We start from the raw sequence: 54,382 nt of genomic DNA, 5'->3' as shown, positions 1-54,382 counted from the left end.
AGCGCGGCCCGGAAAGCCACGTGCGGTTCGAGCTGCACGCCCGCGACGGCGGCACCGAGCTGGTGCTGACCCACAGCGGCCTGGCCGATGACGCCGTCGCCGCGCGGCACACCGAGGGATGGACCTCGTCGCTCGGCAAGCTCGAGCGGCGGCTCGCCGCGCCGCCCGCGGCCTGAGCGCGCGGATCGGAAGGATAAGCAGAGGAGGAGAAAGCAATGCCGAAATACGTCTTCGCCTATCACGGCGGCAAGAAACCGGAATCGCCCGAACAGGGCGAGAAGGTGATGGCGGCCTGGAACGACTGGTACGGCGGCATGGGCAATGCCGTGGTCGACGGCGGCGGGCCCTGCGGCATGTCGCAGACCGTCAGCAACAGCGGCGTCGCGCAGAACGGCGGCGCCAACCCGGTGTCCGGCCTGACCCAGGTCGAGGCGCCGGACATGGACGCGGCGGTGGCGATGGCCAAGGGCTGCCCGATCCTCAGCGATGGCGGCAGCGTCGAGGTCGCCGAGGTGCTGCAGATGTGAGCCGGCGCGGCGGGCGACGCGCGGCCGATTGCCCGCGCCGCCCGCCGCCCGCCTCCCGACGGCACCGGTCGCGGCAAAACCGCGCCCGGCGTGCGCCGCGACACTTGCGGCAGGCACGTTCCGCGCGTCTACTGGAGCCATGCCCGAGCGTCCGACACGCACCCATGTTTTCCTGATCGACGGCACCCTCAGCCGGTTGCACGACGGCCATGAAAGCAATGTCGGCCTGATCTACAAGCTGCTCGCGTCGCTGGGTCCGAACGCCCGGCAGACCGTGGGCTACGATCCGGGCGTGCAGGGCACCGGATGGGGCAAGTGGGTGACGGTGATTGCCGGATCGACGATCAACCACAGCATCGAGGCGGGCTACGCGACGCTGTGCTCGCGCTATGTCGAGGGCGACCGGATCATCCTGTTCGGCTATTCCCGCGGCGCCTACGCGGTGCGCTCGCTGGGTGGCTTCATCGGCCGCATCGGCCTGCTGCGGCGGCGCCACGCGACCCAGCGCCGGATCCACCGGGCGTTCCGCTACTACCAGTCGCCGATGCCCAACGACCACGCCGAGCGGTTCTCGCGCCGCTACTGCCGGCGCGACGTGCCGATCCAGTTCATCGGCGCCTTCGACACCGTCAGCGCGCTGGGCATCCCCTACCCGTTCCTCAGCCACCTGGCGCCGATGGCGACGGATTTCCACGATCACCACCTGGGCCCGAACGTCGGCCACGCCTGCCACGCGCTGGCGCTGGACGAGACCCGCACCGCCTATGCACCGGTGCTGTGGGAACGCAACGGCGCCGGCGCCGGCCGGCTGGAGCAGGTCTGGTTCGCCGGCGCCCACGCCGATATCGGCGGCCAGGTCGGCGGCTTTCCCGCCGCGCGGCCGCTGTCGAACATTCCGCTGGTCTGGATGCTCGGCCGCGCCGAGTCCTGCGGTCTGCTGCTGCCCGAGAACTGGCGCGCGCGCTTTCCCACCGACGCCGCCGCGCCGGCGTTCGGCACCTGGCGGCAGAACGGGCGCTATTTCGTGACGCGCGCCGCGCGCATCGCCGGCCGGGGCCCCTGCGAATCCGAGCATCCCAGCGTGCAGGCGCGCCGTGACGCGCTGCCGCGCTACCGCGCGCGGGCGCGCTGGGCGGACGACGGCATCGACGTCACCTCCGACCCGGATCCCGACCCGGCGTCCTGAGCGGGCCGGCCGCGCGCCGGGCTCAGCCGCCGGCCCGTTCCGCGCGCCGCGCGGCCAGTCGGGCGATCTCGCGCCGCACCGCCTTGCGGATGCGCATCTCCAGCGCATCGCCCATCAGCTGGTCAAGCTCGTCGCGCACCAGTTCGGTGACCACCGCGCGCAGCGCCTCCTCGTCGTACATCGGTGCCGTCGCCTCGCCGCGCGGGCCCGGACGCACCGGGTTGTCCAGCACCAGCGGCGCCGACCCGGCCGGTGTCGGCGCCCGGCCTGTATCTGGATCTGCCGCTGCTGCCGGCTCGGCCTCGGGCGCAAAGGCGTTCGGCGCCGACGCCGGCCGGCGCGGCGCGGCGCGCTCGGCCTCCTCGGACACCAGCGCGCGGATCGTGGTCAGCAGGTCGTCGTCTTCCGGACGGCCGTCGGAATCGCTCATCGATCGGTCCCCAAATCGTTCGACGCCGTCGCGCCCGCCTCAGCGGGCGTAACGGTCGCGGAGTTTTTCCAGGATGCCGCCCTCGACGGTCGAATAGGGCGCATTCTGGACCCGGTTGTAGTTCACGTCCGGATTGTAGGTGGGGATACCCAGGTTCAGGAACTCGACACTCAACAGCCCCATCGCGGACAGCAACTGGTAGGCTGCCACGTATTCGTCGCGCAGGGAAGTGGCCAGCGCCAGCTGCGCGTCGCGCAGGTCCTGCTCCAGGTCCAGCACGTCCAGCGTGGTGCGCGCGCCGAGGATGGCTTCCTCCTGCACGCCCTCGAAGGCAACCTGCGCGGCGCGCACCTCCTCGCGGTTGGCGACGATGGTGGCACGCGCGACGCGCAGGTTCGACAGCGCCACGGCGGCCTCCTCGCGGATGCTGCGCGCGGTGTCCTGCACCTCGAAACGGCGCTGCTGCAGCACCGCCTCGGCCTGCCGGACCAGCGCGCTCAGCTCGCCGCCGGCATACAGCGGCACCCGGCCGGTGACGCCGACGCCGACGCCCAGATTGTCGCTGCGCCCGGTCAGGCCGTCGGCGTTGCGGGCGGTGGCGGTCGCCTCCAGGCTGACGCTGGGGCCACGGGCGGCGCGGGCCCGGGTCAGGTCGTACTGCGCGACCGTCTCCAGATAGCGCGCCGCGTTCAGCGCCGGGTGCTCGCGCATGGCGATCGCCTCGATCCGCTCCAGCGCCTGCGGCACCTGCGGCAGCGCCGGCGGCGCCTGCAGGTCGCGTGCCGGCGCGCCGACCACGGCCAGATAGGCCTCGCGGGCGGTGGTCAGCTGGCCCTCGAAGGCGGCCAGGTTGGCCCGCGCCTGCGCCAGCCGCGCCTCGGCCAGGCTGACGTCGGTGCGGGTGACCTCGCCCAGGTCGAACCGGTCGCGGGTGGCGCGTACCTGCTCCTGCAGCACCGAGACGTTGTTGCGCGCCACCTGCACCGACTGGATGTTGCGGCGCACGTCCATGAAGGCGGCGACGGTGTTCAGCAGCACCACCTGCTCGACGTTGCGCAGCTGCGCGCGGCCGGCGGCGACGGCGGACTTGGCGGCGTCGATCGCCGCGGCGGTCTGGCCGTGGTCATAAAGCAGCAGGCTGGACTGCAGCTGCGCCTGGTAGGTGTCGAACAGCTCCCAGTCGCTGTTCTCGTCCGCCGCGACCTCGGCGCTGCCCAGCGCGGTCAGCGACGGCCGGCGGGCGCTGCGCGCCAGCGCCACGCGCTCGTCGGTGTTGCGCAGCGCGGCGCGCTCCGCCTCCAGCACCGGACTCATCTGGTAGGCCTTGATCAGCGCGTCGGTAAGGGTTTCGGCCTGCGCGGGCGCCAAGGCACCCAGAACGCTCAGCGCTCCGGCCACGAACGGGCCGGCGAGACGGGAGTACGGCATTTTTCGGTCGCCTGTTGTATGACTGCTCGACAACCGATGCTATGCGCAGCCCCGCACCGCACAAAGCGGGAATCTAGAATTTGAATCCGGGTGTTGCTTCGAAACCCTCAAGTACCGGCGCGGTCGCGTCGAAAATGTAGCGCCAGGCGATGCGCCCGCCGGTCTTGAACCCGATCCGCGCCCGACCGGCGGTGCCCTCGATATGGATCATCGCGATGCGCCCGCCGTCCTTCAGCTGCGCCGGCAGCGCCTCGGGCAACTGCTCGACGCCGCCCTCCAGCACGATCACGTCGTAGGGCCCGTGCGAGGGATCGCCCCCCGCCAGCGGCCCCTCGGTGACGACGGCGTTGTCGGCGCCCTGCGCGGCCAGGGTCTCGGCGGCCTCGGCGGCCATCTCGGGGATCTCCTCGACGGCGATCACCGCCTCGGCCAGCCGGGAGATGACGGCGGTCGAGTAGCCCAGGCCGCAGCCCACATCCAGCACCAGATCCCTCGGGCCGACCTCCAGCGCGTCGATGATCTTGCTGAACACGCGCGGATCCAGCACCACCCGGTTGCCGCTCAGCGGCACGTGCGCGCCGGCATAGGCCACCGGTTTCAGCGCCGCCGGCACGAACTCCTCGCGCGGGACGGCCAGCATGGCCTCGATGATCGGATAGCGGGTGACATCGGAAGGCCGCACCTGGCTGTCTACCATTATGGTGCGCGCAGCGGCGTAGTCGGTCATCGCAGGTTCTTTCGCTCGAGCCTTGGGGTGCTAGCGATGTGCCACATCTGCCGCCCGTGGGCAACGCCGAGCGCGCCGCCCCGCCCCGTTTCCGTCCGGCGCGATGCGTCGGGGCCGGCACGTCCCGCGCGCCCGGCAGCGTTTCGGCGTGGCGGAGCGGTTCGGCAGCGGATCGCTGGGCCGCACCGGCACCACGCCCTCCGCGCCGCTTCAGGGTTCGCGCCGCCGCTCGGTCCGCAGAAGGACATGCCGCTGACGGGGCAGATAGGCGCCCTCGTCGAGATCCTTCAGATAGCTCAGCAGCTTTTCCCGGATCTCGTTGTGCAGGTACCACGAGGTGAAGGCCGTGGTGCCGGCGATCCAGATCCAGAGCACGGCGGCGTCCGCGTCGGCTTCCACCAGCTCGACGATCGGCGTGTCCGTCGAGCGCGGGTCGCCCTCGACGATCTCGTGCACCTTCTCGCGAACCTGATCGACGTCTATGCGGTAGTCGACCGAAAGCTTGACGATGCGCCGGACCGCTTCGCCCTCCTTCGACCAGTTCTCGAACGGCTTGGACAGGAAATCGGAATGCGGCACGATCAGGCGCGTGTCGAGCCAGGTGCGCAGCACCGTGTGGGCAAAGCTGATGTCCTCGACGGTCGCCCAGTGGCCGTCGTAGACCACCACGTCGCCGATGCGGACCGGATCGGTCAGGGCGATCTGGAACCCGGCGACCATGTTGCCCAGAAGCGGCTGCGCCGCGATCGCGACCAGCACGCCGATCGCGCCCGCCGAAGCCAGCAGCGACAGCGCGAAGCTCTCGAACACGCCGACCCTGTGGACGATGTAGCCGATGGTCAGCAGCGTCACGACCACCAGCGCCATCCGCCGCATCACATAGACGGTGGTCTTTATCCTGCGGTTCTCCGGATCGTCCGCGGCAAGCGGGACAACATAGCGCTGGCTGAGGGCGAGCGTTCCGGCCGACACCGTCTGGATGAACAGCCAGGCGCCGGCCGCCAGCCCGACCACTTCCGAGCCGATGTCGACCTTGGACGCCACCGGCCCCGTCAGCAGCACCAGGTTGTTGAGCCCGATCCGCACCGCGATCGCCGCCAGCAGGACCGAGAACGGCAGCGCGATCTTGCGCCCGGCACGCGCCCAGACCGGCGGCAGGAACCGGCTCAGCGCCTTCAGCGCGAAATAGCTCGCCAGCCAGATCAGCGCCGCGGCCAGCAGCAGCACCGCGGTCGCGATCCACTCGGCCAGCGACGGTTGCCCCAGGGTGTCCAGACGCTGCTCCAGGGGGATCCAGGCGCTGATCAGCCCCGGCCGCACCTTCGCGAATATCTCCTCGGCACGTTCGACGGTGTAGGGCGAAAACAGCCAGACCGGCTCTCCGTCCGCCGTCCGGAACCGTTGCAGGCTGATCGGCACCGGGCGGCCGTCCAGCTCGACCTCGCCCAGCTCGACCGATCTTCGGCTGTAGGGGCCCGCCGACTGCTGCATGCCCGGCAGCACCCGGGCGTCCGGCTGGTCCGGGATCTCGGCCCAGTCGATCAGGTCGTAGCGCCGCAGGATGAACGCCAGCATCAGCGCCAGTTCCGGCGCCCGCCCCGCCTGCTGCTCGACGGGAATGGCGTTCAGGTTCAGCGCGTAGGCGGCCCGCCCGAACCGGTCGTCCCGGATCGCCTCGAGGTACGACTCGAGCGCGGCCCTGGGCGTGTCGAGCCGGAGCGACCGCTCCAGCGGCGGCAACCCCTCGTTGATCGCCTCCACCTCGAAGGCGAAGGGCTCCGAGGCACTGGCCGGGTCCTGCGCAAGGGCCGGGGACCAGGCCCAGATCACAACCGCCAACAGCCGCGCCGCAAGAAGCTTCAGGTGCCGCGCGGGTCTCGTCGATCTTGTCATGTGACCCTTCCGGCCGGCTTTCCAGGCGGCCCCGCGGCCGGCTTTCCAGGTGGCCTTTCGGCCAGCTTTCCAAGTGGCCTTTCGGCCGGACAGCCGCTGGTGGCGAGGCCAGGGCTGAGGCCAGGGGCTGCTGTCGTGCCGGGCCCCCGAACTCCGGCCCGCCCTCGGCCGGCCGGGCTTGCCCCGCAAGGTTGGGCCGCAAAGGTGCCCGGCGTCAAGTTCCCGCACCGGCGTCCATACCGGCCGGATTGTCGTCGCCGTCGCGCGCGCGCCCCGGCCGCAGTCGGTTCTCGGGAATCTGCGCAAGCGCGACCTCGCCCCACCCCACGGTCGACAAACACGCGCATCCATGGCGCGCACAAGCACGGGTCCATCGGCGGCGCGATGCGATACCGCGCACTTCGGATCGCGGATAGCGATGATGCCGCGACGACGATGCCTCGACAACGGTGCAGCCCGGCGATCTGCCTCACCGACGAAAGCCGACCCTGGGCGGCAGCCGGCCCTGGCCCCCGAACACCGCCGCAGAACGCCGCCGCCGAACGTCCCGCCTGCGCCCGATGACTCCCCGAGCAAATCCCGGCCCCGTCCCCGCCGGTCAGCCTGCCACCGTCCCGCCGCGCCCGGTCTCGCCGACAAGCTCGCGGATCGCGTCCATGACCGCGGCGACCTGTGCCTTGTCACATGCCGCCGGGTGGGGCTGCGCGAAGCCCCCGCTGTCGTTGTCGAAATAGCGGCCGGAGGCGCCGGCGAAGGCGTCGGACAGGGCCGCGCGCCGCAGGATGTCGGCGCCGATCGCCAGGTCGTTGCCCGCGACGCCGAAGCCTTCCCTGACCATCTTCGTGGCCAGCAGCGAGCCGGGGTTCACGGCGATGAAGGCCGGACCGTCCGGATGGGCGCGGGCCATCTCCTGCGTCCAGATGGTGATCGCCAGCTTGCTCTGGGCGTAGGCCTGCATGTGATCGAGGGCGTGCCTGCCGCGCAGGGCGTCGACATCCACCGGCGCCTGGGCCGCCGAGGACAGGTTCACCACCCGGCCGTCCTTCGGGATGATCGGCAGCAGGCGCCGCGTCAGCAGGAAGGGCGCGAGGGTGTTGACGACAAGGCGGGTGTCGAACCCCTCGGGCGTGCGGGTCTGCGAGGTCCTGTAGACGCCCGCGTTGTTGATCAGCACGTCGAGCCGGTCGTGGCGGGCGCGGATTTCATCGGCCAGCGCCGCGACCTCGTCGAGCCGGGACAGCTCGGCGCGGAACGTCTCCGGCCGGCCGCCCACCTCGTGCGCGGCGCTTTCCAGCTTTTCGGCGCTGCGGCCGTGCAGCAGGACCGCGTGGCCCTTGGCGGCAAGCGTCTTCGCGGTCAGCAGGCCGATGCCGTCGGTCGCGCCGGTGATCAGGATCGTCTTGGGCATTGAGGCCTCCTCAGCCGTGGAAGTCCGGCAGGATCTCGTCCGCCTGCCGCAGCATGGTGTCTTCCATGTCTGCGCCGGTGAACCGCAGATCCAGCGCGACATGGTTGATGCCGAAGTCGCGGACCTGCGCCAGATAGCGCCGCATGCGGTCGGTGCCAGACCGGAAGCCGAGATGGATCGGAGTCGGCGCCGCATCCGTTCCACGCCCAGCGCGACGTCCCGGGTCAGGGCCGCCAGCACGCTGAGGTAGACGAAAGGGTCGCAGACCCGCCCGGCATCGCCGAAGGACGGCAATGACCGAAGGTGGAAAGGCCATGAAGCACAAGCGATTCAGCGAGGAGAAGATCATCGGCGTGCTGAAGGAGCATGGGACCGGTGCCAAGATGGACGACATCTGCCGGCGGCACGGGATCAGCTCGGCGACCATCTACACCTTCATCTTCATCGCTCCGGTGCCCGCTTCAGCTTCCAATTCCATGATCTTGTCGGCCGCGAACGGCAGCATGACACAGACAAGGTCGCGATCGGCCCGGATTCAGATCAGCCGATCAGCGCCACTCTTGGTACGGTCATCGGTGTCACCGCGTTCGGTTCAAGGTTTTGCAACGCTTACCTTCCGCGATGTTCGACAGTGGCCACCAGCGTCACAACCGGCCACGGGTTGCGCTACGCCGGGAACTTCGCGCGCGGTCTCCTGCACCAAGCCCGGGACACTGTCCCGATTGCTGGGCGTTGGCGCCACCTCGGTGACACGGCGCACCGGCAGGAACGACACTCGAACCGTTGCCTGATTCAAGTTGCAGCTCGGTCGCAAGACACGGCGTGTTACCGTGGCTATTGCAGACAGGACCGCCCGCAAGGCCAAGGCGCCGCACGCGAATGGAGACCCAGGGCCGCACCCGCCATTTCACGGACAGAAACCTGCGCGGCGGATCATGCGCCGCTGCCGTGATCGACTTCTCACCGCCGCTCGCATGGAGGCCCAGGCCCCGGCGATCCGCACAGCGCGCTTCCCACGCGCCCCGGCGGACGCTAACACTTTGAAAGAATGAAAAGCCGGGATCCGCCGGCGCGTCACCGGTCCGACAGAAGGAGCCTGCCCATGTCCAACAGCCTCAACCGCCGCAGCCTGCTCAAGGGCACCGCCGCCGCCGGCCTTGTTCTGGCCGCGCCGCCGGTGCTGGGCCAGACCAGGCTCCGCGTCGCCGGCATCCACGCCTCGCCGGTCGAGAACGCCTGGAACTCGCGGCTGCACTCGGCGATGGTCGAGGCCGCCGCCGACGGCGCCATCGACTATGTGTTCTCGGAAGGCGTCAGCGGCACCGACTACGGCCGCGCCACCCGCGAATACGCCGAGCAGGGCGTCGACCTGATCGTCGGCGAGGCCTATGCCGTCGAGCGCGAGATCCGGCAGATCGCCGGCGACTACCCGGACGTGGCATTCCTGATGGGCTCCTCCGGAGAGCCGTCGGGCGACAATTTCGGCACTTTCGGCACCTGGAACCACGAGGCCGCGTATCTTGCCGGCATGCTGTCGGGCCGGATGAGCGACAGCGGCATCTTCGGCGCGGTCGGCGCGATCCCGATCCCCGAGGTCAACATGCTGATCAACGGCTTCCGCCAGGGGGTGAACGTCACCCGGCCCGACGCGCAGCACCTGATCGGCTTCATCGGCACCTTCTTCGACCCGCCGAAGGCGCGCGAGGCGGGGCTGGCGCAGATCGACGCCGGCGCCGACATCCTGTTCGGCGAGCGCATCGGCACCGCCGACGCCGCGAAGGAGCGCGGCATCAAGGCGATCGGCTCGCTGATCGACTACACGCCGCGCTACCCCGAGACGGTGTTCGCCAACGCCATGTGGTACTTCCGCCCGCTGCTGGACGCGGCGCTGGCGGACAAGGCCGCGGGCGATCCGACCGGGCGCAGCTACACCCCCTACTGCCTGATGGCCGAGGGCGGCAACGACATCGTCTACCAGCCGTCGATGGTTCCCGAAGACGCGATCCCCGAGATGGAGGAGGCCCGCGCCGCGATCAAGGCCGGCGCGCTGACCGTCGAGATCGACTTCGACGAGCCGACCTGACCCCGGCAGGGCCACCACCGACCGGCCCGGCGCGCGCCCCGCGCCGGGTCCCCCAGCAACACTCGGGCAGCGCATGGCAGGCACCCCCATTCTGCACCTCGACGGGATCTCGAAAGCCTTCGGCCCGGTCGCCGCGAACCAGGACATCTCGATCAGTCTCGCCCGCGGCGAGGTGCTGGCGCTGCTGGGCGAGAACGGCGCCGGCAAGACCACGCTGATGAACATCCTGTTCGGCCACTACATGCCCGACGCCGGCCGGGTGCGCGTCGACGGCCGCGACCTGACGCTGGGCCGGCCCCGCGACGCCATCGGCGCCGGCGTCGGCATGGTGCACCAGCACTTCACCCTGGCGCCGAACCTGACGGTGCTGGAGAACGTGATGACCGGCACCGAAAGCCTGTTCGCGCCGGCCAGCCGCACCCGCGCCGCCCGCGCCCGGCTGGCCGAACTGGCCGAGCGTTTCGGCCTGGCGGTCGATCCGGACGCCCGCGTCTCGGCGCTGTCGGTGGGCGAGCGGCAGCGGGTCGAGATCCTCAAGGCGCTCTACAACCGCGCCCGGATCCTGATCCTGGACGAGCCCACCGCGGTGCTGACCCGCCCCGAGGCCGAGCGCCTGTTCGCCACCCTGCGCGGCATGGCGGGCCAGGGGCTGTCGATCATCTTCATCTCGCACAAGCTGCACGAGGTGCTGTCCGCCGCCGACCGCGTGGTGGTGCTGCGCGGCGGCCGCGTCGTGGCCGAACGCGCCACCGTTGCCACCAGCCGCGAGGAACTGGCCGAACTGATGGTCGGCCGCCGCGTCACCCGCCCGGTGCGCGGGGCCGGCACCCCCGGCGAGGTGATCGTGCGCGCCCGCGGCGTCACCGCCGGCGTGCCGGGCGCCACCCGCCTGCACGGCGTCGACTTCGCGCTGCGCGCCGGCGAGGTGCTGGGCATCATCGGCGTCTCGGGCAACGGCCAGACCACGCTGGCGCAGCTGCTGTCCGGGCTGGCCCGCGCCGACGCAGGCGAGGTCACGCTGCTGGGCCGGGACGCCACCGGCCTGACGCCGCGCGCGCTGGTCGGCATGGGCGTCGGCCGGATCCCCGAGGACCGCAATACCGAGGGCGCGGTGGGCGAATTCCCGCTGTGGCAGAACGCGGTGCTGGAGCGGATCGGCGATCCGCGCTTCGCCCGCCGCGGGCTGGTGCGCCGCGCCGCCGCCCGCGCCTTCTGCGGCAAGGTGATCGAGCGGTTCGATCTGCGCGGCGGCACGCCCGACACGCCGACGCGGCAGCTGTCGGGCGGCAACATGCAGAAGCTGATCTTCGGCCGCAACCTGTGGGACGCGCCGCGCCTGCTGATCGCGGCGCAGCCGACCCGCGGCCTGGACGAGGGCGCGATCGCCGCCGTCCACGCCGAGATCCTGGCCGCCCGCGCCAAGGGCTGCGGCGTGATCCTGATCTCGGAAGACCTGGACGAGGTGCTGGCGCTGGCCGACCGCGCGCAGGCGATCGTCAGGGGCCGGCTGTCGCCGCCGGTGGCGACCGACCGGCTGGACGCGCGGCGCCTGGGGCTGATGATGGCGGGCGAATGGCAGGGGCTGGACGATGCGGTTTGAACGCCGGCAGAAGGTCTCGCCGCTGTGGCTGGTCGGCGCGCCGGTGGCGGCGATGGCGCTGGCGCTGGCCATCGCCGGGGTGCTGATCGCGCTGGCCGGCGCGCCGGTGCTCGAGGCCTATGGGCGGATCCTGACCGGCGCCTTCGGCTCGCGGCTGTCGGCGACCGAGACGCTGACCCGCGCCACGCCGCTGATCTTCACCGGCCTCGCCGCCGCGGTCGCGTTCCGCGCGCAGGTCTGGAACATCGGCGCCGAGGGCCAGCTCTACGCCGGGGCGCTGGCGGTGGTGGCGCTGGGCGCCGCGACCCCGGCGGGCCTGCCGCCCGCGCTGCTGATCCCGGCGCTGATGGCGGCGGGGGCGGTGGCGGGCATGGTGCTGCTGCTGGTGCCGGTGTTCCTGCGGCTGCGCTTCGGCGTCGACGAGGTGGTGACGACGCTGCTGCTGAACTTCATCGTGCTGCTGTTCGTCTCGCTGGCGGTCGAGGGGTTCCTGCGCGACCCGCTGGCGTTCGGCTGGCCGCAGTCGGTGCCGGTGGCCGAAGAGGCGATGCTGCCGCAGATCGTGCCGCGCTCGCGCCTGCACGCCGGGCTGCTGGTCGCCGTGCTGGCGGCGCTGGCGGTGTTCGTCGTGAACCGGGCGACGGTGTTCGGCCTGCAGTCGCGGGCGGCGGGCCTGAACGCCGCCGCGGCGCGGTTTTCCGGCGTTCCCATCGGCCGCACGCTGCTGCTGGTCGCCTGCCTGTCGGGCGGGCTCGCCGGGCTGGCCGGCGCGGTCGAGGTGCTGGGGGTGAAGGGCTACGTCTCGACCGACCTGTCGCCGGGCTTCGGCTATTCCGGCATCGTGGTGGCGATGCTGGCGGCGCTGAACCCGATCGGGGTGATCTTCGCCGCGCTGTTCGTCGCCACCATGTTCGTCGGCGCCGACGGCATGAGCCGGGCGCTGGACGTGCCCAGCTTCATCGCCGACGTCACCGTCTCGCTGGCGCTGCTGACCATGCTGGTGGCGCTGTTCTTCACCAGCTACCGGGTGCGCCGATGAGCGAGCTTGCCGACATCCTTCTGACCCTGGGCCTGTGGTCCTCGGTGCTGCGGATCGCGACGCCGCTGATCTTCGGCACGCTGGGCGCGCTGCTGTGCGAGCGCGCCGGGGTGCTGAACCTCGGCATCGAGGGGATCATGACCTTCGGCGCGATGATCGGCTGGCTGACGGTGTACCAGGGCGGCGACCTGTGGCTGGGGATGCTGGCCGCCGCCGTCTCGGGCGCGGCGTTCGGGCTGCTGCATGCGGGGATGACGGTCAGCCTGGGCCTGTCGCAGCACGTCACCGGCCTCGGGATCACGCTGTTCGCCTCCAGCTTCAGCTACTACCTGTTCCGGCTGGCGGTCGAGGTGCAGGGCACGCCGCCCACGGTCGAGCCGTTCCGTCCGGTGGCGATCCCGCTGCTGTCCGAGCTGCCGGTGCTGGGCCCGACGCTGTTCACCCAGACCACGCCGACCTACCTGGCGATCGGCGCGGCGCTGGGCCTCGGTTACCTGATGGCGCGCACGCCGCTGGGGCTGGCGGTGCGCATGACCGGCGAGAACCCGCACGCCGCCGAGGCGCAGGGCCTGAACCCGATCCGCCTGCGCTACGGCGCGATCATGGCCGGCAGCGCGCTGATGGCGATGGGCGGCGCGTTCCTGACGCTGGCGGCGTTCAACAGCTTCTTTCCGACGATGGTGCAGGGGCGCGGCTGGGTCTGTATCGCGCTGGTGGTGTTCTCGACCTGGGTGCCGCTGCGGGCGCTGCTGGGGGCGCTGCTGTTCGCGCTGTTCGACGCCTACCAGCTGCGGCTGCAGACGGTGTTCGGCAAGGCGGTGCCGTACCAGCTGTTCCTGATGATGCCCTATGTGCTGTCGATCGTGGCGCTGGTGGTGATGTCGCGCCGCGCGCGGGTGCCGCAGGCGCTGATGAAGCCCTACCGCCGGGGCGAACGCTAGGTCCGCCCCGGCGCGCGGCGCTCAGCCCTGCGCCTCGGCCTGGATGAAGGTGCCGTTCTGCAGATCGCGCATCGCCTGCATCAGCTCGGTGCGGGTGTTCATCACGATCGGCCCCTGCCAGGCGACCGGCTCGCGGATCGGCGTGCCGGTGACCAGCAGGAAGCGCATCCCCTCGGGGCCGGCCTGCACGGTGATCTCGTCGCCGCTGTCGAAGCGCACCAGCGTCCGGTTGCCGGTCAGATCGCGGATGTTCAGCTCCTCGCCGCGGTATTCCTTCTCGACCCGCACGCCCTGCGGGTGCGAGGCGTCGCGGAACGTGCCCGAGCCCGCGAAGACATAGGCGAAGGCGTTGGCGTAGGTGTCCACCGGCAGGCTGCGGCGCACGTTCGGCGGCACGCTGACGTCCAGATACACCGGATCGGCGGCGATGCCGTCGACCGGGCCGCGCTGGCCCCAGAAGGCGCCGGTGATCACCCGCACGGACGTGCCGTCGTCCTCGACCACGACCGGGATGTCGCTGCCCTGGATGTCCTGATAGCGCGGCGCGGTCATCTTGTGCGCCGAGGGCAGGTTCGCCCACAGCTGGAAGCCGTGCATCTGCCCCTTCGGGTTCCCGCGCGGCATCTCCTGGTGCAGGATGCCGCTGCCGGCGGTCATCCACTGCACGCTGCCCGGGCCCAGCACGCCGCGGTTGCCCAGGCTGTCGGAATGCTCGACCTCCCCTTCCAGGACATAGGTGATGGTCTCGATCCCCCGGTGCGGGTGCCAGGGAAAGCCCTTGGCATAGGCCGCCGGGTCGTCGTTGCGGAAATCGTCGAGCAGCAGGAACGGGTCGGCCTCGGCCGGGTCGCCGAAGCCGAAGACGCGGTGCAGGTGCACGCCGGCGCCCTCGATCGCGGGTTGCGCGCGGGTCTCGGATTTCACGGGTCTGAAGGACATCGCGTCCCTCCTTTCGAATGAACGGTTTCCCCCAATATGGGCCGTCGCCGGCGCCGGCGCCATGGCCGTGCGCCCGCACCGGATTGTTTCCGCAGCGGCGACGACGCTCAGCGGCGCGGCCGGCGCCGGACCAGGATCCGCTTCAGCAGCGGGCCGGCGGCCAGCAGCGCCAGCAGCCCGGCCAGCGCCGGCGCCGGCAGCGCGCCCTGCGCCCAGCCGACCAGCACCCGGTCCGCCAGCAGCGCCAGCGCGCCGGCGTACAGCAGCAGCGCGGCGCCCAGCGCCAGCCCCAGCAGCACCCGCGCCGGCGCGTGCAGCGGCCGCGGCAGCCACGGCGGCATCCGCGTGCCGATCGTCACCCGCCCCCGGCGTGTCGGTGGTGTTCCATCCATGCCGCTGCCAGACCACGCCAATCCGGCGAAATCGTGACCGGCGCACGCGCCCCCTTCCGCCCGGCGCGCCGCTGCCGTAAGAGGCGCGGCATGACCGATCCCGACGAGCCCATCGCCATCCTCCGTGTCTCGCGCGCCCGCCGGGTGTTCAGCGTCGCGGTGCAGGTCGCGCTGGGCCTGCTGCTGATCTGGGTGGCGCTGACCCTGCCCGAGCGGCAGCTGCTGATCCAGGCCCTGCTGGCGATCCTGGGCGCCGGCGCGCTGTGGCAGGCGGCGGCGGTGTGGCGCGCCACCGGGACCGACGTGGTGCTGACCCGCGGCGGGCTGCGCGACAGCGCCGGGCGCACGATCGCCGATCTGGACCGGATCGAGGCGGTGCAGCGCGGCGCCTTCGCCTTCAAGCCCTCGAACGGGTTCTCGCTGAAGCTGACCGAACCGGCGCCGCGGGCCTGGGTGCCGGGCGTCTGGTGGCGGCTGGGCACCCGCGTCGGCGTCGGCGGCGCGACCTCGGGCAAGGCGGCGCGGCAGATGGCCGACGTGATCGCGCTGATGAAGGCCGGCCACTTCCCCGACTAGCCCGAGTCCCCGAGGCGCGCCGGGGCCGCGAGGCGCCGGTCCCGGAACCGGTCCCGCGGCCGGGCCTACAGCCCCTTCGACTGGTAGCTCAGCGCCACCCGCTCGATCGAGACCAGATAGGCGGCGGTGCGCAGGTCCGGCACGTCCTGGCGGGTGTGCCAGACCTCGCGCATCGCCTGGTAGGCGCCGCGCATGGTGTCGTCGAGCCCCGAGCGCACCAGCTCCAGCTCGCCCGCGCCGCGCAGGTACTTGGTGCGGAAGTCCTTGCCCAGCGTCCACTCCAGGTCGTGGCTCTTCGACAGCCGGTCCAGCTCGTCGACGATCAGCATGTGGCGGGCTTCCTCCTGTCGGCGCTGCATCCGGCCGAAGCGGATGTGGCTGAGGTTCTTGACCCATTCGAAATAGCTGACGGTGACGCCGCCGGCGTTGGCGAACATGTCCGGCACGATGACGCAGCCGCGCTTGCGCAGGATGTCGTCGGCGCCGGCGGTGACCGGGCCGTTGGCGGCCTCGATGATCAGCGGCGCGCGGATGTGCTCGGCGTTCTGCATGTTGATCACGCCTTCCAGCGCCGCCGGAATCAGGATATCGCAGGAATATTCCAGCACCTCCGAGCCGCGCTCGACGAAGGTCGCGCCCTCGAAGCCGCGCACGCCGCCGGTCTCGGCCATGTGCAGGCGCAGCGCGGCGATGTTCAGGCCGCTCTCGTTGACCACGGCGCCGTCGCGCTCGATCACCCCGGTGATCAGCGCGCCGTCCTCCTCGGACAGGAACAGCGCAGCGTGGTAGCCGACGTTGCCCAGGCCCTGGACGATGACCCGCTTGCCGCCGAGCCCGCCGTCCAGCCCGGCGGTGCGCACGTCCTCGGGGTGGCGGAAGAACTCCTGCAGCGCGTACTGCACGCCGCGGCCGGTGGCCTCGGTGCGGCCCTGGATGCCGCCGGCATGGGTCGGCTTGCCGGTGACGCAGGCGCTGGCGTTGATGTCGGTGGTGTTCATCCGCCGGTACTGGTCGGCGATCCATGCCATCTCGCGCTCGCCCGTGCCCATGTCGGGGGCGGGCACGTTCTGCGCCGGGTTGATCAGGTCGCGCTTGGTCAGCTCGTAGGCGAAGCGGCGGGTGATCAGTTCCAGCTCGTGCGCGTCCCACTCGGTCGGATCGATACACAGCCCGCCCTTCGAGCCGCCGAACGGCGTCTCGACCAGCGCGCACTTGTAGGTCATCAGCGCCGCCAGCGCCTCGACCTCGTCCTGGTTGACGCTGGTGGCGTAGCGGATCCCGCCCTTGACCGGCTCCATGTGCTCGGAATGCACCGAGCGGTAGCCGGTGAAGGTGTGCAGCTCGCCCCGCAGCCGCACGCCGAAGCGCACGGTGTAGGTGGCGTTGCAGACGCGGATCTTCTCCTTCAGCCCGGGCGGCAGTTCGACCAGCGACGCGGCGCGGTTGAACATGATGTCCACGGACTGACGGAAGGAAGGTTCCTTGGCCAACTGCATTTGTCGCAACTCCCGGGTGTCGTTTCTGTGGGTCGAGCCTAGCAGGCCGCCGCGCACGTGTCGCGCATGGCGGCGCGGGGTTGATCCGGGGTCACCCCTGCCCCGCCCGTTTCGCGCGCCGCGTCGGCGCGGCGGCCAGCGGATCCTCGGGCCAGGGGTGTTTCGGGTAGCGCCCGCGCAGGTCCTTGCGCACGTCGGCATAGCCCGACGCCCAGAACCCCGGCAGATCGGCGGTGGTCTGCACCGGGCGCTGCGCCGGCGACAGCAGCGTCACCAGCAACGGCACGCCGGCCACCGACGGGTGCGTCGCCAGGCCGAACATCTCCTGCAGGCGGATGGCGATTTCCGGCTGCGCGCCGGAATAGTCGATGCGCACGTTGGTCCCGGTGGGCGCGGTGAAATGCGTCGGCGCACGCTGCCGCAGCGCCGCCTCGCCGGCCGGGCCCAGCCGCGCGGCCAGCGCCGGGTGCAGGTCCATCGCCGCCAGCGCGCCGAAGCTGCGCACGCCCGGCAGGAACGGCGCCAGCCAGTCCTCCAGCGCACCCAGCAGCGCCTGCTCGCCCATGTCCGGCAGATCCGCGCCCGCGCGCCGCAGCCATTCCGCCCGCGCCCGCAGCCCCTGCGCCGCCGCGCTCCAGTTCAGCGCCGGCAGCCCGAGGTCCCGCACCCCCTCCAGCAGCGCCGGGATGCGGGCGTCGTCGGGCGCGTCCTTCCAGGCGCTGTCCGACAGCACCAGCGCGCCAAGGCGCTCCTGCACCCGCGCCTCAACCTGCCGGTGCCGCCGCGACCAGCGGCACAGCTTCTGCTCGGTGATGCGGTCCGCGAACAGCGCCCGCAGGTCGGCCTCCTGCACCGGCAGCGCGCGCCGGATCCGCGCCTCGCGCCGGTCGCCGTCGAGGTCCAGCGCCACCAGCATCCGCTGCCCGCCCAGCGTGTCGCCCGGATCGAGAAACGCCCCCGAGCCGCCCGACAGCAGGTAGCGCGGATCGTCCCCCGGCCGCCGCAGGCCGACCCGGTCCGGCCAGGCCAGCGCCGCCATCGCGCCGGGCGACAGCGCCCGCCCGTCCGGCGCCAGACGGCGCAGCCGCTTCGCCTCGGCGCGGATCTCGCCCAGCCGGCCGCGGTCGGCGCGATACGGCCGCGTCGCCTCGAACCGCGCGGTGTCGGCCAGCGCCTCCAGCCGCAGACCCATGTCGGCGGGCGCACCCGGCAGCGGATCGCGGGCCTCGGCCAGCGCGGCCAGATCCGCCGCCGCGGCGCCGCCCTCCAGCAGCATCCGCGCCAGCCGCGGGTGTACCGGCAGCGCGCCCATCGCCCGGCCCCTGTCGGTCAGCGCGCCGCCCGCATCCAGCGCCCCCAGCTCGGCCAGCAGCTGCCGCGCCACGGCATAGGCGGCGGGCGCGGGCGGCGTCGGGAACGGCAGTCCCGCCGGGTCCGCCGCCCCCCAGATCGCCAGCTCCAGCGCCAGCGGCACCAGATCGGCGGTCTCGATCTCGGGCGGCGGAAAGGGCGCCAGCGCGCCCTCCTCGCCCTTCGCCCACATCCGGTAGCAGATGCCCTCGGCGACGCGCCCGGCGCGGCCCCGGCGCTGCTCGGACTCGGCGCGGGTGACGCGCTCGGTCACCAGCCGCGACATGCCGCTCGCCGGGTCCAGCCGCGCCCGCCGCGCGCGGCCGCAGTCGACGACCACGCGCACCCCCGGAATCGTCAGCGAGGTCTCGGCGATCGCCGTGGCCAGCACCACCCGCCGCCCCTGACCGGGCCGCAACGCCGCCCGCTGCGCCTTGAACGGCAGCCCGCCGTGCAGCGGCAGCACCTCGGCGTCGAGCTTCAGCGCGCCGGCGACGCGGCCGATCTCGCCCTGCCCCGGCAGGAACACCAGCATGTCGCCCGTCGTCTCGGCCGCCGCGCGCTGCACCAGCTCCACCGCGCCCGAGACGAACCCGCGCCCGACCAGCGTCCCCGGCCCCAGGGGCCGCTCCAGATAGCGCGTCTCGACCGGGAACGCCCGCCCTTGCGAGGTCACCACCGGCGCGCCGCCGATCAGCCCGGCGACGAACCCGGCGTCCAGCGTCGCCGACATCGCCAGCACCGCCAGATCCTCGCGCAGTGCGCCGCGCACCTCCAGCACCAGCGCCAGGCCCAGATCGGCCTGCAGGGCGCGCTCGTGGAACTCGTCGAAGATCACGCAGCCGACGCCGCTCAGCTCCGGGTCGGCCTGCAGCATCCGCGTCAGGATGCCTTCGGTGATCACCTCGATCCGGCTGCCGGCGACCGAGGCGCCGCGCATCCGGTAGCCGACCGCGCCGCCCGGCGCCTCGCCCAGCAGCTCGGCCAGCCGCTCGGCGGCGGCGCGGGCGGCGACGCGGCGCGGCTCCAGCATCAGGATCTTGCCCCGCACCACGCCGGCAGCGTCCAGCGCCAGCGGCACCTGCGTGGTCTTGCCGGCGCCGGGCGGGGCCTGCACGACGCAGGCGCCGGCGCCGCGCACCGCGTCCACCACCGCCCCCAGCACGGCGACGATCGGCAGCTCTCCGGCCATGCTCAGCGGCGGGTGGCGCGGGCGGTGCCGAAGGTTGTCGCGACCTCCAGCCGCGCCAGGCGCATGATGCCGTCGCGCTCGCGGAAGTAGACGGTGAACGGGAACACCTTCTGCTCGGCCAGCTTGCGCGGCGAGAACCCGCCCTCGCGGGTGTAGGCGCCGTTGCAGACCCACAGATCTCCCGCCTGCCGCCGCGCCTGCAGCGTCACCTGGAACGAGCGCGAGCCGTCGTAGACCGTGGCCGAGCGGCCGCAGGCCTCGCCGGCGGGCGCGTCGCGCAGGAACGTCCAGGCGGCGCTGACCGGATCCAGGCTGCCGGCCATGCTGCGCGGCTCGATCGCGTACTGCGGGTATTCGGTCGGCGGCACCAGTTCGGCCGCGACCGGCACGCCGCCGGAATAGGACACGCCGTAACTCTGCTCCTTGCGGCCGGTGACGCGGCGCGCGCTGTAGCTGACCGGCTGCAGCGCGAAGTTGCCAACCTTCCGCCCCGAGGCCTGGCCGCGGAAGCGGAAGTCGAACAGCGCGCCGATCAGCCCGCCGGCGCGGATCTGCGCCTCGGCGGTATAGCGTTCGCCCTCGGTGTTCACCGCCAGCGTCGCGGTGCCCGCCGGGATTCCGGCGATCGACACGTCGTAGACCTGGCGCATGTCCTGCGCCGGCGCCGCGGCGGCGCTCAGCGCCAGCAGCCCCAGCGCGGCGCAGGCGCGTCCGATCGCTCCGGTCATGTTGTCTTCTCCTGTGTCTCCGCCCCGGGTGCGAGTGCGGGTGTGGGCCGGGTGCGGGTCGCCGCTCTGGACACCCTGCCGCCCTCCGGACCATATGTCAGCGAGACGCCGTTTGCAGGGGCAAATGGGGCGAAGCGCTGCCAGGGGAGTTCACATTGCGCGACAATCCCGAAACACGCGCCGCCGCCGTCGCCGCCGGCGACCGGCGGGCGCTGGCGCGGGCCATCACCCTGGTGGAAAGCCGCCGCGCCGCCGACCGGCAGGCCGCCGACCGGCTGCTGTCGGCGCTGCCGCAGCCCGATCCGCCGGCGCTGCGGCTGGGGCTGTCCGGCACGCCGGGGGTCGGAAAGTCGACCTTCATCGAGGCGCTGGGGCTGAAGCTGGCCGACGCCGGCCACAAGGTCGCGGTGCTGGCGGTGGACCCGTCCTCGGCACGCACCGGCGGCTCGATCCTGGGCGACAAGACCCGGATGGAGCGGCTGGCGCGGCATCCGCGCGCCTTCATCCGCCCCTCGCCCGCCGCCGGCGAGCTGGGCGGCGTCGCCCGCCGCACCCGCGAGGCGATCCGCCTGGTCGAGGCCGCCGGCCACGACATCGTGCTGGTCGAGACCGTCGGCGTCGGCCAGTCCGAGACCCTGGTCTCGGAGATGACCGACGTGTTCGTGCTGCTGCTGGCCCCGGCCGGCGGCGACGAGTTGCAGGGCGTCAAGCGCGGCATCATGGAGATCGCCGACCTGATCCTGGTCAACCGGGCCGACGGCGCGATGCAGGCCCAGGCCAGCGCCACCCGCGCCGACTATGCCTCGGCGCTGCGGCTGATGCGCCCGCGCCCGGGCGATCCCGAGGGCTTTCCGGCGGCGCTGTGCGTCTCGGCGACGACCGGCACGGGACTGGACGCGGCCTGGCAGGCGGTCGCGGACCTGGCCCGCGCCCGCAGCGACAGCGGCGCGCTGGCCGAGCGCCGCGCCGCCCAGGACCTGCACTGGTTCCGCCAGGAATTCGAGCGCATGCTGCGCGACCACGTCCACGCCAACCCGGCGCTCGCCCCGGTGGCCGCGCGGCTCGAGGCGCAGGTCGGCGCCGGCCAGCGCAGCCCGACCGCGGCGGCGGCCGAACTGCTGCGCGCGGTCACCGGCGACTGAGCCGTCCGGCGCCGGGGCGCGCGGGCGCCGGCCCGGCGGGGCGCACCGACGGGCTCAGCCCGATGGCTGCAAGCACCAGCAACGCCGCCGCGACCTCGCGCGGGCCGACGAGTTCGCCGAAGGCCAGCGCGCCGATCGCCAGCATGGTCGGCAGCTCGAACGCCCCCGCCGCCGCGGCGCGGCCCGGGCCGACGTGCGGCGCGGCGCGGACGTACAGCCACTGCGGCAGCAGCGCAGTCAGCAGGCCGCTGCCCAGCAGCGCCGCCCAGCCCGGTCCGGTCCCGGGCAACAGCGTTCCCGGCGCGGCCAGCGCCGCCAGCGGCAGCAGCCCGGCGACGGTGCCCGCCATCGTCGCCGCCAGCTTCTCCATCGGCGCCAGATCCGGCGCCAGCGCCGCCAGCGCCACGATCACCAGCGCGAAGAACGCCGGCGCCGGCAGCATCAGCAGCAGCGCCAGCGGATCGCCGACGCCGGCGCCGCCGCTGACCAGCAGCGCCCCGGCCAGCACCATCGCCGCCGCGGCCACCGCCCGCCCCGAGGGCGCCAGCCCCAGCAGCAGCCAGGCGAAGCCCAGCGCGAACGCCGGGTAGGACATGTAGACCACGCCCGCCGCCGCCACCGTGGTGCGCCCGATCGCCTCCAGGTAGGCGACCCAGCCCAGCCCGCAGGCCAGCCCGGTGCCGGCCAGCACCAGCACCTGCCGCCGCACCGCGCGCCGCCATGGCAGGAACGGCGCGGCGACCAGCGCGGTCAGCCCGTAGCGCGACAGCGCGATCGCGGCGGGGTCCATGCCCTCGGCCTGCAGGATGCGCGCGAACAGCGGCACCAGGCCGAACAGCACGGCGCACAGGGCGATGGTCAGGGTGGCGCGGGCGGTGGGGGATGTTCTGCTCATGCCACGCCGGATATCCGGCGGCGCAGCATTTGAAAAATTCCAAGTTTTCACGCGTGGCATGAAATGGTTTAATACGCACCATGCTGCCCCGCCTCGGCCTCAACCATCTTGCGCTGATCTCGGCGCTGGCCGACGCCGGCGGCGTCTCGGCCGCCGCCGCGCGCCTCGGCATCACCCAGTCCGCCGCCAGCCACCGCCTGCGCGAGGCGGAGCGGCGCACCGGCTCGATCCTCGTCACCCGCGGCCCCGCGGGCGTGGCGCTGACCCCCGAGGGCCAGCGCCTGCGCGCCTTCGCCGACCGCGTGCTGCCGGAACTCGCCCGGCTGGAGCAGGAGATCGCCACCTCCGCCGGCGGCCCGCGGCGGCTGGTGCGGCTGGGCCAGGCGACCTATTCCCGCTACCACTGGTGGCCGGCGTTCCTGGAGCACCTGCGCGGCACCGAGCCCGACCTGACCGTGGATCTGGCCGGCGCCGCGACCGCGCGCCCGCTCGGCGCGCTGCAGCAGGGGCTGGTGGACGTCTCGACGATCTACGGCCGCCCCACGACCCTGCGGCGGTTCCGCTGGGTGCGGCTGGCGACCGACCCGCTGGTGGCGGTGATGGCGCCGGATCACCCGCTGGCGGCGCTGCCCTGGGTCGACACCACCGTTCTGGGCGACACCCGCGTCTACGCCTACCCGTTCGCCACCGAACCCGGCTTCGAATGGGAACTGATGCTGGGCCAGCCGACCGAACCGCTGCGCGACCTCGCGCCGATGCCCTCGCCCGAGGCGGTGATCGACCTGGTGCGCGCCGGTTTCGGCATCAGCTTCCTCAGCCGCTGGGCGATCGAGCCGGAACTGGCCGACGGCACGCTGGTGGCCCGCCCCGCCGCGCCCGGCGGGTTCGGCCTCGACTGGTTTGCCGTCACCCGCGCCGACGAACCCGAAGACGGCCCCGCCGCCCGGCTGGTGCGCGCGCTGGTCGCGTGGCAGGGCGGGCGCGGCGCCGGGCTGGCAACGCTGGGCTTCGACACCGGCGCCCACGGCTGACGGCCGACGGCTGACGGCTACAGCACCGCGCGCAGCGACGCCTCGATCTGCCCGCCGCACCAGGCCTCGCCATGGTCCGCGCGGCTGCGCGCGCGCAGCGCCGCCTGCGCCGGCAGCGCCAGCACCCGGTCGGTCAGCCCGGCCAGCGCCGGGGCGGTCGCGTCCAGCAGCGGGCGCAGCGCCGGCAGGCTGTCGGTCATCGTGCCCCACAGCACCGCGGCGACCAGGTCGGCCAGCCCCGGCGCATCGCCGCCCAGCAGGTGGCCGTCCGCCGCCTCCAGCCCGTGCGCCGCACCGGTCCGCTCGAAGATCTCCATCCAGCGCGCCAGCCGCGGCCGGAACGCGGCCCAGTCGGCCGGGGTCCACATCTGTGCGCCGTTGTAGCGCGTCATCTCGTAGAGCACGTCGTTGGCGTCGGCGACGATCTTGGCGGTCAGCGCGGCGCGCGCCGGATCGCCGGGGACCAGCCCGTGCCGCGCGCCCAGGTAGGCCAGGATCGCCGGCATCTGCGCCAGCGACAGGCTGGCGGCATGATCGGTCAGCACCGGCGGGCCCATGTGCGGCACCGGCTGCGCCGCCGGCGCGGCCGCCCGCAGCGCCGCGGTCGCCGCGCTGCCGGCCTCGGCCCAGTCGGCGCCGGCGTGCTCCAGCACGGCGCGGACGAACTGGCCGCGGAACGGGATCGGCCAGTAGTAAAGCGTGTAGTCGGGCATCGCCGTCGCTCCTTTCGCCGGCCCGCGCGCCGGGGCCCGGACCGGGTCTGCTTGGCCCTTGACGCGCAGGACAAAGGACCGTAGGAACCGGGCTTCGAGATTCCCGGCCGCGTCCGCGCGGCCTCCGGGCGGCTTTGCCCGGACGACCGAACGCGAACCGATAAGACAAGGACTAGCAACATGTCCCGTCGCTGTGAACTGACCGGCAAGGGCCCGATGGTTGGCAACAATGTCAGCCACGCCAAAAACAGAACCAGACGGCGCTTCCTGCCGAACCTGAACGACGTCACCCTGACCAGCGACGCGCTGGGCCGGGCGTTCAAGTTCCGCATCAGCGCCTCGGCGCTGCGCACCGTGGACCACCGCGGCGGGCTGGACGCCTTCCTGGCGAAGGCGCCCGACGGCGATCTGTCGCCCGCCGCGCTGAAGGTGAAGCGCGACGTCGCGAAAGCCGCCACCGACGCCGGCTGAGCGCCCGCGGGCCGGTCGGCCCGGCCGAAGTCGAAAGCATTTCAAGGGACCGCCCGGATTTCCGGCGCGGTCCCTTCGCTTGCGCGGTGCGGCGATCGCGGCCGGCGGTCAGCCCCGGCAGGACCGCTCGGCCGCCGCGCCCCAGGCGTGGTAGCGCTGCAGGAACGCCTGCGACGCGCGCCGTTCGCGATGTTTCAGATAGCGGTCCGGCTCGGCGATGATCCGCGCCGCCTCGCGCTGGTCGCGGCGGGTCAGGCCGAAGTCTGCCAGCGACTGCGCGCAGCGGCAGGCCGTGGGCCCGGGGCTTCGCTGCGAGCGCAGGCAGGCGTTTTCGGTGATCCCGGCGGCGTGGCCGGCGTCCGGGGCGGCCAGCAGCGCGGCCCCGAGGACAAAGGCGGTGGTGAAGCGGCGCATGGGCCCTCCGTCGACGCGTTTCCCCCTGCCGGAATTGGTGCCCGCCGCCCGGGTCCAGGTCAAGCCCCGTCGCGCCCGACCCCGCGCGCGGACCATTGACCATCCTGCAAAACAGCCGCATATCCGGCCCCATGACAGAGCCCCGGCACATCCGCAATTTCTCCATCGTCGCGCACATCGATCACGGCAAGTCGACCCTCGCCGACCGGCTGATCCAGATGACCGGCACCGTGTCCGACCGCGACATGAAAGAGCAGCTGCTCGACGCGATGGACATCGAGCGCGAGCGCGGCATCACCATCAAGGCCAACACCGTCCGGCTGGAGTACAAGGCGCGGGACGGCGAGACCTACGTGCTGAACCTGATCGACACGCCGGGCCACGTCGACTTCGCCTACGAGGTCTCGCGCTCGATGCGCGCGGTCGAGGGCTCGCTGCTGGTGGTCGACGCCAGCCAGGGGGTCGAGGCGCAGACGCTGGCCAACGTCTACCAGGCGATCGACGCCGACCACGAGATCGTGCCGGTGCTGAACAAGGTCGACCTGCCGGCGGCCGAGCCCGCCCGCGTGCGCGAGCAGATCGAGGACGTGATCGGCATCGACGCCTCCGAGGCGGTCGAGATCTCGGCCAAGACCGGCGTCGGCGTGCCCGAGGTGCTCGAGGCGATCGTCACCCGCCTGCCCGCGCCCGCAGGCGACCGCGACGCGCCGCTGAAGGCGATGCTGGTCGACAGCTACTACGACGCCTACCTCGGCGTGGTGGTGCTGACCCGGGTGATGGACGGCGTGGTGAAGAAGGGCGACCGGATCCGGATGATGAAGACCGGCGGGCTCTACCAGATCGACCGGCTGGGCGTGTTCCGCCCGGCGATGGTCGACGCGAAAGACCTCGGCCCGGGCGAGATCGGCTTCCTGACCGCATCGATCAAGCAGGTCCGCGACACCGCGGTCGGCGACACCATCACCCACGAGAAACGCCAGTGCGACAAGGCGCTGCCGGGCTTCAAGCCCTCGGTGCCGGTGGTGTTCTGCGGCCTGTTTCCGGTCGACTCGGCCGAGTTCGAGGACCTGCGCGACGCGATCGAGAAGCTGCAGCTCAACGACGCCAGCTTCTCGGCCGAGATGGAGACCTCGGCCGCGCTCGGCTTCGGCTTCCGCTGCGGCTTTCTGGGCCTGCTGCACCTCGAGGTGATCCGCGACCGGCTGGAGCGCGAGTATAACATCGACCTGATCACCACGGCTCCTTCCGTGATCTACCAGGTCCACCTGCGCGACGGCGAGATGATCGAGCTGCACAACCCCGCCGACATGCCCGACCCCGCCACCGTCGAGCGCATCGAGGAGCCGCGCATCAAGGCGACGATCCTGGTGCCCGACGAATACCTCGGCGACGTGCTGAAACTGTGCCAGGACCGGCGCGGCGTGCAGCTCGACCTGACCTACGCCGGCAGCCGCGCGATGGTGGTCTACGATCTGCCGCTGAACGAGGTCGTGTTCGACTTCTACGACCGGTTGAAATCGGTGACGCGGGGCTATGCCAGCTTCGACTACCAGATGATCGGCTACCAGGAGGATCAGCTGGTCAAGATGTCGATCCTGGTCAACGACGAGCCGGTCGACGCGCTGTCCACCATGGTCCACCGCGCCCGCGCCGAGGCCCGGGGCCGCGCGATGTGCGAGAAGCTGAAACAGCTGATCCCGCAGCACATGTTCAAGATCCCGATCCAGGCGGCGATCGGCGGCCGGATCATTGCCCGCGAGACCATTTCCGCGCTAAGGAAGGACGTGACCGCCAAGTGCTATGGCGGCGACGTCACCCGGAAGAAGAAGCTGCTGGAGAAGCAGAAGGCCGGCAAGAAGAAGATGCGCCAGTTCGGCAAGGTGGACATTCCGCAGGAAGCGTTCATTTCGGCGCTGAAGATGGATGGGTAATTTTTACCTATAATAATTAGTCTAACGGAGCAATTACTAATGTCAAATCTACTGGAGGCTGCTCTCTATGCCTCAAGAAGCCTTTTTCATTATACTAGCCTCGAATCTCTAATATCTATTGTCCAATCTGGCAGCATCCGTTTCTCCCACTTGAGGTCACTTAATGACCCTCGAGAGGTACATCTCGGCCAAGAAAAAATTTCTAAATTTCTGGAAGGTATGGGCTTCTTACCTAATACACCTGAACAAGCGTTCCATGTATCGCTTCTGAAGCAATATAATCACATATATAAAAACATAGAGATATTCGGGATCAGCCTTACAAAGAAAGCAGATTCTTTATCGCAATGGCTCGCCTATGGGGATGGAGGCTCCGGCATTTGCTTGGGCTTCACACCTAGCTTCATTTATCCGAAAGTTATCGAAACGATTCGTAGAGTCGATGTCATATACTCAGAAAGTGATGCAATCGAAAAGATCGCGCTCATATATAGAAATTATCAAGACGGATGGAAACAAAAATATGCGAGCATAGATCCACTTATTAATGATTGGGATCCCGAAGAAGATATCCCTTTAGAATATAAAGGCGCACTAAGTCACTTATATAATTGCGTGGCCGAACTGTCCTCACTTGCAGCCTCTTACAAGCACGAGTCTTGGCAACACGAAGAAGAGGTAAGATATATAATTAAGATATTTAAATTTGGAACTCCCGGCATGACCGGCTTCCGGATTGGAGATAACCTTCGAAAACTAGGCGTTGAAAAAGTAGAATATCGGGCCAAGGAGGGCCGCATAGTACCATTTGTAACCATTCCCCTGTATAGATTTCCAGTGGAACAAACTTCACATAACCCTCAAGTCTTCAGTGTATCTGACATCATTACTGGCAGCAAGTGTCGAGCTGACATTGATACTATATCATGCCTTTTAGAGTCGTCAGACTTTTTTGGATACAGAATCCGAGAGTCTAGTTGTGACTTCGTATAGCAAGTCAGTTCGGAATAGGCCCGAATATTCATTTCTCATCGGCCAACTCGGATTGAGTTGTCAGCTATACCTGCCAACACCGGAAAGCCACACACGCCCGAAACGTTGACTCTCCGAAAGGAGGCTCCCAATGAGAACGGGGCACCGTACTTTCAACATCGCTCTGATCGGCTCGTAAGCCTTCCGGGTCGGCATCCTCGCCCCCCTGGCGCTGGGGTGTTCACCTGGCCATCCTTCGCCGTCGCGGGCGCTCTCGCCCTGCTGACCGGCATCCCCGCCGGGCTCTACGCCACCCGCGTCATCAAGCGCGACGACCCATATTGGCCGCCCGAGCGCCAGTGGTGCGGATCCTGACCGCAGCCGACACGACACGGGGATCACCGGCATGGCAGGCGATCCCCGGTACGCGCGGCGCGTGGCTCAGATCGTCAGGGTTTCGACAAGCTGGCCGTCGATGAACACGTCGACCATGGTATAGGCCGAGAACATCTTGCTGACCGCCGTCACCCGCGCCGACACCGGCCGTCCGTCGTAGCTGCCCGAGAAGTTCTGCGAGGTGCCGCCGAACGGCTCGGTCCGGTCGTTGATCACCGGCGCGCCGTTGATGCGCAGAACGAACTTGGCGTCGATCACCCCCGGCGTCATCTCGGCCGAGATTGCCAGGCGGCTGCCCGCGACGGTGGCATATTCTTCCTGCGATTGCTGGGTGCATGCGGCAAGACCCAGGAAAGCTACGAGGAGAAGCGGCTTGTGCATCTATTTTCCCTTTGTTTTTCAAATGTGAATCGGCACACGGTTTTTATAGGCGTCCAATTGTGACAAAACTCTGAGGAGAATTGGCCATGTTCGGCGCCGGCCGGCACAGGGTGAGCAACCGGCCCGTCAGCCCTTCGATCCGCTGGGGCGAAGCGTCACGCGGCCCCTACCGCGCGAACGGATCGTTCCCCGCCGCGAACGGGTCCGCCGAGGCCGCGAACGGGTCGGCCGAGGCGCTGGCCTCGATCAGCCGGCGCTGGCAGTCCACCATCGCCTCATAGGCCGCCGCCGTGCCGTGCAGGTTGAACGCATCGACCTCGCGGCCATCCACATGGAGCGTCATGCTCCGCGAGTACTTGAAGTCTCGCGCGAACTCCCCCGCGTCCTCGGAATAGGCGGGCACCGTGACCGAGAACCCGCCCGCTTCCCCGAGGTCCATTCCTGTCCCCGAAACATCCCAGGCCGCCTCGCCGTCGAAGCTGATCCCGACCGCGATCTTCTGCCCGTCGCGGATCGACCGCCAGTCGTCATCGGCCATCACGAAGGTCTGCGTCATCCCCCGGCCCTGGCCGGAGAGGGCGATGGAAATATAGGTGTCGCCTTCGAACATGCCCGCAAGCGAACAATAGGGACCGTCGGTGTCGTAATCGATGTCCCAACCCTTGACCGTCCCGTAATTCCCCTCGGCAGGTGCCACGCCGGGGAAGGCCAGTGCAGCGGCAACAAGAAATGTCTTCATGAACGTGCCTCCAACCATGAACGTTTCGGAATGGTTACTCGCGGAATCCGGCGATTCTTCGCCGGGATTCGGGTGCGGTCGGGTCGAAGCCTTGCGTCCCGCGGGTATCCGCCCCGGACGCATGTAAACGCGCGGAATCCTGCCGGATCCGGGCGCTTACGAAGTTTTCATATTCATTTCAGCCGTAAAATCAGTTGGTTGATCGGGTTTGCCCTGGTAAAATCCGCCGTTTTCACGCCCCCCCCCGGCGCGCTTGCCCGGCCCCCGATCCGTGCTAGCCTTGGGCGCATCACAATCGGAGCGGCGCCATGTCCCATGTCTATCCCGTCACCGAAGTCTACGGCTCGTCGACCAGCTCGGTCGACGACGCGATCCGCCAGGCCGTGACGGCCGCGCACCATAGCATCCGGCACCTGGAGTGGTTCGAGGTCACCGAGATCCGCGGCCACGTCAAGGACGGCGAGGTCGCCCACATCCAGGTCGGCGTGAAGCTGGGCTTCCGCCTCGACCGGCCCGAGGACTAGGCCCCGGCCCCGGCCCCCGCCCCCGGCCCGGCCCCCGCCCCCGGCCCGGCCGTCGCCGCCACCGCGGCGGTGTCGTAGTATTCCCGCAGCTCGGCGATGCGGCCGTCGCGGAACCGCGCGAACATCACGATCGGCGTGGTGAACCGCCCGCCGCCGCCCTTGTGGGTCCAGGTGGTGGCGCCGATCATTACCACGCGGTCGCCCTCGGCGACATACTCCTCGCCGTGGAAGTCCTCCATCGCGAACGTGTCGGTCAGCCCGTCCATGTACTCCTCCACGTCCCGCCGCCCGCGCCGCGGCGCGGTGAACTCCAGCGCCCCCGCGCCCTGCGCCAGCGAGAAGAAGTCGACGTCGTCGGTCACCACGTCCAGCCAGCAGCCCCGGTCCGCGCCCTTCGAGGCGCCCCAGCGCTCGACGCAGGTGCGCAGCGTCTCGATGTTCGCCGCCGTTGCGGTTTGCGTGTCCGGCATGTCGTCCTCCCCTCGCAGACATGGCCCCGAGGATAGCACGAAACCCGCGCCGCCGGGATGCGGCTGTCGCGGCGCCGGGTTTCGTGCCACACTGCCCCGGCTGCGTGAGAGGCCCGTGATGCCGAAGCCCGTGATCGTCCTGGCCCTGCTGGTGGCCGCCTGGGTGCTCTACACCCAGAACGGCGGCCGTTTCCCCACGGTCGGCATCGGCACCGGGCTGGCGACCGGCGACGGGCGGGCGATTCCGGCCGCGCCGGCGATCGTCACCGGCGGCGCGAAGGATGCCGCCGGCGGCCTGTGAGGCGCGCCCACCGCCCGCGCTGAAACATTGCTGCGGCGGTCTCACGCGCCCGTCAGCGGCCGTGTGCCGGATCGGGCAGGATTCTGAAACAATCGCTCACGCGCGCCGCCCGGCGCAACAGCACCGCGTGAGCCCCCCTGCCCCGGCGCCGCCGTCTCGGGCATCCTGCCGCCAGTTCATCCCCTGGACAGGAGCCCTCCGATGACCCGACCCTTCCACGCCGTCACCACCGTGCTCTATGCGGGCGCGTTGGCCACCGTCGCCTTCGACGCCTTCGGGCAGGGCCTGACGCCGCTGCTCGGCTTCGCCAGGCTGGCGCCGGTGCCGCTGGCCACTTCGGTGCTGAACGTGGTGTTCGGCGCCAGCCCCGACGGCGCGGCCTATCTGCTACACATGCTGGCGGGGCTGGTCGCCTATCCGCTGGGCTGGCTGCTGGTGGCGCGCCCGGTCTGGCGCGCGGTCGCCCCCGGCCTGCACTGGAGCGTGCCCGCCGTGGCCTATGGCGTCGGGCTGTGGATCTTCGCGGTCTACGTCATGGCGCACCTGATCGCCGGCAACCCGCCGTTCCTGGGTTTCACCGGGATCACCTGGGTGGCGCTGTGGGGGCACATCCTGTTCGCCCTGGTCGCCGCGGCGGTGATCGAGGCGCGGCTGCCCGCTCGGGCCCGCAGTGCCGCCCGCGGCGTCACTGCCTGACGCGGACGCGCGGCCCGGCCTTGCCACGCGGCGCCGCGCAACGCACCCTTGCCCGGACGGGACGGAGAGTGACGATGGCGGCGCCGCCGGGCTATTCGCGCGCGCAGATCCTGCTGCACTGGGCCGTCGCCATTCTGGTGGCGGCCGAGTTCCTGCTGGCCGGCGGGGTCGAGACCGCCTTCGAGGCGCGGCTGCGCGGCTTCGCCACCCCCGCCGCCGCCGCCGCCGCCGGATGGGCACACATCGCCACCGGCGCGGCGGTGCTGGCGCTGATGCTGCTGCTGCTGGGGCTACGCCTGCGGCGCGGCACGCCGCCGCCGGCCGCGGGGCCGCCCCGGGTGCTGGAGCGGCTGGCGCACGGGGTTCACCTGGCGCTCTATGCGGTGCTGCTGGCGCTGCCGGTCGCCGGGCTGCTGGCCTGGGCCGGCCGGCTGGGATCTGCCGCCGCCGTTCACGGCGCGCTGGCCACGCTGCTGTGGGTGCTGCTGGCACTGCACCTGGCCTGGGTCGCCGCGCACTGGCTGGTGTGGCACAGCGCAGTGCCCCGCAGGATGTTAAGATCCGTCAACGAAGATGGCGCGCGACGCCGCTGAAACACCGCTTAAATGCCTAGATTCCCACCATAATCCGCCCGGTTTGCCGCCTAGTTCTGAGACTGCCACCGGCGCCATTGCCAAGACACGTCGGTGAAGATCCGCAATCGCGTGGCTTTCCCGGGCACCAGGTGTGGCGTTCGCCCGGCGGATTCTGGCGCCCTGGCGATTGCCCGGGGCGGTCCCGTACCATGCCGCGCTTTGCAGCACAGAGGCGCAGAGCCGCCCCCACGGCGGCGGCCCGGACCGGGGCGCGCCGCCGCGGGGCGAGCGGTTCGTCAGAGGCGCTCGCCCGAGAGCACTCGCAGGCGCTGAATCAGGCTGGAGGTGTCCCAGCGGCCGCCGCCCAGTTGCTGCACGTCGGCGTAGAACTGGTCGACCAGCGCCGCGACCGGCAGCGAGACGCCGACCTGCCTGGCGGTCTCGATCGAGATGCCCAGGTCCTTGCGCATCCAGTCCACCGCGAAGCCGAAGTCGAACTTGCCGTCGACCATGGTCTCGGCCCGGTTGGCCAGCTGCCACGAGCCGCCCGCGCCCTGCGCGACCAGCGCCGCGACCTGCTTGGCGTCCAGCCCGGCCTTCGTCGCGAAATGCAGCGCCTCGGAAATGCCTTGCACGATGCCGGCGATGCAGATCTGGTTGGCCATCTTGGTCAGCTGCCCGGCGCCGGCGTCGCCGAAGCGGATGCAGGCCTTGGCATAGGCGTCGATCACCGGCTCGGCGGCGTCGAAATGCGCCTGCGCGCCGCCGCACATCACCGCAAGCTGGCCGTTCTCGGCCCCGGCCTGCCCGCCCGACACCGGCGCATCGACGAAGCCGATGCCCTGTTCGGCGGCCTTTTCCGCGATCTCGCGCGCGACCGTGGCCGAGGCGGTGGTGTGGTCGACGAAGATCGCGCCCTCGTCCATGCCGGCCAGCGCGCCGTCGGCGCCGTAGACCACCGAGCGCAGATCGTCGTCGTTGCCGACGCAGGCCATGACGAACGCGCAGTTCAGCGCCGCCGCGCGCGGGGTCTCGGCGAAGGCGCCGCCATGTCCCTTCGCCCAGGCTTCGGCCTTGGCGGTGGTGCGGTTGTAAACCGTCACCTCGTGCCCCCTGGCCTTGAGGTGCCCCGCCATCGGGTAGCCCATCACCCCCATGCCAAGAAATGCAACTTTCGCCATCGGATCCTCCCGTTCTCGCAATCGGCTGTGCTTGTCCTAGCGTAACGCTTCGGGCATGTGAAAGCCTGTGAATGCCGAAAATACCGAAGGGAGGGTACGATGGCCGGAAAGCGGATATTCTTCACCGGCGGCTCGGGCAAGGCCGGGCGCCACGTGATCCCCTGGCTGCTGGAGCGCGGCCACCGGGTGCTGAATGTCGACAAGGTGCCGCTGCAGGCCGAGGGCGTCGACAACCTGATCGCCGACATCACCGACTCGGGGCAGATGTTCGACGCGATGTCGGGCTATGCGAATTTCGGCGAACTGGACTCGGGCGACGGGCCCGCCGGCTTCGACGCGGTGGTGCATTTCGCCGCCGTGCCGAGGATCCTGATCCACCCGGACAACGAGACCTTCCGCGTCAACACCATCGGCACCTACAACGTGATCGAGGCGGCGGTGAAGCTGGGCATCCGCAAGATCGTCGTCGCCTCGTCCGAGACCACCTACGGCGTGTGCTTCTCGGACGGGCGCACGCCGCCGCGCAGCCTGCCGGTCGAAGAGGATTACGACGTCGACCCGATGGACAGCTACGGCTGCTCGAAAGTCGTGAACGAGGTCACCGCGCGCAGTTTCGCCCGCCGCTCGGGCGCGGACATCTACGCGCTGCGCATCGGCAACGTGATCGAGCCGCACGAGTACGACCGCTTCCCCGGCTTCTTCGAGAACCCCGAGGTGCGCTATCGCAACATCTTCTGCTACATCGACGCCCGCGACCTGGGCCAGATCGTGCACCGGTGCCTGGAGACGGACGGGCTGGGCTTCCAGATCTTCAACGCCGGCAACGACACCAACTCGTCGAACCTGCCGACCGCCGAGCTGCTGGAGCGGTTCTACCCGCAGGTGCCGGTCACGCGCGATCTGGGCGAGCACGAGGCGCTGTTCTCGAACCGCAAGATCCGCGAGGTGCTGGGCTTCCGCGAAGAGCACGACTGGCGGAAGTATGTAAAGGGCTGAAACGGCCGCGGGCGCGCCCCGGGGGACAGGCGCGCCCGCGGTCCGGTTCGGGGGATGTGAACCAGTCGTCAGTTTACCCGGCGGTAGCCGTCGGGCAGCTTTAGCACCTCGTCGGCCTCGCCCTGGCACAGGCCGAGCTTGTTGTTGCTGGCCAGATCGACCCGGCCCAGCGACTGGATCGAGGTGCCGCTGAGCCCGTCGACCTGCGCCGCCAGGTGGATCGGCCCCTTCGACGCCAGCTGCGAGCCGTGAAACTCCATCTTCGCGGCGAAGTGCATGCCGCCCGCGGTCAGGATCTGCGCGCCGCCGCCGGGGGCGCAGTCGTCCGGATCGCCGATCTTCACCCCCGCACTGCCGGTGACCGAGCGGTCGTCGGTGCTGGACGTGGCGATGATCGCGTCGCGCACGACGGTATCCTGGCTGAGGCGGATATCGCAGTTGGTCACGATCACCACATTCTCGATCACCGTCAGACCGCCCGATCCACCGCCGTTGCCACCACCATTGCCGCCACCGCCGTTGCCGCCACCGTTGCCGCCTTTCGCGGTGAACACGATGTTCGTCGGCCGGTCCCCGCGCGACGCCTGGCCGTCGCTCCTGCCGCGCAGGTTCAGGGTCATGTTCCCGCCGGTGCAGGTGATGTCGTAGACCCTGCCCGGCAGCAGGTTCTCCGGGTCGAACTGGTTCTCGTTCAGCGCGATCACCTCGGCGTCGGGATTGCCGGCGATGTAGTCCGGCTGCACGCGCGAGGCAATGTCGCGGAACTCGGTCAGGTAGCTGTCGATGTTGCGGGCGACCGTGGGCTCCATCGACGCCCAGACCAGCGCCTCCTGCAACCCGGAGTTGTTGCCGACGTTGCCGCCCGGCGTCACCAGCAGGTCGGGCGAGGGCATCGAGATGTGCACGCCGGGATCGAACACGTTGTTCTGGTTCAGCTCGATGCCGCCCTCGCCGTGCACGCAGATGCCATTCGTCATGTGGTTGTTGCTTTGCATGTCCACGACGTCGGCGGTGATGATGCCGTCGCGGGCGCAGGGCGGCTCGTTCGGGCCGGCGACCGCCCGCGTGGCGATGTCCCAGGCCCGCAGGCCGCCGAACGCGTCGAGCAGCATGGTCGGCAGGCTGTTGTCGTTGATCCGGTCGCGCCGGGTGATCACCTGCACATGGTTGCCCCAGCCTTCGGTGAAACCGATCTGGTCGCTCCAGCTGCCGAAACGGACGTCGCTTTCGGTCAGAACCGTGCCGTTGCGCGGCCCCATCATCCGCCCGGCCACGGAAATGGCCACTTCCTCGCCCCGCGCCGTGGCGGTGGCGGAATCCGCGGGCTGACCGGCGTAGGTCTCGTAAACCTCGGGGTCGTTATGCGCCATCGCGCCGGCCAGGGCCGAGGCATCGGCGGTCACCTGCAGCACGCGTTTCATCCGGTAGGCGCTGGCGGTATCGATGACCAGACCGGCGATAATCAGGAACATGACGCTCCAGAAGATGCTCCACACGGTGGCGGCACCGCCCTGAGCACGCCAGAAGGCCGTTGCATCGTTGCGGAAATCCTTGGCTGCCACTTCGTTACTCCTTACCAACCGCGCGCCGTGATCTTTGGGGCCGTCCGATTCGCGACCGGACCGATGCGCCCGCAAGATCTGGCCGGGCCCGATGGCCACCGATGGACGGAAAGGTGGTAAAATGATGAAGCGGCGCGGATCCGTGTCTCGATGCGACGCGGCGGGCTTTGCATCGCCCGGCAGGCCCGCTATCAGGCCGTCGTCAGAACGGAGAGCGCCCATGATCCTCTATCCCGCCATCGACCTGAAGGACGGCCAGTGCGTGCGGCTGCTGAAGGGCGACATGAACCAGGCCACGGTGTTCGGCGACGACCCGGCGGCGCAGGCGCTGAGCTTTCAGGAAGCGGGGTGCGAATGGCTGCACCTGGTGGACCTCGACGGCGCCTTCGCCGGCGCGCCGCGCAACGCCGCGGCGGTCGAGGCGATCCTGGCGCGGGTCGACGTGCCGGCGCAGCTGGGCGGCGGCATCCGCGACATGGCCGGCATCGAGGGCTGGCTGGACAAGGGACTGGCCCGCGTGATCCTGGGCACCGCCGCGGTGCGCCGGCCGGACCTGGTGCGCGAGGCGGCCCGCGCCTTCCCCGGCAAGGTCGCGGTCGGCATCGACGCCCGCGACGGCATGGTCGCCGTCGAGGGCTGGGCCGAGACCACCGCGCTGTCGGCGCTGGACCTGGCCCGCCGGTTCGAGGACGCCGGCGTGGCGGCGATCATCTACACCGACATCGACCGCGACGGCGCGATGCAGGGCCCGAACGTGGACGCGACCGCCACGCTGGCGCGGGCGGTCGCGCTTCCGGTGATCGCCTCGGGCGGGGTGTCGTCGCTGGACGATCTGCGCGCGCTGAAGGACAGCGGCGCGCCGCTGGACGGGGCGATCTCGGGACGCGCGATCTACGAGGGCAAGCTGGACCTGCCCGCCGCGATCGCGCTGCTCAGGGGCTGAACGGCCCGGGTGCCCGCGTCAGGCCTCCAGTCCGCGTTCGATTCGCGCGAAGGCGGCGGCGCGCAGCCCGGGGCGGTACGCGCCCTTGGCGCGACGCTGAAGCGCCAGCGTCGTCGCGTGCGGCCCGGCGGCGCCGGTCTGCCGGACGATCTCGGCGAAATGCCGGGCGCGGGCGCCCTCGGCCCGCTTCTTCGGGGTGTCGATCACATGCTTGGTCATGACGTCTCCTTGCTTGGTTCGCTCGGATATTCCTGCCCACCCCCTGGAATCTGGGGGCTAGAGCGAGTCGACGCAAGCCTTCTGCGCCGTATCGCTCTTGCCCAGCCCCGCGGAAGCGGCTAGGCGGATGCCATGCTGAAGGTGCGCGTGATCCCCTGCCTGGACGTCAAGGACGGCCGAGTCGTCAAGGGCGTGAACTTCGTCAACCTGATCGACGCCGGCGATCCGGTCGAGGCCGCGAAGGCCTATGACGCCGCCGGCGCGGACGAGCTATGCTTCCTGGACATCGCCGCCACGCAGGAGAACCGGGGCACGATGTACGATGTCGCCGCCCGTACCGCCGAGCAGTGTTTCATGCCGCTGACCATCGGCGGCGGCGTGCGCACCGCCGCCGACGTGCGCGCCCTGCTGCTGGCGGGCGCCGACAAGGTCAGCTTCAACTCGGCCGCGGTGGCGAACCCGGCGGTGGTGGCCGAGGCCGCCAACAGGTTCGGCACGCAGTGCATCGTCGTCGCGATCGACGCCAAGACCGCGCCCTCGGGCCGGTGGGAGATCTTCACCCACGGCGGCACCCGGCCCACCGGCATCGAGGCGATCGACTTCGCCCGCGAGATGGAGCGCCGCGGCGCCGGCGAGATCCTGCTGACCTCGATGGACCGCGATGGCACCCGCGGCGGCTACAACCTGCCGCTGACCCGCGCCATCGCCGATGCGGTGCGGATCCCGGTGATCGCCTCGGGCGGGGTCGGCACCCTCGACCACCTGGTCGACGGCGTGACCGAGGGCCACGCCAGCGCGGTGCTGGCCGCCTCGATCTTCCACTTCGGAGATCACACCGTGGCCGAGGCCAAGGCGCACATGGCCGCCGCCGGCATTCCCGTGAGGGCTGCATGAGCGACATCCTGGACCAGCTGGCTGCCACCATCGCCACCCGCCGGGACGCGGACCCGCAGGCGTCCTACACCGCCAGCCTGCTGGCGAAGGGCCCGGCAAAATGCGCCGAGAAGTTCGGCGAGGAGGCGGTCGAGGCCATCGTCGCCGCCGCCCGCGGCGACCGCGCGGCACTGACTTCCGAGGCCGCCGACGTGCTCTATCACCTGCTGGTCCTGCTGACCGCCGGCGGCGTGACGCTGGACGAGGTGCGGGCCGAGCTTGCCCGTCGCGAGGGCGTTTCCGGCCATGCCGAGAAGGCCGCGCGCAAGGGCTGACCGCCTTGCGGCGCGGCACGAATTGCCGATTGCCACCGGCGTGCCCTTTGGCTATACCCGCCCACGCTGCACCCGTAGCTCAGCTGGATAGAGCGCTGCCCTCCGAAGGCAGAGGCCACAGGTTCGAATCCTGTCGGGTGCGCCACAGCCCTCGTTTGCAACGGTTTGAGCCGCTGAGGAGGCCAACACCGCCCCCCCGGGCTGCGCCTTGTCACACGCTGGTCGCACCAGCAGGAGTGCGGCGCCCGGTCCGGTCGAACATCGCGTTGCCGGTGCCTTCGCGATCCCTCCTCGGGAAAACCGAGCGCGAAAACCAGGTCATCACCATGTCATCAAGGTGGCGGGGCAACCTCATCCGTCGATCCTGCGGCCTGGTTCAGCCGATCAAGGATCTCCAGCAAGCGAGGCGATATGTCGGTGTGGTGATGTGTCAGCTTCCACGACCCGTCCTCGCGGCGGTAGACGTTGGTCACGCGGTGCCTGATCGTCACCTCGTGGCCGGCGATGATCAGAGAGCCGATTTCCGTGCCGGTCTCGACAGCCATGTCCGATCCTGTTTCGATGATCTGGTCCTCGAGCCGGATCTCGCCACCTCCGGCGATGTCCGCGACCTTGGCGAACGAGGCGACTACCTCGTCATGGCCGACGTCGCGCCCTCCTATTGGGTGCTGCGCCGTCGCGCGACCGCGCCTGGCCCATACGCCAGCCATGGCGGTGGCATCGCCCCGCGCCATGCCGTTGAGCGCGGCGTAGAATTCCCCGGAAGCCGCAAGGATGTCGCTGGTCGAGGCCATGGCCCGTCTCCTGTGATGATGGCGACCGGAGTCTTGCTCAGCCCTTGCTGTCCGCCCCGGTGGCCCGATTGGAACTGAGGTGTCCTACGTCGCCGGCTCTTCGGTTCCGGACCTGACCGAGGCGAAGAAGTCGGCACGCGCGTTGGTCCTGGGAAAGGGCTCGGCGGGCACCTCGACGCCGAGGAAGCGGCACAGCGGGTCCCATCCGTCGCGCACACGGAACACCAGGGCCCTGCCTTGCGCCTCGTGCTCGCGCGCCGCCGCCTCGTTGGCGCGATAGGCCGCGAGAACGCCGTCCCGGTCAGTCCGGCCACCCAGGGCTTTGCCGATGATGATCCTTTCGATCAACTCGAACCACGGCCTTGCACGATCCGGCCAGGCCGTCCGATCGAGGATGAGGGGCAGAATGGTTTGCGAGAAGCTGCCGTACCAATCCTCGGCGTCGCGATGGGACAGGATGACCTTGGCCTGCGGATGGGTCGCCAGCACATCCTGCCAGTACGCCGCGACTGGAAAATCGACGGCGGCCCGAAAGCCCGAGAAGGCCCGATCGTAGTCCGGGCGGCCCGCCGCCACTGCGGACCAAAGCCGGATCTGGCCGGGGTCGCCGATGACCTCGGACATGTGGTGGCACGGACCGTAGCCCAGCCGCTCCAACGCGGCTTTCAGCGAATAGGTACCGGTCCGCCCGTACCCTGCGCCGATGATTTCGAGTGCCATCGCACCTGAACTCCCTTATGAATGAAATCGATTATCACCGATTTGGCTGACTTGCGCAGAGGCAGGATGACCCGATTAACGTGGAGTAGTCGAACCAAACGATTTCATGAGCCATGAACGAAATTGATCTGAATCGCGTAGATCTCAATCTTCTCGTTGTTTTCGAAGTGCTGATGGACACGCGAAGCGTCACCGCAACCGCCGAGAGGATCGGCAGAACGCAGTCCGCCGTCAGCCATGCCCTGGGCAGACTCAGGGAACAGCTCGACGATCCGCTGCTGGTCAGGGTCGGTGGAAAGATGCAGCCGAGCCCGTTCGCCGAAGCCATCGTCGAAGATATCCGGCCGATCCTGCGCGGCATCCGGCGCGTGATCACGCCAAGGATCCTGTTTGATCCGGCGACCAGCGACCGCGTGTTCCGCGTCGCCATGCCGACGCTGACGAAGGTGATCGCGGAGGTCTCGGTGCGGGTCGCAGCCGAGGCGCCCGGCGTGAAGATCGAATGGCTGCCGGCCCATCACGACGTCTATGCGGCGCTCAGTGAAGGGCTCGTCGACCTTGCCCATCTCGGCGGAGAGCCGCGTCTGCCCGAGGGCCTTGAACAGCAGGTCATGGAGCCCTTTTCCTGGGTCACCTTCGCACGCAGGGATCACCCGGGGATCGCGCACTGGGGGTTGGACGCCTGGCGCAGGTACCCTCACCTCATGGTCAACGTGACCCGGTCGATGCAGAATCCGTTTCCCGTTACAGGTCCCTCGGATGCCGGAACGCGCCGGGTCAGCGCCATGGTCGGAGACTCGGCAGGCATGGCCTCGATCCTCGCGCAGTCCGATTTCCTGGCCACCTGTCCAGCGGTCCTGATGGCATGGGATATGGACGCCCACGGACTGGTGGCGATGAAGCCGCCGGTCGATCTCGACCCGGTTCTGGTGAGGTTTTTCTGGAGTTCGCGCCTCGGCAACGATGCGGGCGGCGTCTGGATCAGATCCATCGTGATCGAAACCTACCGCCGACTGCAGGCCGAGGCCGAGGCAAAGCTGTCCGGCAAAAGGCTTCTGCAGCCATCCGGCTGATGCGGCTCGCTTCGTCTTTTCACCTGTGTCACGGTCCGGCGGGTTGTTGAGTGGGCGGCGCAGCGGGCGACCCGGACGATACGCCGACCCGACAACGACGTGCGAGCGCACCGCCAGAAACCCGCGCATGCTGCGCCGCTCTGCCCGCCTTCGTTTCGACCGGCGCTCCATCCCCGCCGCGGCGGGCACTTGACTCGTCACCCGTGAGCGGCGTATGACACCGGTGACATGACATCGGTGTCATAGGCAACGGGAGGGACGGTTGGCCACGATCTACGACGTCGCGCAGATGGCCCGCGTCTCGCCGAAGACGGTCAGCCGGGTTCTCAACCGGGACGCTCCGGTCCGCGCCGAGACGCGCCGCGCCGTCGAGGCAGCCATGGTCCAGCTGGGCTATGTGCCCTCCACCGCCGCGCGCACCATGCGCTCGAACCGCTCCGGGCTGGTGGGGCTGATCACCGGCGCGCTCAGCGGCAACGACCAGCCGACCGAGATGGCCGGCCTGCCCGAGCTGGTGATCGTCCGTGCCGTGCAGCGCGAGATGGCGGCCAGCCGGCTGACGCTGATGATCGCCGACACCGGCGGCCGCGCCGAGCGGGTCGCGCCGCTGATCCGAACCTTCATGGAACACCGCGCCGAGGGGCTGATCTATGTCGCCGCGCACCACCAGCGGGTGGCGCTGCCCGATCTGCCGGACACGCTGCGGCTTGTGCTGGCGAACTGCTTCGACGACCGCGGCCGCCCGGCGGTCGTGCCGGACGATGCGGCCGGCCAGCACGACCTGGTGGCCGACCTGATCGCGCGCGGCCATCGCCGGATCGCCTACCTGACCCTGTCGCCGGGGTTGCTGGCCACCGAACAGCGCACCGCCGGCTACGCCCGCGCCCTGCACGCGGCGGGGATCGGCTTCGATCCCGATCTGGTGGTGGCCGGCGAGCAGCGCGCGGGCGACGACAACGCCGCGCACATGCTGGCGCAGGTCCGCCAGCTGATGGCGCTGCCGGCGCCGCCGACGGTGATCTGCTGCGGCAACGACCGCATGGCGATGCGGCTTTACGGCGTGCTGCGCTCTCTGGGGCTGGCGATTCCGCAGGACATCTCGGTCGCCGGCTACGACGACTACCGGCTGATCGCCGAGACGCTCTATCCGCAGCTGACCACCGCCGAGCTGCCCTACGACGCGATGGGCGTGCGGGCGGCGGCGCGGCTGCTGGCGCTGATCGACGGTGACGGCGCCCCCGCCGTGGCCCCGCCCGAGGCGGTGCGCGGCGCCGTGGTGCCGCGCCATTCGGTAACGACCCTGAACCCTGAAACCTGACGCAGATCCGAACGGGAGGAAATCATGACACGACATCTGCTGACGACCGGCGCCGCCCTGGCGCTGATGGCCGGAACGGCGGCCGCACAGACCGAGCTGAGCATGTGGTACCACGGCGCCGGCAACGAAGCGGAATCGGCGGTCCTGAACGCCATCGTCGACGACTTCAACGCCTCGCAGGAGGCGTGGAAGGTGGTGATCGAGAGCTTCCCGCAGAACAGCTACAACGATTCGGTCGTCGCCGCGGCGCTGGCCGGCAACCTGCCGGACATTATCGATGTGGACGGCCCGGTGATGCCGAACTGGGCTTGGTCGGGCTATCTGCAGCCGCTGGAACTGGACGAGTCGGCGCTGGACGGGTTCCTGCCCTCGACCATCGGCCGCTGGGACGGCGAGGTCTACTCGGTCGGCCTGTGGGAGGCCGCGGTCGCAATGGTGACCCGGCGCTCGACGCTGCAGAAGTACGACATCCGCGTGCCCAGCCTGGACGAGCCCTGGAGCCGGGACGAGCTGGACGCGGCGCTGACCGCGATCAAGGAGTCGGGCGATTTCGAGTACCCGCTCGACGTCGGCATGGCGTGGACCGGCGAATGGTATCCCTACGCCTTCAGCCCGTTCCTGCAGAGCTTCGGCGGCGACATCGTCGACCGCTCGACCTACCAGAGCGCCGAGGGCGCGCTGAACGGCGACGCGGCAATCGCGTTCGGCGAATGGTGGCAGTCGCTGTTCGACCGGGAACTGACGCCCGGCACCAGCCAGGATCCGGCCGACCGCGACAGCGGGCTGATCGAGGGCAAGTACGCCATCCAGTGGAACGGCAACTGGGCCGCCACCGGCATCATCGACGCGTTCGGCGACGACGTGCTGTTCCTGCCCGCCCCGGACCTGGGCGAGGGCCCGGTGATCGGCGCCGGCAGCTGGCAGTTCGGCGTCTCGGCCACCTCGGACGATCCCGACGGCGCCAACGCGTTCATCGCCTTCATGCTGCAGGACGAATACCTGCGCGCGTTCTCGGACGCGATCGGGCTGATCCCGTCCACCGCCAGCGCCGCCGAAGGCTCGAAGTACTACAGCGAAGGCGGACAGATGGCGGTGTTCTACGATCTCAGTGCCGAGCAGTCGCTGGTGCGGCCGGTGACCCCCGGCTACGTGGTGATGGCCAAGGTGTTCGAGAAGGCGCTGGCCGACATCGCCAACGGCGCCGACGTCGCCGACACGCTGGATGCGGCGGTCGACGAGATCGATTCCGACATCGAGGCGAACAGCGGCTACGGCCACGACGGCTGAGCCGCGCACTTCGGGCCCCGCGCGCATCGCGCGCGGGGCGCTACCGCGACACCCGCGCCGGGACATCCGACATGGCATCCAGACTGACCACTTCGAACCGTGCGGGATGGGGCTTCGCGCTGCCGGGCTTCGGCCTGATCGCGCTGTTCATCATCCTGCCGTTCTTCTTCGCCTTCGCCCTGTCGCTGACGAACCAGCGGCTGGTCTCGCCCAACCCCACCGAATATGTCGGCCTGCAGAACTACGGCGACCTGCTGGGCCTGGCGGTGATCGAGCTGGAGCCCGAGCGCCTGGACGACGGCAGCATCGATCGCGACGCCGACGGCAACGCCCGGTATCCGCGGGTGCGCAGCATCACCCGCTCCGACGATTTTCCGCAGTACAGCGGCATGCGCGAGTGGTTCCGCTGGCAATCCGGCGACAATGCCAGGGTGGTGATCGCCAGCGACGTGGTGTTCATGAAGGCGCTGGTCAACACGCTGACCTTCGTCGCCGTGGTGGCGCCGGTGCAGGCCGCGCTGGCCCTGGTCCTGGCGCTACTGATCAACCAGAAACTGCGCGGGATCAACGTCTTCCGCACCATCTATTTCATGCCGGTGGTGGTCTCGATCGTCGTCGTCTCGCTGTTGTGGCGGTTCATCTACGACGGCAACGACGGGCTGCTGAACAACCTGCTCGCGGGGCTGACCTTCGGCGCCTTCGAAGGCCGCGACTGGCTGGGCGATCCGTCGACCGCGCTGGGCGCGATCATGGCGATGTCGATCTGGCAGGCGGTGGGGTTCCACATGGTGATCTGGCTGGCCGGGCTGCAGACGATCAGCCCGACGCTCTACGAGGCGGCCGAGATCGAGGGCGCCGGCAGGTGGCAGACCTTTCGCTATGTGACCTGGCCGGGCCTGCGTAACACCGCGGTGCTGATCCTGATCGTGATCACGATGCAGGCCTTCGCGCTGTTCGCGCAGATCGACGTGATGACAAACGGCGGGCCGCTGGACTCGACGCAGACGCTGGTGTTCCAGGCGGTCGAGCGCGGCTACGGCCGGCAGGACATCTCGGGCGGGGCAACGATCTCGGTCATCCTGTTCGTCCTGGTGCTGACGATCTCGCTGATCCAGCGCTGGCTTACCCGGGAGAAAGCGTGATGGCGATGGTCTCTGCCGACAACCGCCCGCTGCGCCTGGCCGCCCGCTACGCGGTGCTGCTGCTGGTGGCGACGATCTTCGTGTTCCCGCTGCTGTTCATGGTGATGAGTTCGTTCAAGCCGACGCAGCAGATGCTGGCGGACACCGCCAGCCTGCGGGCGTTCCTGCCGGTGGGCGATCTCAGCCTCGACAACTATCGCGACGCCTTCGCGCGCGCGCCGGTGGCGCTGTTCGTGTTCAACTCGGTGCTGGTCACCGGGCTGACGGTGCTGCTGTCGCTGGCGATCTGCTCGCTGGCGGCGTTCTCGTTCGTGTACATGAACTGGCGCGGCCGCGGGCTGCTGCTGTCGATCGTGCTGGCGACGCTGATCATCCCGTTCGAGACCATCGCGATCCCGCTGCTGCTGATCGTTTCGAAACTGCCGTGGGTCGGGCTGGACGGGCTGCAGATCGGCTGGCTGAACAGCTACCGTGTGCAGATCATCCCCTGGATCGCCGACGGGCTGACGATCTTCCTGTTCGTGCAGTACTTCAAGGATCTGCCCGGAGAGCTGATCGAGGCCGCCCGCGCCGAGGGCGCCACCTGGGGCCAGATCTACCGGCGGGTGGTGATGCCGCTGTCCGGCCCGGTGCTGGCGACGGCGGCGATCCTGAAGTTCCTGATCATGTACAACCAGTACCTCTGGCCGCTGATCGTGGTGCAGCAGGAAAGCTATCGGCCGGTGATGGTGGGGCTTGGCTACTTCTTCCAGCTCAACGTCGCCTGGGGCGAGGTCATGGCCTACCTGACGCTGATCACCGTGCCGGTGCTGGCCTTCTACCTGGTGCTGCAACGCGCCTTCATCGCCTCGATCGCATCGACCGGCGTAAAGGGATAATCCGATGGTACTGAAACTCGACGACAAATGGGTCTGGGACAGCTGGTACGTCCGCGACGGCGACCGCTGGCACGCGTTCTTCCTGCAGGCGCCAAGGGCGATCGGCGACCCGGAGCTGCGGCACTGGAACGTCTCGGTCGGGCACGCGGTCAGCGACGATCTGACGAACTGGGAGCAACTGGGCTCCTGCTTCGCCCCCGCGGCCGAAGGCGCCTGGGACGACTACACCACCTGGACCGGATCGGTGCTGCGCGGGCGCGATGACCAGTGGCACCTGTTCTACACCGGCACCCACCGCGCCGAGGACGGGCTGTACCAGCGCATCGGGCACGCGGTGTCCGACGACCTGCACGGCTGGCAGCGCGTCGGCGACGGCCGGTGCCTGGATCTGGAGGGGCCGGCGGCCGCCGCCTACGAGGCCGACCACAAGGCAGGGTTCTGGCACGACAGGGCGATGCGCGATCCCTGGGTGATCCCCGACCCCGCCGGCGACGGCTGGCTGATGTTCTTCACCGCCCGCGCCACCGACATCGCCGAGCCCAACGCCGGCGGCGCGATCGGCTTCGCCACCTCGCCGGACCTGTTCCACTGGACCCTGCAGCCGCCGGTGTTCGCCGGCGCCTTCGGCCAGCTCGAGGTGCCGCAGGTGTTCCGGCGCGACGGACGCTGGTACTGCCTGTTCTGCACTGCCGCCGAGCATTTCTCGCGGGACATGGCGCTGGCCGCCGCCGACGGGCCGGTGAGCGGCAGCCACTACCTGATGGCCGAGGATCCGCGCGGGCCGTGGCGGGTGGCGCCGGGCGCGTTCCTCGATGGCGCGCTGCCATGCCGCCGATATGCCGCCCGCATCGTCGAGACCGACGCCGGGCTGAACATCATCGGATTCGCCGACCGCCCCGAGGGCAGCTTCGTCGGGCAACTCACCGACCCGGACCCGGTCCGCGTCGGCCCCGACGGGCTGCTGCGCGTGGCGGCGGACACAAGCGAGGAGTAGGCCGATGGCCCATGTTTCCCTGAAGAACGTCCGCAAGTCGTTCGGTGCGACCGACGTGATCAAGGGCGTCGACATCGAGGTCGAAGACGGCGAGTTCGTCGTCTTCGTCGGCCCCTCGGGCTGTGGCAAGTCCACGCTGCTGCGGATGATCGCCGGGCTCGAGGACATCACCAGCGGCACGCTCGAGATCGACGGCAAGGTGGTGAACGAGGTGCCGCCGAAGGAACGCGGCATCGCCATGGTGTTCCAGAGCTATGCGATCTTCCCGCACATGAGCGTGCGCGAGAACGTCGCCTTCGGGCTGACCATCGATGGCACGCCCAGGGCCGAGAAGCAGCGCAAGGTGCAGGAGGCGGCGCGCATCCTGCAGATGGAGCATCTGCTCGACCGCCGCCCCTCGCAGCTGTCCGGCGGGCAGCGCCAGCGCGTCGCCATCGGCCGGGCGATCGTGCGCGACCCCAAGGTGTTCCTGTTCGACGAGCCGCTGTCGAACCTGGACGCGGCGCTGCGCATGGACATGCGGATGGAGATCGGCAAGCTGCACCAGAGCCTCGACGCCTCGATGATCTACGTCACCCACGACCAGGTCGAGGCGATGACGCTGGCCGACAAGATCGTGGTGCTGAAGGATGGCCAGGTGATGCAGGTCGGCTCGCCGATGGAACTGTACCACAACCCCGCCAACCTGTTCGTGGCCGGATTCCTGGGCGCGCCGTCGATGAATTTCATCGAGGTTCAGACCCGCGACGCCGACGCCGACGCCGGCACCGCGCAGGTCGCCAACGCGGCGCTTGAGCCGATCCGCGTCGCGACCGCCGGGCGCCCGATCCGGGCTGGCGGCAACGCGGTTCTGGGTCTGCGGCCGCAATACCTGCGCCCCAGCGCCACGCCCGAGGCGGGAATGTTGCACGGCACCGTCGAGCTGACCGAGCGGCTGGGCGCCGAGACCGTGGTCGAGGTCGCGCTGCGCGACGGCTCGCGCGTGATCGCGGCGCTGGGCGAGGACCGGGTGCTGGACCGCGGCACCGAGATCGGGCTGGAGTTCGATCCGGCGCGGGCGCACCTGTTCCCGGCCGAGTAGCGTACGCCGTGCCGACCGCCCGCTGAAACCGAAAACCCGCCCCCTGAAACGGAAAGCGCCAGCCGGTTCGCCCGGCTGGCGCGTTTCTGGTGTCCGGTCGCGGCGGGCCGCGACGCGCGCTCAGGCGGCGCGTTCGCCCAGCAGTTCGTCGACGTGCATCTGGGCCTTCACTTCCTCGATGCCCTTGACGGCGGCGACCTCGCGGGTCAGCCGCTCCAGCGCCGCTTCGTACAGCTGACGCTCGGAATAGGACTGCTCGCGCTGGTCGTCGTTGCGGTGCAGGTCGCGCACCACCTCGGCGATCGAGATCAGATCGCCGGAGTTGATCTTCTGCTCGTACTCCTGCGCGCGGCGCGACCACATCGCGCGCTTGACGCGCGCCCGGCCCTTGAGCGTGTCCATGGCCTTGCCGACGATGTCCAGGGTGGACAGCGACCGCATACCCACCGAGCTGGCCTTGGCGGTCGGAACGCGCAGCGTCATCTTGTCCTTGTCGAAGGTGATGACGAACATTTCCAGTTTGATGCCGGCGATCTCCTGCTCATCGATCGACACGATGCGTCCGACGCCGTGCGCGGGGTACACGACGAAGTCGTTCGGACGGAATTCGGCGTTCTTCTTCTTTGTCATGCGTTCTCTCTTGCCAGTGCCTCGAACCGGTCCTCGGCGGATCACAAGCCAGCGACGCACAGCGAATGCCACTGCAGTCGCTTGCGCATCGTGTAGACGTGAGCAGCCGCAACATCCCCTAGCTTGGCAGCAATCGTGGGATGCCTTCCCGGTTCGACCTTGATGTGTCTTTTATATAACACGATCCGAGGCGGTTTTAAACCTCTTCCCGAGACAACGCACGGCAAGCCCACCCGGTTCCGAGCGGATTAACGCAATTTTAGGCGCTGGATCGGCGCCCGAGCGCCGAGTGACGTGAGGTCAGCTTTGCAAAAAACCGAATCGAGTCAACCGCCCTCGCCCGGCTTTTCCGAGAAATACTTTTCCAGCTTGCCGGTTTCGCCGTCATATTTCTCGGCGTCGGGCAGCGGATCGGCCTTGGTGACGATCACCGGCCACTGCTCCGAATACTTCCGGTTGAAGTCGACCCAGGGCTCCATCTCGGGCTCGGTGTCGGGCCGGATCGCGTCGGCCGGACATTCCGGTTCGCACACGCCGCAGTCGATGCATTCGTCGGGGTGGATGACCAGCATGTTCTCGCCCTCGTAGAAGCAGTCGACGGGGCAGACCTCCACGCAATCGGTGTATTTGCAGTTGATGCAATTGTCGGTCACGACATAGGTCACGGCAGGCGTCCTCATGCTCTGGATGGCGTTCTTACTGCCTCAGCGGGCAGGGCACATCAAGGGGTGCGGCGCAGGTTTTCCAGCGCCCGGCGCTCCTTCTTGCTCGGCCGGTGCCCGGCCTCGGGACCGGCGCCCTCAGGGCCGCGCCCGGGCGGCGGCGGACTGCGGTCCTCGTAGAGCGCCTGCGCCTCCGGCGCCGGACCGCGACGGGTGCCGAGCGCGGCGATCACCACCACCCGGATCCGCCTGCCCTGGGCGAAGGTCAGCGCGTCGCCGGGCCGCACCGCCACGCTGGGCTTGGCGGTGCGGGTGCCGTTCACCCGCACCGCGCCCGAGGCGATGACCTTGGCCGCCATCGTCCGGGTCTTGAAGAAACGCGCCTGCCACAGCCACTTGTCGAGGCGCAGCGTGCCCCGGTCGGCGGCGGCGGGCTCGCTCACCCCTTCTCCTTCAGCGCCGCCAGTGCGGCGAACGGGCTGTCGGGGTCGATCGCCTTCTCGCGCCGCGGCGGCGAAGCCTTGGCCTGCACCGGCTTGCCGTCACGCTTGCCATTGCCGGGCTTGCCGCCGGGTTTCGCCCCGCGCCGCGGCTTGCCGCCCGGCCCGCCGGGGCCGCCGGCGCGCCTGCGACCCTCGGGCTGCGCCGGCCCGCGGCGCCGCGGCGCCCAGGTGAAGGTATAGACCACCTCGACCTCTGGCGCGGCGGCGTCGGTCGCTGCCTCGGCCCCGGTCGCTGCCGCGGACACATCGGCGGGCACATCGGCCGCAACCGCGTCGGTCTCCGCCGCTGGCGCGGCATCGGCGGCTTCGGGACGGTCGGCTTCCCGGCTGCCGTCGGCAATCGCCTGCATCGTGCTGTCGACCGGAGCGGGCGCCGCCTCGGGCACTTCTGCCGCGACCGTCTCCACCGGGTCTTCGGCCTGGTCGGCGGCTTCCCCGGCCAAGGCCGGACGCGCGGGATCGGGCGCGCCGGCCTCGACTGCGGACGTGTCCGCGTTCTCGGCCGTGTCGGCAGGCGCCCCGTCGGCGCCCCCGGCGGCCTCCGGCCCGGCGGCGGCTTCCTCCGGCGCGGCTTCCTCCGGCGCGGCGTCCGCATCCGGCACCGCTGCGGCGGCCGGCTGCGTCGCCGCCGCCTTCGGTCGCTCGCCCTTCTCGGCGGCGTAGCCGAGGCCGCCCATCAGGTCGGCGAACTGCTCCAGCGTCAGTCCGGTGATCGACAGCATGTCGGCGCTGGCCTCGAAGCCGCCGCGCGAATCCTGGCTGCGCAGCATGTCGGCCAGACGCTCCAGCATGTCGATGCGGATCGCGCGCTGCCCCGCCAGACGATAGCCGGCCATGGCATAGTAGCCGCGCGGCGCGTCCGGCACCGCCGGGATCGTCACCAGCCCCGGCGGCGGCGCGCCGGGGATGTCGTCCAGCTTCTCGGCCAGGCCCCACAGCACCAGCCGCAGCCGGGTCGGCGCCGGCTTCAGCAGCGCCGGCATGAAGATGGTGAACTGGCCGAAGCGGACGCCGTGCTTGCGCAGCAGCGCGCGGGCGTCCTGGTCCAGCGCCTTGACGTCGTTGGCGACGTCGGCACGCGGCAGCACGCCCAGCGCCTCGACCAGGCGGAAGCCGACGCCCCGCGCCAGCCCCTGCAGCGCCTCGTCGTCGCGCAGCCCGATCAGCGGCTCGAACAGCGCGGCGATACGGCGGTCGAGCCAGTGCGACAGGCGGCGCCTGACCTTCTCGGCCACCGCCGGCGCGGCCTCCTCGTCGACGAAGGGCACGATCTCGGGCGACAGCGCGTCGGCGCCGGGCTGCAGCCGGCCGACGGCATGCTCGCCCCACATCAGCCCGCCCTGCTCGGTCAGGTCGATCTCGGTGTCGGGGGCGTTGTAGAACCGGTCGGCGCGAATGTTGAGCGCGGGCTGCAACGCCTGCAGCGCGGCCGCGCGCAGCGTCTTCGCCTCCTGCGCCTCGGCGCTGGGGTCGAGCTGGAAGCGGAACCCCTCCAGCCGGCCCACGAACTGGTCCTCCACCCGGACCTCACCCTTGTCGTTCACTTCGGCCACAAGGCTCTCCTTCTGCTTCAACCGCCGCATCAGCACGGACGTGCGGCGGTCGACAAATCGCTGGGTCAGCGCGGTGTGCAGCGCGTCCGACAGGCGATCTTCTACCGCACGGGTCTCGTCGCGCCAATGCCCCGTATCGTCCAGCCAGTCCTTTCGCTGTGCGACATAGGTCCAGGTGCGGATATAGGCCAGTCGCTTGGACAGCGTGTCGATATCGCCGGTGGTCTTGTCGATGCGCGCGATCTGCTTCGCCAGCCATTCGGTCGGGATTCGCCCGTCCTGGCAGATGAAGCCGTAGATCCGCTGGCAAAGGGTGGCGTGCTCGGCATGGGCCAGCTTGCGGAAGTCGGGTATCTGGCACACGTCCCACAGCAGCCGCACGTCGCCCGCCCCGTGCACGCGGTCGCGCATCTCGGGCATCCGCCACAGCGTCTTCAGCGTCGCCAGGTCGTCGGCCTCGCGGGCGCGGACAAGCTCCTCGTGCCCCGGCGGCTGCTCCAGGCTTGCGATCAGCCGCTCGGGGGTGCCGAACTCCAGCCGGTCGTTGCGCCATTGCAGGCGGCGGACCGGGGCGAAGCGGTGCTCCTCGATCGCCTCGATCTCGTGCTCGTCGAACGGCGGTGCCTCGCCGGTGACGCCGAAGGTGCCGTCGGTGGTGAAGCGTCCGGCCCGCCCGGCGATCTGCGCCAGCTCGTTCGGCATCAGGTGGCGGGTGCGCCGGCCGTCGAACTTGGCGGTGCCGGCAAACGCGACGTGCTTGATGTCCAGGTTCAGGCCCATGCCGATCGCGTCGGTGGCCACCAGGTGATCGACATCGCCGTTCTGGTACAGCTCGACCTGCGCGTTGCGGGTGCGCGGGCTGAGCGCGCCCATCACCACCGCCGCGCCGCCCTTCTGCCGGCGCAGCAGCTCGGCGATGGCGTAGACGTTGTCGACCGAGAACGCCACCACCGCCGAGCGCGCGGGCATCCGGCTGATCTTGCGCGCGCCGGTGTAGGTCAGCTTCGAGAACCGGCTGCGCGAGGTGAACTGCACGCCGGGCACCAGGCTGGCGATGCGCGCGCGCATCGTCGCCGCGCCCAGGAACAGCGTCTCGTGCAGCCCGCGCGCGTTCAGCAGCCGGTCGGTGAAGACGTGACCCCGGTCCAGGTCGGCGCACAGCTGGATCTCGTCCACCGCCAGGAAGTCGGCGCCGATGCCGACCGGCATCGCCTCGACGGTGCACACCCAGTACTGCGTGCGCGGCGGCACGATGCGCTCCTCGCCGGTGACCAGCGCCACCACCGACGGCCCGCGAATCGCCTTGATCCGGTCGTAGACCTCGCGCGCCAGCAGCCGCAGCGGCAGGCCGATGACCCCGGTGCGGTGGCCGAGCATGCGCTCGATGGCATAATGCGTCTTGCCCGTGTTCGTGGGGCCGAGCACGGCCGTGACCGTGCCTTGCGAAACAGCCATGTCAGGACGTCCTCAGAGGGTGGTTTCGCCAAGCCGGTATTCGAGCCGGCGGATCGAATCGCGGATGTTGCCACGGTGCGGATTCAGCTTCTGCGCCCGCCGCATCGCCGCGAGCGCGGCCTCGGGCTGCCCCAACTCCTCGAGCACGATGCCGACACCGGTGAGCGCGCTGAAATGGTTCGGGTTCAGCGCCAGCGCGCGCTGCAGGTCGGTCAGCGCCAGGCCGAACTCCTCGATCAGGTAGAAGGCGGTGGCGCGCGCGTGCCAGCCCTCGGCGAAATCCGGGGCATGGTCGGTCAGCGCGGTCAGGTGCTCGATGGCGGTGGTGTAGTCCTCGGCGTCCAATGCATCCTGACCGCGCTTGAGCAGCAGGTCCGCCGTGGCCGAACCGGAACGCGACCACAGCTCGACCAGCCGCTTCTCGGTCGCCTCCCAGGTGCGCAGCTCGGGGTCGGCCAGTTCCGCCAGCAGGTCCTCGGCGCGCGCGGTCCGCGCTTCGCGCTCGGACACGCTCTGGGCGTGCGCCGCGGACACGGCGGGCAGCCAACATGCCGCAAGGAGAAGGATTGGGGTGGCCAGACGTCTCATGGTAGATAGATTAGCATCCCGGACCACAATTGCGAGCCCGCTCGCAGGGGCAAGATACTCAGGAAGGACTTTCATGAGCGACACACTCAACGCCGCGATCGAGGCGCTGCGGCGGAAGGTCGATACCGACCAGGTCGACTTCTCGGCCAAGTTCGTGATCGAGGACGAGGGCGCGATCCGGCTCGACCAGTCCGGCGTCCGCGAGGACGATTCGGACGCGGACGTGGTGATGACCGCGGACGCCGAGACCTTCCGCGGCATCCTGGAGGGCGACGTCAACCCGACCTCGGCGTTCATGTCCGGCCAGCTCAGCGTCGATGGCGACATGGGACTGGCGATGAAACTGGGCTCGATCCTGTCCTGAGGCCCCTGGCGCCGTCCCCGGGCCCGGCCCCCGCCCGCGCCCCCTGGCACGCGGACATCGTGGCGGGGCCGGCTCCCGACCTGTGCACCTGGGTGCGTGCCGCCGACGGCGTGCGGCTGCGCGTCGTGCTGTGGCGCGGCGGCGGCCGCGGCCTGGTCGCGCTGCTGCAGGGGCGGGCCGAGTTCGTCGAGAAATACGGCCCGACGGCGCAGCGCCTGACGGCGATGGGGTTCTCGGTCGCGGCGCTGGACTGGCGCGGCCAGGGCCTGTCCGACCGCAACCGGCGGCGGCCGATGATCGGCCATGTGCGGCGGTTCCTCGACTACCAGACCGACCTGGCGGCGCTGCTGGCGCAGCCCGCCGTCGCCGCCGAACCCGGACCGCGCGTGATGCTGGCGCATTCCATGGGCGGCTGCATCGGGCTGCGCGCGCTGCTGCAGGGGCTGCCCGCCGCCGCCGCAGTGTTCTCGGCGCCGATGTGGGGGATCCGCATGGGCGGCGCCCCGGACGCGCTGGTCCGCGCCACCGCCGCGGTCTGCTGCCGGTTCGGCCTCGGGCGGATGGCGATTCCCGGCGGCACCCCGCGGCCGTACCTGATGTCGCAGGGCTTCGAAGGCAACGTGCTGACCTCGGATCCCGAGGAGTACACCCGCCTGCTGGCGCAGGTGGCCAAGGTCCCCGAGCTCGGGCTCGGCGATCCCAGCATCGGCTGGTTGCGCGCCGCGCTGATCGAGACCGCGGCGCTGCGCGCCGCGCCGCAGCCCGAAACGCCGATCCTGACCATCCTCGGCGGCGCCGAGGTGGTGGTCTCGCCCTGGGCGGTCCGCACGGTATCCGCGCGGCAGAAGAACGCCGAACTGCTGGAACTGCCGGGCGCCCGGCACGAGGTGATGATCGAGACGCCGGCGTTGCAGGCCCGGGCCTGGGCGGCCATCGGCGATTTTCTGGACCGGGTCACTCCACCCGGCTGAGGATCTCCAGCACGACCTCGTGCAATGCCGGATCGCCCGACGCCAGGATGCGGCCGCCGTGATGCGCCGGCCCGCCATCCCACGAAGTGACGCGGCCGCCGGCAGCCTCGACCACCGCCTGCGGCCCCTGGATGTCATAGCTGTGCAGCCCGGCCTCGATCACCAGGTCGATCTGGCCCAGTGCCAGCAGCGCGTAGGCGTAGCAGTCGGTGCCGTAGCGGGTCAGCCGGGCACGGCGGCTGACCTCGGCGAAGCCCTGGCGCTCGGCGACCGACCCGATCTCCGGAAAGGTGGTGAACAGCGTCGCCTGCGCCAGATCGGCGCAGGCCCGGGTGCGCAGCGGCCGCGCCGCGGCGCCGTCGCGCTGCAGCGCGCACTGGCCGAGGCCGCCGATGAAGCGTTCGCCGACATAGGGTTGCGAGATCATCCCCAGCACCGGCCCCTGCCCGGCGTCGAGACCGATCAGCGTGCCCCAGACCGGCAGCCCGGACATGAAGGCGCGGGTGCCGTCGATCGGGTCCAGCACCCAGGTCAGCCCCGAGGTGCCGCGGCGCGGCGCCTCCTCCTCGCCCATCACGGCGTCGTCCGGCCGGCGCTCGGCCAGGACCGTGCGCATCGCCGCCTCCGCGGCGCGGTCGGCTTCGGTGACCGGGTCGAAGCGGCCGTCCGCCGCC

The 54,382-nt window shown here is 70.2% G+C and carries 58 protein-coding genes, 1 tRNA gene and 1 pseudogene (2 of these 60 running past the window's edge); 32 read left to right on the top strand and 28 right to left on the bottom strand.

Features of this window, described 5'->3' with window-relative positions:
• From GE300_RS09075 to GE300_RS09065, 3 genes are all read left to right on the top strand, one after another.
• Positions 1-176: the end of an SRPBCC family protein gene (locus GE300_RS09075; RefSeq protein ID WP_154446247.1), read on the top strand. The gene continues 268 nt to the left of window position 1, outside the view; only the last 176 of its 444 coding nucleotides appear in the window; the start codon falls outside the window, past its left edge; it ends in the stop codon at positions 174-176.
• A 39-nt stretch (positions 177-215) separates the two neighbouring features.
• Entirely contained in the window at positions 216-527 is a 312-nt protein-coding gene (locus GE300_RS09070) for a YciI family protein (protein ID WP_154446246.1), read from the top strand.
• 139 nt (positions 528-666) lie between these two features.
• Positions 667-1,713 (top strand): DUF2235 domain-containing protein, encoded by a 1,047-nt coding sequence (locus GE300_RS09065; protein ID WP_233416895.1) that lies wholly within the window; start codon positions 667-669, stop codon positions 1,711-1,713.
• A gap of 22 nt (positions 1,714-1,735) precedes the next feature.
• Here the strand turns inward: GE300_RS09065 and GE300_RS09060 are convergent, their stop codons facing one another.
• The 6 genes from GE300_RS09060 to GE300_RS23525 all read right to left on the bottom strand — a co-directional run bounded on the left by GE300_RS09060 (position 1,736) and on the right by GE300_RS23525 (position 7,744).
• Entirely contained in the window at positions 1,736-2,143 is a 408-nt protein-coding gene (locus GE300_RS09060) for a hypothetical protein (RefSeq protein ID WP_154446244.1), read from the bottom strand.
• Between the two features lie 39 nt (positions 2,144-2,182).
• A complete protein-coding gene (locus GE300_RS09055) occupies positions 2,183-3,571 on the bottom strand; it encodes a TolC family outer membrane protein (protein WP_154446243.1) in 1,389 nt (462 codons plus the stop codon).
• Between the two features lie 73 nt (positions 3,572-3,644).
• Entirely contained in the window at positions 3,645-4,298 is a 654-nt protein-coding gene (locus GE300_RS09050; protein ID WP_154446242.1) for a protein-L-isoaspartate O-methyltransferase family protein, read from the bottom strand.
• A gap of 210 nt (positions 4,299-4,508) precedes the next feature.
• Positions 4,509-6,191 (bottom strand): mechanosensitive ion channel family protein, encoded by a 1,683-nt coding sequence (locus tag GE300_RS09045; RefSeq protein WP_154446241.1) that lies wholly within the window; start codon positions 6,189-6,191, stop codon positions 4,509-4,511.
• Positions 6,192-6,789: 598 nt separating this feature from the next.
• Positions 6,790-7,599, bottom strand: a complete 810-nt coding sequence (locus GE300_RS09040) for an SDR family NAD(P)-dependent oxidoreductase (RefSeq protein ID WP_154446240.1) — start codon at positions 7,597-7,599, stop codon at positions 6,790-6,792.
• Positions 7,600-7,609: 10 nt separating this feature from the next.
• On the bottom strand, positions 7,610-7,744 hold the full coding sequence (locus GE300_RS23525; RefSeq protein ID WP_267905431.1) for a hypothetical protein: 135 nt from the start codon (positions 7,742-7,744) through the stop codon (positions 7,610-7,612).
• 169 nt (positions 7,745-7,913) lie between these two features.
• Here GE300_RS23525 and GE300_RS22935 point away from each other — a divergent pair.
• From GE300_RS22935 to GE300_RS09010, 5 genes and pseudogenes are all read left to right on the top strand, one after another.
• A pseudogene (locus GE300_RS22935) lies at positions 7,914-8,036 on the top strand (transposase); the annotation flags it as partial.
• Between the two features lie 665 nt (positions 8,037-8,701).
• Positions 8,702-9,682 carry a BMP family protein gene (locus GE300_RS09025; RefSeq protein ID WP_154446238.1) on the top strand — a complete coding sequence of 327 codons (981 nt, stop codon included), beginning with the start codon at positions 8,702-8,704 and terminating at the stop codon, positions 9,680-9,682.
• A 73-nt stretch (positions 9,683-9,755) separates the two neighbouring features.
• On the top strand, positions 9,756-11,282 hold the full coding sequence (locus tag GE300_RS09020) for an ABC transporter ATP-binding protein (RefSeq protein ID WP_154446237.1): 1,527 nt from the start codon (positions 9,756-9,758) through the stop codon (positions 11,280-11,282).
• Entirely contained in the window at positions 11,272-12,321 is a 1,050-nt protein-coding gene (locus GE300_RS09015) for an ABC transporter permease (protein ID WP_154446236.1), read from the top strand. Before GE300_RS09020 ends, GE300_RS09015 begins: the two co-directional genes overlap by 11 nt.
• A complete protein-coding gene (locus tag GE300_RS09010) occupies positions 12,318-13,262 on the top strand; it encodes an ABC transporter permease (protein ID WP_154446235.1) in 945 nt (314 codons plus the stop codon). The genes GE300_RS09015 and GE300_RS09010 overlap by 4 nt, the downstream gene beginning before the upstream one ends.
• 21 nt (positions 13,263-13,283) lie before the next feature.
• Here the strand turns inward: GE300_RS09010 and GE300_RS09005 are convergent, their stop codons facing one another.
• Both GE300_RS09005 and GE300_RS09000 read right to left on the bottom strand, forming a co-directional pair.
• Entirely contained in the window at positions 13,284-14,201 is a 918-nt protein-coding gene (locus tag GE300_RS09005; RefSeq protein WP_154446234.1) for a pirin family protein, read from the bottom strand.
• A gap of 107 nt (positions 14,202-14,308) precedes the next feature.
• Positions 14,309-14,560: a hypothetical protein gene (locus GE300_RS09000; protein WP_154446233.1), complete on the bottom strand. Its 252-nt coding sequence runs from the start codon at positions 14,558-14,560 to the stop codon at positions 14,309-14,311.
• Positions 14,561-14,683: 123 nt separating this feature from the next.
• Here GE300_RS09000 and GE300_RS08995 point away from each other — a divergent pair, with 123 nt between their 5' ends.
• Positions 14,684-15,169 (top strand): hypothetical protein, encoded by a 486-nt coding sequence (locus GE300_RS08995; RefSeq protein WP_154446232.1) that lies wholly within the window; start codon positions 14,684-14,686, stop codon positions 15,167-15,169.
• Between the two features lie 65 nt (positions 15,170-15,234).
• Here the strand turns inward: GE300_RS08995 and GE300_RS08990 are convergent, their stop codons facing one another.
• The 3 genes from GE300_RS08990 to GE300_RS08980 all read right to left on the bottom strand — a co-directional run bounded on the left by GE300_RS08990 (position 15,235) and on the right by GE300_RS08980 (position 19,935).
• Positions 15,235-16,665 carry a Glu/Leu/Phe/Val family dehydrogenase gene (locus GE300_RS08990; protein ID WP_154446231.1) on the bottom strand — a complete coding sequence of 477 codons (1,431 nt, stop codon included), beginning with the start codon at positions 16,663-16,665 and terminating at the stop codon, positions 15,235-15,237.
• 91 nt (positions 16,666-16,756) lie between these two features.
• Positions 16,757-19,207: an ATP-dependent helicase HrpB gene (gene hrpB, locus GE300_RS08985; protein WP_154446230.1), complete on the bottom strand. Its 2,451-nt coding sequence runs from the start codon at positions 19,205-19,207 to the stop codon at positions 16,757-16,759.
• Positions 19,208-19,209: 2 nt separating this feature from the next.
• Positions 19,210-19,935 carry a DUF3108 domain-containing protein gene (locus tag GE300_RS08980; RefSeq protein ID WP_154446229.1) on the bottom strand — a complete coding sequence of 242 codons (726 nt, stop codon included), beginning with the start codon at positions 19,933-19,935 and terminating at the stop codon, positions 19,210-19,212.
• 155 nt (positions 19,936-20,090) lie between these two features.
• On the opposite strand from GE300_RS08980, the gene meaB reads away from it, so the two are divergent.
• Positions 20,091-21,077 (top strand): methylmalonyl Co-A mutase-associated GTPase MeaB, encoded by a 987-nt coding sequence (gene meaB / locus GE300_RS08975; protein ID WP_154446228.1) that lies wholly within the window; start codon positions 20,091-20,093, stop codon positions 21,075-21,077.
• Here meaB and GE300_RS08970 read toward each other — a convergent pair.
• Entirely contained in the window at positions 21,064-21,972 is a 909-nt protein-coding gene (locus GE300_RS08970) for a DMT family transporter (RefSeq protein ID WP_233416894.1), read from the bottom strand. The genes meaB and GE300_RS08970 overlap by 14 nt on opposite strands.
• Before the next feature lie 80 nt (positions 21,973-22,052).
• Between GE300_RS08970 and GE300_RS08965 the strand changes: the two genes are divergently transcribed.
• On the top strand, positions 22,053-23,003 hold the full coding sequence (locus GE300_RS08965; protein WP_154446226.1) for a LysR family transcriptional regulator: 951 nt from the start codon (positions 22,053-22,055) through the stop codon (positions 23,001-23,003).
• Positions 23,004-23,020: 17 nt separating this feature from the next.
• Here GE300_RS08965 and GE300_RS08960 read toward each other — a convergent pair whose 3' ends face one another.
• On the bottom strand, positions 23,021-23,716 hold the full coding sequence (locus GE300_RS08960; protein ID WP_154446225.1) for a glutathione S-transferase: 696 nt from the start codon (positions 23,714-23,716) through the stop codon (positions 23,021-23,023).
• A gap of 180 nt (positions 23,717-23,896) precedes the next feature.
• Here GE300_RS08960 and rpmB point away from each other — a divergent pair, with 180 nt between their 5' ends.
• A complete protein-coding gene (rpmB, locus tag GE300_RS08955; protein ID WP_154446224.1) occupies positions 23,897-24,187 on the top strand; it encodes a 50S ribosomal protein L28 in 291 nt (96 codons plus the stop codon).
• 108 nt (positions 24,188-24,295) lie between these two features.
• Here the strand turns inward: rpmB and GE300_RS08950 are convergent, their stop codons facing one another.
• Positions 24,296-24,601: a hypothetical protein gene (locus GE300_RS08950; protein ID WP_154446223.1), complete on the bottom strand. Its 306-nt coding sequence runs from the start codon at positions 24,599-24,601 to the stop codon at positions 24,296-24,298.
• 131 nt (positions 24,602-24,732) lie between these two features.
• On the opposite strand from GE300_RS08950, the gene lepA reads away from it, so the two are divergent.
• Positions 24,733-26,532: a translation elongation factor 4 gene (gene lepA, locus GE300_RS08945; RefSeq protein WP_154446222.1), complete on the top strand. Its 1,800-nt coding sequence runs from the start codon at positions 24,733-24,735 to the stop codon at positions 26,530-26,532.
• A 39-nt stretch (positions 26,533-26,571) separates the two neighbouring features.
• Positions 26,572-27,525: a DUF2971 domain-containing protein gene (locus tag GE300_RS08940; RefSeq protein WP_154446221.1), complete on the top strand. Its 954-nt coding sequence runs from the start codon at positions 26,572-26,574 to the stop codon at positions 27,523-27,525.
• Positions 27,526-27,945: 420 nt separating this feature from the next.
• Here GE300_RS08940 and GE300_RS08935 read toward each other — a convergent pair whose 3' ends face one another.
• Positions 27,946-28,281, bottom strand: coding sequence for a hypothetical protein (locus GE300_RS08935; protein ID WP_154446220.1), 336 nt, complete (start codon positions 28,279-28,281; stop codon positions 27,946-27,948).
• 166 nt (positions 28,282-28,447) lie between these two features.
• Positions 28,448-29,020, bottom strand: a complete 573-nt coding sequence (locus tag GE300_RS08930; RefSeq protein WP_154446219.1) for a hypothetical protein — start codon at positions 29,018-29,020, stop codon at positions 28,448-28,450.
• A gap of 308 nt (positions 29,021-29,328) precedes the next feature.
• Between GE300_RS08930 and GE300_RS08925 the strand changes: the two genes are divergently transcribed.
• Positions 29,329-29,544, top strand: coding sequence for a dodecin (locus GE300_RS08925; protein ID WP_154446218.1), 216 nt, complete (start codon positions 29,329-29,331; stop codon positions 29,542-29,544).
• Here the strand turns inward: GE300_RS08925 and GE300_RS08920 are convergent.
• On the bottom strand, positions 29,541-30,014 hold the full coding sequence (locus GE300_RS08920; RefSeq protein WP_154446217.1) for a nuclear transport factor 2 family protein: 474 nt from the start codon (positions 30,012-30,014) through the stop codon (positions 29,541-29,543). The genes GE300_RS08925 and GE300_RS08920 overlap by 4 nt on opposite strands.
• Positions 30,015-30,132: 118 nt before the next feature.
• On the opposite strand from GE300_RS08920, the gene GE300_RS08915 reads away from it, so the two are divergent.
• From GE300_RS08915 to GE300_RS08905, 3 genes are all read left to right on the top strand, one after another.
• A complete protein-coding gene (locus GE300_RS08915; RefSeq protein WP_154446216.1) occupies positions 30,133-30,315 on the top strand; it encodes a hypothetical protein in 183 nt (60 codons plus the stop codon).
• 201 nt (positions 30,316-30,516) lie between these two features.
• Complete coding sequence (locus GE300_RS08910; protein ID WP_154446215.1) at positions 30,517-31,011, top strand: hypothetical protein; 495 nt, start codon at positions 30,517-30,519, stop codon at positions 31,009-31,011.
• 74 nt (positions 31,012-31,085) lie between these two features.
• Complete coding sequence (locus tag GE300_RS08905) at positions 31,086-31,604, top strand: cytochrome b/b6 domain-containing protein (RefSeq protein ID WP_154446214.1); 519 nt, start codon at positions 31,086-31,088, stop codon at positions 31,602-31,604.
• 278 nt (positions 31,605-31,882) lie between these two features.
• Here GE300_RS08905 and GE300_RS08900 read toward each other — a convergent pair whose 3' ends face one another.
• Positions 31,883-32,767, bottom strand: a complete 885-nt coding sequence (locus tag GE300_RS08900) for an NAD(P)-dependent oxidoreductase (RefSeq protein WP_154446213.1) — start codon at positions 32,765-32,767, stop codon at positions 31,883-31,885.
• A 99-nt stretch (positions 32,768-32,866) separates the two neighbouring features.
• On the opposite strand from GE300_RS08900, the gene GE300_RS08895 reads away from it, so the two are divergent.
• On the top strand, positions 32,867-33,763 hold the full coding sequence (locus tag GE300_RS08895; RefSeq protein WP_154446212.1) for an NAD-dependent epimerase/dehydratase family protein: 897 nt from the start codon (positions 32,867-32,869) through the stop codon (positions 33,761-33,763).
• Positions 33,764-33,831: 68 nt separating this feature from the next.
• Here the strand turns inward: GE300_RS08895 and GE300_RS08890 are convergent, their stop codons facing one another.
• Entirely contained in the window at positions 33,832-35,325 is a 1,494-nt protein-coding gene (locus GE300_RS08890; protein ID WP_325063167.1) for a TadE/TadG family type IV pilus assembly protein, read from the bottom strand.
• Between the two features lie 220 nt (positions 35,326-35,545).
• On the opposite strand from GE300_RS08890, the gene hisA reads away from it, so the two are divergent.
• Entirely contained in the window at positions 35,546-36,268 is a 723-nt protein-coding gene (gene hisA, locus GE300_RS08885; RefSeq protein WP_154446210.1) for a 1-(5-phosphoribosyl)-5-[(5-phosphoribosylamino)methylideneamino]imidazole-4-carboxamide isomerase, read from the top strand.
• Positions 36,269-36,286: 18 nt separating this feature from the next.
• Here the strand turns inward: hisA and GE300_RS08880 are convergent, their stop codons facing one another.
• On the bottom strand, positions 36,287-36,487 hold the full coding sequence (locus GE300_RS08880) for a hypothetical protein (RefSeq protein WP_154446209.1): 201 nt from the start codon (positions 36,485-36,487) through the stop codon (positions 36,287-36,289).
• A 132-nt stretch (positions 36,488-36,619) separates the two neighbouring features.
• Here GE300_RS08880 and hisF point away from each other — a divergent pair, with 132 nt between their 5' ends.
• The 3 genes from hisF (at position 36,620) to GE300_RS08865 (ending at position 37,840) form a co-directional block, all read left to right on the top strand.
• Positions 36,620-37,381 carry an imidazole glycerol phosphate synthase subunit HisF gene (gene hisF / locus GE300_RS08875; RefSeq protein WP_154446208.1) on the top strand — a complete coding sequence of 254 codons (762 nt, stop codon included), beginning with the start codon at positions 36,620-36,622 and terminating at the stop codon, positions 37,379-37,381.
• Positions 37,378-37,695, top strand: coding sequence for a phosphoribosyl-ATP diphosphatase (locus GE300_RS08870; protein WP_154446207.1), 318 nt, complete (start codon positions 37,378-37,380; stop codon positions 37,693-37,695). The genes hisF and GE300_RS08870 overlap by 4 nt, the downstream gene beginning before the upstream one ends.
• 68 nt (positions 37,696-37,763) lie before the next feature.
• Positions 37,764-37,840 (top strand) — tRNA-Arg (locus tag GE300_RS08865).
• 187 nt (positions 37,841-38,027) lie between these two features.
• On the opposite strand, the gene GE300_RS08860 is transcribed toward GE300_RS08865, so the two are convergent.
• Positions 38,028-38,489, bottom strand: a complete 462-nt coding sequence (locus GE300_RS08860; protein WP_154446206.1) for a YybH family protein — start codon at positions 38,487-38,489, stop codon at positions 38,028-38,030.
• Between the two features lie 84 nt (positions 38,490-38,573).
• Positions 38,574-39,209, bottom strand: coding sequence for a sulfotransferase family protein (locus tag GE300_RS08855; protein WP_154446205.1), 636 nt, complete (start codon positions 39,207-39,209; stop codon positions 38,574-38,576).
• Between the two features lie 113 nt (positions 39,210-39,322).
• On the opposite strand from GE300_RS08855, the gene GE300_RS08850 reads away from it, so the two are divergent.
• The 7 genes from GE300_RS08850 (at position 39,323) to GE300_RS08820 (ending at position 46,982) form a co-directional block, all read left to right on the top strand.
• Entirely contained in the window at positions 39,323-40,282 is a 960-nt protein-coding gene (locus GE300_RS08850; protein ID WP_154446204.1) for a LysR family transcriptional regulator, read from the top strand.
• Positions 40,283-40,544: 262 nt separating this feature from the next.
• Entirely contained in the window at positions 40,545-41,600 is a 1,056-nt protein-coding gene (locus GE300_RS08845; RefSeq protein WP_154446203.1) for a LacI family DNA-binding transcriptional regulator, read from the top strand.
• 24 nt (positions 41,601-41,624) lie between these two features.
• Positions 41,625-42,887: a sugar ABC transporter substrate-binding protein gene (locus GE300_RS08840; protein ID WP_154446202.1), complete on the top strand. Its 1,263-nt coding sequence runs from the start codon at positions 41,625-41,627 to the stop codon at positions 42,885-42,887.
• A gap of 71 nt (positions 42,888-42,958) precedes the next feature.
• The gene (locus tag GE300_RS08835) at positions 42,959-44,029 is read left to right on the top strand and encodes a carbohydrate ABC transporter permease (protein WP_154446201.1); all 1,071 of its coding nucleotides are present in this window, start codon (positions 42,959-42,961) and stop codon (positions 44,027-44,029) included.
• On the top strand, positions 44,029-44,907 hold the full coding sequence (locus GE300_RS08830; protein WP_154446200.1) for a carbohydrate ABC transporter permease: 879 nt from the start codon (positions 44,029-44,031) through the stop codon (positions 44,905-44,907). Before GE300_RS08835 ends, GE300_RS08830 begins: the two co-directional genes overlap by 1 nt.
• Before the next feature lie 4 nt (positions 44,908-44,911).
• The gene (locus GE300_RS08825) at positions 44,912-45,901 is read left to right on the top strand and encodes a glycoside hydrolase family protein (RefSeq protein WP_154446199.1); all 990 of its coding nucleotides are present in this window, start codon (positions 44,912-44,914) and stop codon (positions 45,899-45,901) included.
• Between the two features lie 4 nt (positions 45,902-45,905).
• Positions 45,906-46,982, top strand: a complete 1,077-nt coding sequence (locus GE300_RS08820; protein ID WP_154446198.1) for an ABC transporter ATP-binding protein — start codon at positions 45,906-45,908, stop codon at positions 46,980-46,982.
• A gap of 120 nt (positions 46,983-47,102) precedes the next feature.
• Here the strand turns inward: GE300_RS08820 and GE300_RS08815 are convergent, their stop codons facing one another.
• From GE300_RS08815 to GE300_RS08795, 5 genes are all read right to left on the bottom strand, one after another.
• Positions 47,103-47,612, bottom strand: coding sequence for a CarD family transcriptional regulator (locus tag GE300_RS08815; protein WP_154446197.1), 510 nt, complete (start codon positions 47,610-47,612; stop codon positions 47,103-47,105).
• A gap of 326 nt (positions 47,613-47,938) precedes the next feature.
• Positions 47,939-48,277 (bottom strand): ferredoxin FdxA, encoded by a 339-nt coding sequence (gene fdxA / locus GE300_RS08810; protein WP_325063166.1) that lies wholly within the window; start codon positions 48,275-48,277, stop codon positions 47,939-47,941.
• Between the two features lie 56 nt (positions 48,278-48,333).
• Complete coding sequence (locus GE300_RS08805) at positions 48,334-48,717, bottom strand: RNA-binding S4 domain-containing protein (protein ID WP_325063165.1); 384 nt, start codon at positions 48,715-48,717, stop codon at positions 48,334-48,336.
• The gene (locus GE300_RS08800) at positions 48,714-51,785 is read right to left on the bottom strand and encodes a helicase-related protein (RefSeq protein WP_154446195.1); all 3,072 of its coding nucleotides are present in this window, start codon (positions 51,783-51,785) and stop codon (positions 48,714-48,716) included. Before GE300_RS08800 ends, GE300_RS08805 begins: the two co-directional genes overlap by 4 nt.
• 12 nt (positions 51,786-51,797) lie before the next feature.
• A complete protein-coding gene (locus GE300_RS08795; RefSeq protein WP_154446194.1) occupies positions 51,798-52,295 on the bottom strand; it encodes a tetratricopeptide repeat protein in 498 nt (165 codons plus the stop codon).
• Positions 52,296-52,446: 151 nt separating this feature from the next.
• Here GE300_RS08795 and GE300_RS08790 point away from each other — a divergent pair, with 151 nt between their 5' ends.
• Together GE300_RS08790 and GE300_RS08785 are read left to right on the top strand one after the other, a co-directional pair.
• Complete coding sequence (locus GE300_RS08790) at positions 52,447-52,737, top strand: SCP2 sterol-binding domain-containing protein (RefSeq protein WP_154446193.1); 291 nt, start codon at positions 52,447-52,449, stop codon at positions 52,735-52,737.
• Positions 52,738-52,796: 59 nt separating this feature from the next.
• Positions 52,797-53,708, top strand: a complete 912-nt coding sequence (locus GE300_RS08785; protein WP_325063164.1) for an alpha/beta hydrolase — start codon at positions 52,797-52,799, stop codon at positions 53,706-53,708.
• Here the strand turns inward: GE300_RS08785 and hisN are convergent.
• A protein-coding gene (hisN, locus tag GE300_RS08780) for a histidinol-phosphatase (RefSeq protein WP_154446191.1) crosses the window boundary here: on the bottom strand, positions 53,692-54,382 show its 3' portion. Its footprint extends 122 nt past the window's final position; the window shows 691 of its 813 coding nt (coding positions 123-813); its start codon lies off the right edge, out of view; it ends in the stop codon at positions 53,692-53,694. The genes GE300_RS08785 and hisN overlap by 17 nt on opposite strands.

Source organism: Halovulum marinum, assembly GCF_009697225.1.
Classification (GTDB): Bacteria; Pseudomonadota; Alphaproteobacteria; order Rhodobacterales; family Rhodobacteraceae; genus Halovulum; species Halovulum marinum.
Note: the sequence above shows the minus strand (reverse complement) of the source record. Positions and strands in the feature narration are given on the sequence as shown.

Bases quoted from the DNA above. Each gene is read 5' to 3' on its own strand.
- GE300_RS09070 (WP_154446246.1), top strand. From the start codon at position 216: ATGCCGAAATACGTCTTCGCCTATCACGGCGGCAAGAAACCGGAATCG.
- GE300_RS09065 (WP_233416895.1), top strand. From the start codon at position 667: ATGCCCGAGCGTCCGACACGCACCCATGTTTTCCTGATCGACGGCACC.
- GE300_RS09060 (WP_154446244.1), bottom strand. From the start codon at position 2,143: ATGAGCGATTCCGACGGCCGTCCGGAAGACGACGACCTGCTGACCACG.
- GE300_RS09055 (WP_154446243.1), bottom strand. From the start codon at position 3,571: ATGCCGTACTCCCGTCTCGCCGGCCCGTTCGTGGCCGGAGCGCTGAGC.
- GE300_RS09050 (WP_154446242.1), bottom strand. From the start codon at position 4,298: ATGACCGACTACGCCGCTGCGCGCACCATAATGGTAGACAGCCAGGTG.
- GE300_RS09045 (WP_154446241.1), bottom strand. From the start codon at position 6,191: ATGACAAGATCGACGAGACCCGCGCGGCACCTGAAGCTTCTTGCGGCG.
- GE300_RS09040 (WP_154446240.1), bottom strand. From the start codon at position 7,599: ATGCCCAAGACGATCCTGATCACCGGCGCGACCGACGGCATCGGCCTG.
- GE300_RS23525 (WP_267905431.1), bottom strand. From the start codon at position 7,744: ATGCGGCGCTATCTGGCGCAGGTCCGCGACTTCGGCATCAACCATGTC.
- GE300_RS09025 (WP_154446238.1), top strand. From the start codon at position 8,702: ATGTCCAACAGCCTCAACCGCCGCAGCCTGCTCAAGGGCACCGCCGCC.
- GE300_RS09020 (WP_154446237.1), top strand. From the start codon at position 9,756: ATGGCAGGCACCCCCATTCTGCACCTCGACGGGATCTCGAAAGCCTTC.
- GE300_RS09015 (WP_154446236.1), top strand. From the start codon at position 11,272: ATGCGGTTTGAACGCCGGCAGAAGGTCTCGCCGCTGTGGCTGGTCGGC.
- GE300_RS09010 (WP_154446235.1), top strand. From the start codon at position 12,318: ATGAGCGAGCTTGCCGACATCCTTCTGACCCTGGGCCTGTGGTCCTCG.
- GE300_RS09005 (WP_154446234.1), bottom strand. From the start codon at position 14,201: ATGTCCTTCAGACCCGTGAAATCCGAGACCCGCGCGCAACCCGCGATC.
- GE300_RS08995 (WP_154446232.1), top strand. From the start codon at position 14,684: ATGACCGATCCCGACGAGCCCATCGCCATCCTCCGTGTCTCGCGCGCC.
- GE300_RS08990 (WP_154446231.1), bottom strand. From the start codon at position 16,665: ATGCAGTTGGCCAAGGAACCTTCCTTCCGTCAGTCCGTGGACATCATG.
- hrpB (WP_154446230.1), bottom strand. From the start codon at position 19,207: ATGGCCGGAGAGCTGCCGATCGTCGCCGTGCTGGGGGCGGTGGTGGAC.
- GE300_RS08980 (WP_154446229.1), bottom strand. From the start codon at position 19,935: ATGACCGGAGCGATCGGACGCGCCTGCGCCGCGCTGGGGCTGCTGGCG.
- GE300_RS08970 (WP_233416894.1), bottom strand. From the start codon at position 21,972: ATGAGCAGAACATCCCCCACCGCCCGCGCCACCCTGACCATCGCCCTG.
- GE300_RS08965 (WP_154446226.1), top strand. From the start codon at position 22,053: ATGCTGCCCCGCCTCGGCCTCAACCATCTTGCGCTGATCTCGGCGCTG.
- GE300_RS08960 (WP_154446225.1), bottom strand. From the start codon at position 23,716: ATGCCCGACTACACGCTTTACTACTGGCCGATCCCGTTCCGCGGCCAG.
- rpmB (WP_154446224.1), top strand. From the start codon at position 23,897: ATGTCCCGTCGCTGTGAACTGACCGGCAAGGGCCCGATGGTTGGCAAC.
- GE300_RS08950 (WP_154446223.1), bottom strand. From the start codon at position 24,601: ATGCGCCGCTTCACCACCGCCTTTGTCCTCGGGGCCGCGCTGCTGGCC.
- lepA (WP_154446222.1), top strand. From the start codon at position 24,733: ATGACAGAGCCCCGGCACATCCGCAATTTCTCCATCGTCGCGCACATC.
- GE300_RS08940 (WP_154446221.1), top strand. From the start codon at position 26,572: ATGTCAAATCTACTGGAGGCTGCTCTCTATGCCTCAAGAAGCCTTTTT.
- GE300_RS08935 (WP_154446220.1), bottom strand. From the start codon at position 28,281: ATGCACAAGCCGCTTCTCCTCGTAGCTTTCCTGGGTCTTGCCGCATGC.
- GE300_RS08930 (WP_154446219.1), bottom strand. From the start codon at position 29,020: ATGAAGACATTTCTTGTTGCCGCTGCACTGGCCTTCCCCGGCGTGGCA.
- GE300_RS08925 (WP_154446218.1), top strand. From the start codon at position 29,329: ATGTCCCATGTCTATCCCGTCACCGAAGTCTACGGCTCGTCGACCAGC.
- GE300_RS08920 (WP_154446217.1), bottom strand. From the start codon at position 30,014: ATGCCGGACACGCAAACCGCAACGGCGGCGAACATCGAGACGCTGCGC.
- GE300_RS08915 (WP_154446216.1), top strand. From the start codon at position 30,133: ATGCCGAAGCCCGTGATCGTCCTGGCCCTGCTGGTGGCCGCCTGGGTG.
- GE300_RS08910 (WP_154446215.1), top strand. From the start codon at position 30,517: ATGACCCGACCCTTCCACGCCGTCACCACCGTGCTCTATGCGGGCGCG.
- GE300_RS08905 (WP_154446214.1), top strand. From the start codon at position 31,086: ATGGCGGCGCCGCCGGGCTATTCGCGCGCGCAGATCCTGCTGCACTGG.
- GE300_RS08900 (WP_154446213.1), bottom strand. From the start codon at position 32,767: ATGGCGAAAGTTGCATTTCTTGGCATGGGGGTGATGGGCTACCCGATG.
- GE300_RS08895 (WP_154446212.1), top strand. From the start codon at position 32,867: ATGGCCGGAAAGCGGATATTCTTCACCGGCGGCTCGGGCAAGGCCGGG.
- hisA (WP_154446210.1), top strand. From the start codon at position 35,546: ATGATCCTCTATCCCGCCATCGACCTGAAGGACGGCCAGTGCGTGCGG.
- GE300_RS08880 (WP_154446209.1), bottom strand. From the start codon at position 36,487: ATGACCAAGCATGTGATCGACACCCCGAAGAAGCGGGCCGAGGGCGCC.
- hisF (WP_154446208.1), top strand. From the start codon at position 36,620: ATGCTGAAGGTGCGCGTGATCCCCTGCCTGGACGTCAAGGACGGCCGA.
- GE300_RS08870 (WP_154446207.1), top strand. From the start codon at position 37,378: ATGAGCGACATCCTGGACCAGCTGGCTGCCACCATCGCCACCCGCCGG.
- GE300_RS08860 (WP_154446206.1), bottom strand. From the start codon at position 38,489: ATGGCCTCGACCAGCGACATCCTTGCGGCTTCCGGGGAATTCTACGCC.
- GE300_RS08855 (WP_154446205.1), bottom strand. From the start codon at position 39,209: ATGGCACTCGAAATCATCGGCGCAGGGTACGGGCGGACCGGTACCTAT.
- GE300_RS08850 (WP_154446204.1), top strand. From the start codon at position 39,323: ATGAACGAAATTGATCTGAATCGCGTAGATCTCAATCTTCTCGTTGTT.
- GE300_RS08840 (WP_154446202.1), top strand. From the start codon at position 41,625: ATGACACGACATCTGCTGACGACCGGCGCCGCCCTGGCGCTGATGGCC.
- GE300_RS08835 (WP_154446201.1), top strand. From the start codon at position 42,959: ATGGCATCCAGACTGACCACTTCGAACCGTGCGGGATGGGGCTTCGCG.
- GE300_RS08830 (WP_154446200.1), top strand. From the start codon at position 44,029: ATGGCGATGGTCTCTGCCGACAACCGCCCGCTGCGCCTGGCCGCCCGC.
- GE300_RS08825 (WP_154446199.1), top strand. From the start codon at position 44,912: ATGGTACTGAAACTCGACGACAAATGGGTCTGGGACAGCTGGTACGTC.
- GE300_RS08820 (WP_154446198.1), top strand. From the start codon at position 45,906: ATGGCCCATGTTTCCCTGAAGAACGTCCGCAAGTCGTTCGGTGCGACC.
- GE300_RS08815 (WP_154446197.1), bottom strand. From the start codon at position 47,612: ATGACAAAGAAGAAGAACGCCGAATTCCGTCCGAACGACTTCGTCGTG.
- GE300_RS08800 (WP_154446195.1), bottom strand. From the start codon at position 51,785: ATGGCTGTTTCGCAAGGCACGGTCACGGCCGTGCTCGGCCCCACGAAC.
- GE300_RS08790 (WP_154446193.1), top strand. From the start codon at position 52,447: ATGAGCGACACACTCAACGCCGCGATCGAGGCGCTGCGGCGGAAGGTC.